52 protein-coding genes (2 of these 52 only partly in view) are annotated in these 57671 nt (G+C 44.9%); 25 read left to right on the top strand and 27 right to left on the bottom strand.

The window, feature by feature from the left end; genetic code table 11:
- The 4 genes in view from MUCPA_RS23515 to pstB are tightly spaced (at most 2 nt apart) and all read left to right on the top strand, a layout consistent with a single transcriptional unit that may run on beyond the window.
- On the top strand, positions 1–714 hold the 3' portion of the coding sequence (locus MUCPA_RS23515) for a PstS family phosphate ABC transporter substrate-binding protein (protein WP_233276785.1). Its footprint begins 162 nt before the window's first position; only the last 714 of its 876 coding nucleotides appear in the window; its start codon lies beyond the left edge, outside the window; its stop codon occupies positions 712–714.
- A gap of 2 nt (positions 715–716) precedes the next feature.
- Positions 717–1607: a phosphate ABC transporter permease subunit PstC gene (pstC, locus tag MUCPA_RS23510; RefSeq protein ID WP_008509783.1), complete on the top strand. Its 891-nt coding sequence runs from the start codon at positions 717–719 to the stop codon at positions 1605–1607.
- The gene (gene pstA / locus MUCPA_RS23505; protein ID WP_008509782.1) at positions 1604–2449 is read left to right on the top strand and encodes a phosphate ABC transporter permease PstA; all 846 of its coding nucleotides are present in this window, start codon (positions 1604–1606) and stop codon (positions 2447–2449) included. The genes pstC and pstA overlap by 4 nt, the downstream gene beginning before the upstream one ends.
- Positions 2442–3203: a phosphate ABC transporter ATP-binding protein PstB gene (pstB, locus tag MUCPA_RS23500; protein WP_008509780.1), complete on the top strand. Its 762-nt coding sequence runs from the start codon at positions 2442–2444 to the stop codon at positions 3201–3203. The genes pstA and pstB overlap by 8 nt, the downstream gene beginning before the upstream one ends.
- 143 nt (positions 3204–3346) lie before the next feature.
- On the opposite strand, the gene MUCPA_RS23495 is transcribed toward pstB, so the two are convergent.
- The 10 genes from MUCPA_RS23495 to MUCPA_RS23450 all read right to left on the bottom strand — a co-directional run bounded on the left by MUCPA_RS23495 (position 3347) and on the right by MUCPA_RS23450 (position 11703).
- A complete protein-coding gene (locus MUCPA_RS23495) occupies positions 3347–3763 on the bottom strand; it encodes a hypothetical protein (RefSeq protein ID WP_008509777.1) in 417 nt (138 codons plus the stop codon).
- Positions 3742–6108: a phosphoketolase family protein gene (locus MUCPA_RS23490; RefSeq protein WP_008509776.1), complete on the bottom strand. Its 2367-nt coding sequence runs from the start codon at positions 6106–6108 to the stop codon at positions 3742–3744. Before MUCPA_RS23490 ends, MUCPA_RS23495 begins: the two co-directional genes overlap by 22 nt.
- Positions 6109–6116: 8 nt before the next feature.
- Positions 6117–7304, bottom strand: a complete 1188-nt coding sequence (locus MUCPA_RS23485) for an acetate/propionate family kinase (RefSeq protein WP_008509775.1) — start codon at positions 7302–7304, stop codon at positions 6117–6119.
- A 469-nt stretch (positions 7305–7773) separates the two neighbouring features.
- On the bottom strand, positions 7774–8745 hold the full coding sequence (locus tag MUCPA_RS23480) for an SDR family oxidoreductase (RefSeq protein WP_008509774.1): 972 nt from the start codon (positions 8743–8745) through the stop codon (positions 7774–7776).
- Entirely contained in the window at positions 8732–9142 is a 411-nt protein-coding gene (locus MUCPA_RS23475) for a DoxX family protein (RefSeq protein WP_008509773.1), read from the bottom strand. Before MUCPA_RS23475 ends, MUCPA_RS23480 begins: the two co-directional genes overlap by 14 nt.
- A 222-nt stretch (positions 9143–9364) precedes the next feature.
- Positions 9365–9571, bottom strand: a complete 207-nt coding sequence (locus MUCPA_RS23470; protein ID WP_008509772.1) for a hypothetical protein — start codon at positions 9569–9571, stop codon at positions 9365–9367.
- Positions 9571–9864: a hypothetical protein gene (locus MUCPA_RS23465; protein WP_008509771.1), complete on the bottom strand. Its 294-nt coding sequence runs from the start codon at positions 9862–9864 to the stop codon at positions 9571–9573. The genes MUCPA_RS23470 and MUCPA_RS23465 overlap by 1 nt, the downstream gene beginning before the upstream one ends.
- A 421-nt stretch (positions 9865–10285) precedes the next feature.
- Entirely contained in the window at positions 10286–11056 is a 771-nt protein-coding gene (gene ku / locus MUCPA_RS23460) for a non-homologous end joining protein Ku (protein WP_008509770.1), read from the bottom strand.
- Positions 11053–11331: a hypothetical protein gene (locus MUCPA_RS23455; protein WP_008509769.1), complete on the bottom strand. Its 279-nt coding sequence runs from the start codon at positions 11329–11331 to the stop codon at positions 11053–11055. Before MUCPA_RS23455 ends, ku begins: the two co-directional genes overlap by 4 nt.
- Positions 11332–11508: 177 nt before the next feature.
- Entirely contained in the window at positions 11509–11703 is a 195-nt protein-coding gene (locus tag MUCPA_RS23450) for a hypothetical protein (protein WP_008509768.1), read from the bottom strand.
- A gap of 251 nt (positions 11704–11954) precedes the next feature.
- On the opposite strand from MUCPA_RS23450, the gene MUCPA_RS23445 reads away from it, so the two are divergent.
- Positions 11955–13133, top strand: coding sequence for a formylglycine-generating enzyme family protein (locus MUCPA_RS23445; protein WP_008509767.1), 1179 nt, complete (start codon positions 11955–11957; stop codon positions 13131–13133).
- A 64-nt stretch (positions 13134–13197) separates the two neighbouring features.
- Here MUCPA_RS23445 and MUCPA_RS23440 read toward each other — a convergent pair whose 3' ends face one another.
- Together MUCPA_RS23440 and MUCPA_RS23435 are read right to left on the bottom strand one after the other, a co-directional pair.
- The gene (locus MUCPA_RS23440; protein WP_008509766.1) at positions 13198–13515 is read right to left on the bottom strand and encodes a hypothetical protein; all 318 of its coding nucleotides are present in this window, start codon (positions 13513–13515) and stop codon (positions 13198–13200) included.
- A 74-nt stretch (positions 13516–13589) separates the two neighbouring features.
- On the bottom strand, positions 13590–14171 hold the full coding sequence (locus MUCPA_RS23435; RefSeq protein WP_008509765.1) for a hypothetical protein: 582 nt from the start codon (positions 14169–14171) through the stop codon (positions 13590–13592).
- A gap of 644 nt (positions 14172–14815) precedes the next feature.
- Here MUCPA_RS23435 and MUCPA_RS23430 point away from each other — a divergent pair.
- Together MUCPA_RS23430 and MUCPA_RS23425 are read left to right on the top strand one after the other, a co-directional pair.
- Entirely contained in the window at positions 14816–17428 is a 2613-nt protein-coding gene (locus tag MUCPA_RS23430) for a PAS domain S-box protein (protein ID WP_008509764.1), read from the top strand.
- Between the two features lie 50 nt (positions 17429–17478).
- Positions 17479–17844, top strand: a complete 366-nt coding sequence (locus tag MUCPA_RS23425; protein WP_008509763.1) for a response regulator — start codon at positions 17479–17481, stop codon at positions 17842–17844.
- A gap of 159 nt (positions 17845–18003) precedes the next feature.
- On the opposite strand, the gene MUCPA_RS23420 is transcribed toward MUCPA_RS23425, so the two are convergent.
- On the bottom strand, positions 18004–22353 hold the full coding sequence (locus tag MUCPA_RS23420) for a PAS domain S-box protein (RefSeq protein ID WP_008509761.1): 4350 nt from the start codon (positions 22351–22353) through the stop codon (positions 18004–18006).
- 409 nt (positions 22354–22762) lie between these two features.
- On the opposite strand from MUCPA_RS23420, the gene MUCPA_RS23415 reads away from it, so the two are divergent.
- A complete protein-coding gene (locus MUCPA_RS23415) occupies positions 22763–23617 on the top strand; it encodes a helix-turn-helix domain-containing protein (RefSeq protein WP_008509759.1) in 855 nt (284 codons plus the stop codon).
- A gap of 75 nt (positions 23618–23692) precedes the next feature.
- The gene (locus tag MUCPA_RS23410) at positions 23693–24403 is read left to right on the top strand and encodes an SIP domain-containing protein (RefSeq protein ID WP_008509757.1); all 711 of its coding nucleotides are present in this window, start codon (positions 23693–23695) and stop codon (positions 24401–24403) included.
- A gap of 34 nt (positions 24404–24437) precedes the next feature.
- Here MUCPA_RS23410 and MUCPA_RS23405 read toward each other — a convergent pair whose 3' ends face one another.
- The 5 genes from MUCPA_RS23405 to guaB form a co-directional block, all read right to left on the bottom strand.
- A complete protein-coding gene (locus MUCPA_RS23405; RefSeq protein ID WP_008509755.1) occupies positions 24438–24971 on the bottom strand; it encodes a hypothetical protein in 534 nt (177 codons plus the stop codon).
- Positions 24972–25508: 537 nt separating this feature from the next.
- The gene (locus MUCPA_RS23400; protein WP_008509754.1) at positions 25509–26555 is read right to left on the bottom strand and encodes an NAD(P)-dependent alcohol dehydrogenase; all 1047 of its coding nucleotides are present in this window, start codon (positions 26553–26555) and stop codon (positions 25509–25511) included.
- A gap of 320 nt (positions 26556–26875) precedes the next feature.
- The gene (locus MUCPA_RS23395) at positions 26876–27661 is read right to left on the bottom strand and encodes a hypothetical protein (RefSeq protein ID WP_008509752.1); all 786 of its coding nucleotides are present in this window, start codon (positions 27659–27661) and stop codon (positions 26876–26878) included.
- 142 nt (positions 27662–27803) lie between these two features.
- A protein-coding gene (locus tag MUCPA_RS37195) for an IS630 family transposase (protein ID WP_085983325.1) occupies positions 27804–28936 on the bottom strand; the annotation gives its coding sequence in 2 pieces (ribosomal slippage) (positions 27804–28510 and positions 28510–28936; 1134 coding nt in all).
- A gap of 150 nt (positions 28937–29086) precedes the next feature.
- Complete coding sequence (gene guaB, locus MUCPA_RS23380; RefSeq protein WP_008509749.1) at positions 29087–30556, bottom strand: IMP dehydrogenase; 1470 nt, start codon at positions 30554–30556, stop codon at positions 29087–29089.
- Positions 30557–30720: 164 nt separating this feature from the next.
- Here guaB and MUCPA_RS23375 point away from each other — a divergent pair, with 164 nt between their 5' ends.
- The 4 genes from MUCPA_RS23375 (at position 30721) to MUCPA_RS23360 (ending at position 33454) form a co-directional block, all read left to right on the top strand.
- Complete coding sequence (locus MUCPA_RS23375) at positions 30721–31428, top strand: HAD family hydrolase (RefSeq protein ID WP_008509747.1); 708 nt, start codon at positions 30721–30723, stop codon at positions 31426–31428.
- A 243-nt stretch (positions 31429–31671) separates the two neighbouring features.
- Positions 31672–32172, top strand: coding sequence for a hypothetical protein (locus tag MUCPA_RS23370; protein ID WP_040626323.1), 501 nt, complete (start codon positions 31672–31674; stop codon positions 32170–32172).
- 5 nt (positions 32173–32177) lie between these two features.
- Positions 32178–32801, top strand: coding sequence for an NUDIX hydrolase N-terminal domain-containing protein (locus MUCPA_RS23365; protein WP_008509743.1), 624 nt, complete (start codon positions 32178–32180; stop codon positions 32799–32801).
- Between the two features lie 35 nt (positions 32802–32836).
- The gene (locus MUCPA_RS23360) at positions 32837–33454 is read left to right on the top strand and encodes a hypothetical protein (protein ID WP_169316200.1); all 618 of its coding nucleotides are present in this window, start codon (positions 32837–32839) and stop codon (positions 33452–33454) included.
- Positions 33455–33575: 121 nt separating this feature from the next.
- On the opposite strand, the gene MUCPA_RS23355 is transcribed toward MUCPA_RS23360, so the two are convergent.
- Both MUCPA_RS23355 and MUCPA_RS23350 read right to left on the bottom strand, forming a co-directional pair.
- Entirely contained in the window at positions 33576–34850 is a 1275-nt protein-coding gene (locus tag MUCPA_RS23355) for a DUF1501 domain-containing protein (RefSeq protein WP_008509739.1), read from the bottom strand.
- A gap of 37 nt (positions 34851–34887) precedes the next feature.
- Positions 34888–36864 carry a DUF1800 domain-containing protein gene (locus tag MUCPA_RS23350; RefSeq protein WP_040626322.1) on the bottom strand — a complete coding sequence of 659 codons (1977 nt, stop codon included), beginning with the start codon at positions 36862–36864 and terminating at the stop codon, positions 34888–34890.
- A 213-nt stretch (positions 36865–37077) separates the two neighbouring features.
- On the opposite strand from MUCPA_RS23350, the gene MUCPA_RS23345 reads away from it, so the two are divergent.
- From MUCPA_RS23345 to MUCPA_RS38340, 4 genes are all read left to right on the top strand, one after another.
- Positions 37078–37875 (top strand): S1/P1 nuclease, encoded by a 798-nt coding sequence (locus tag MUCPA_RS23345; protein ID WP_008509734.1) that lies wholly within the window; start codon positions 37078–37080, stop codon positions 37873–37875.
- Positions 37876–38597: 722 nt separating this feature from the next.
- Positions 38598–39488: a polysaccharide deacetylase family protein gene (locus MUCPA_RS23340; RefSeq protein ID WP_008509732.1), complete on the top strand. Its 891-nt coding sequence runs from the start codon at positions 38598–38600 to the stop codon at positions 39486–39488.
- Positions 39489–39850: 362 nt separating this feature from the next.
- Positions 39851–40630: a carbon-nitrogen hydrolase family protein gene (locus MUCPA_RS23335; protein WP_008509730.1), complete on the top strand. Its 780-nt coding sequence runs from the start codon at positions 39851–39853 to the stop codon at positions 40628–40630.
- A 1230-nt stretch (positions 40631–41860) separates the two neighbouring features.
- Positions 41861–42100 carry a hypothetical protein gene (locus MUCPA_RS38340; protein ID WP_040626318.1) on the top strand — a complete coding sequence of 80 codons (240 nt, stop codon included), beginning with the start codon at positions 41861–41863 and terminating at the stop codon, positions 42098–42100.
- Positions 42101–42208: 108 nt separating this feature from the next.
- Here MUCPA_RS38340 and MUCPA_RS23320 read toward each other — a convergent pair whose 3' ends face one another.
- From MUCPA_RS23320 to MUCPA_RS23310, 3 genes are all read right to left on the bottom strand, one after another.
- Complete coding sequence (locus MUCPA_RS23320; RefSeq protein ID WP_008509729.1) at positions 42209–45307, bottom strand: efflux RND transporter permease subunit; 3099 nt, start codon at positions 45305–45307, stop codon at positions 42209–42211.
- A gap of 93 nt (positions 45308–45400) precedes the next feature.
- Positions 45401–46351 (bottom strand): efflux RND transporter periplasmic adaptor subunit, encoded by a 951-nt coding sequence (locus MUCPA_RS23315; RefSeq protein WP_008509728.1) that lies wholly within the window; start codon positions 46349–46351, stop codon positions 45401–45403.
- Between the two features lies 1 nt (position 46352).
- Positions 46353–47639, bottom strand: coding sequence for a TolC family protein (locus MUCPA_RS23310; RefSeq protein WP_008509726.1), 1287 nt, complete (start codon positions 47637–47639; stop codon positions 46353–46355).
- Positions 47640–47875: 236 nt separating this feature from the next.
- Between MUCPA_RS23310 and MUCPA_RS23305 the strand changes: the two genes are divergently transcribed.
- Positions 47876–48940, top strand: a complete 1065-nt coding sequence (locus MUCPA_RS23305) for a M20 family metallo-hydrolase (RefSeq protein WP_008509724.1) — start codon at positions 47876–47878, stop codon at positions 48938–48940.
- Between the two features lie 157 nt (positions 48941–49097).
- Here MUCPA_RS23305 and MUCPA_RS23300 read toward each other — a convergent pair whose 3' ends face one another.
- The gene (locus MUCPA_RS23300) at positions 49098–50090 is read right to left on the bottom strand and encodes an IS110 family transposase (protein WP_008509722.1); all 993 of its coding nucleotides are present in this window, start codon (positions 50088–50090) and stop codon (positions 49098–49100) included.
- A 133-nt stretch (positions 50091–50223) separates the two neighbouring features.
- Here MUCPA_RS23300 and MUCPA_RS37875 point away from each other — a divergent pair.
- From MUCPA_RS37875 to MUCPA_RS38955, 7 genes are all read left to right on the top strand, one after another.
- Positions 50224–51356, top strand: a protein-coding gene (locus MUCPA_RS37875; RefSeq protein ID WP_233276784.1) for an IS630 family transposase whose coding sequence is annotated in 2 segments (ribosomal slippage) — positions 50224–50653 and positions 50653–51356 — 1134 coding nt in all. Because the reading frame shifts where the segments join, the coding sequence is not laid out codon by codon here.
- Positions 51357–51746: 390 nt separating this feature from the next.
- Positions 51747–53111 (top strand): argininosuccinate lyase, encoded by a 1365-nt coding sequence (gene argH, locus MUCPA_RS23285; protein ID WP_008509719.1) that lies wholly within the window; start codon positions 51747–51749, stop codon positions 53109–53111.
- Positions 53112–53214: 103 nt separating this feature from the next.
- Positions 53215–53415 (top strand): YwbE family protein, encoded by a 201-nt coding sequence (locus MUCPA_RS23280; protein WP_040626316.1) that lies wholly within the window; start codon positions 53215–53217, stop codon positions 53413–53415.
- A 2-nt stretch (positions 53416–53417) separates the two neighbouring features.
- On the top strand, positions 53418–54107 hold the full coding sequence (locus tag MUCPA_RS23275) for a DUF1345 domain-containing protein (RefSeq protein WP_008509717.1): 690 nt from the start codon (positions 53418–53420) through the stop codon (positions 54105–54107).
- Between the two features lie 11 nt (positions 54108–54118).
- Positions 54119–54634, top strand: a complete 516-nt coding sequence (locus tag MUCPA_RS23270) for a DUF6886 family protein (protein ID WP_008509715.1) — start codon at positions 54119–54121, stop codon at positions 54632–54634.
- 299 nt (positions 54635–54933) lie between these two features.
- On the top strand, positions 54934–55755 hold the full coding sequence (locus tag MUCPA_RS23265; RefSeq protein WP_050982148.1) for an IS110 family transposase: 822 nt from the start codon (positions 54934–54936) through the stop codon (positions 55753–55755).
- On the top strand, positions 55748–55999 hold the full coding sequence (locus MUCPA_RS38955; protein WP_233276783.1) for a hypothetical protein: 252 nt from the start codon (positions 55748–55750) through the stop codon (positions 55997–55999). Before MUCPA_RS23265 ends, MUCPA_RS38955 begins: the two co-directional genes overlap by 8 nt.
- 541 nt (positions 56000–56540) lie before the next feature.
- On the opposite strand, the gene MUCPA_RS23255 is transcribed toward MUCPA_RS38955, so the two are convergent.
- The 3 genes from MUCPA_RS23255 to MUCPA_RS23245 form a co-directional block, all read right to left on the bottom strand.
- Positions 56541–56999, bottom strand: coding sequence for a nuclear transport factor 2 family protein (locus MUCPA_RS23255; RefSeq protein WP_040626314.1), 459 nt, complete (start codon positions 56997–56999; stop codon positions 56541–56543).
- Between the two features lie 14 nt (positions 57000–57013).
- A complete protein-coding gene (locus MUCPA_RS23250; protein WP_008509710.1) occupies positions 57014–57409 on the bottom strand; it encodes a group III truncated hemoglobin in 396 nt (131 codons plus the stop codon).
- A gap of 65 nt (positions 57410–57474) precedes the next feature.
- A protein-coding gene (locus MUCPA_RS23245) for a hypothetical protein (RefSeq protein WP_008509708.1) crosses the window boundary here: on the bottom strand, positions 57475–57671 show its 3' portion. Its footprint extends 1276 nt past the window's final position; the window shows 197 of its 1473 coding nt (coding positions 1277–1473); its start codon lies beyond the right edge, outside the window; its stop codon occupies positions 57475–57477.

Here is a 57671-nt window from a genome sequence, read left to right as displayed (position 1 = left end):
TTTTATAAAGTGCATTCCGACTTTAGCGTGGCCATCTCTGGCGGCGGTTCGGGACTGGGTATAGCCTCGCTGCTCAACGGGCAAACGGATATTGCCAATTCATCCCGGCCGTTAAATAGTGAGGAAATTGAACTGTTAAAAGCAAAGGGCATTGCTATCCGTACGGTTATTTTTGCCGAAGATGCTACCGCCTTTATCGTTCATCGCGATTTTCCCTTAGATTCTATCGATGTGCCATCTTTAACCAGGATATTAAACGGACAGTACAAAACCTGGAAACCGGTTACCGGGCAGGATATGGCTGTGAATATTTACGGGCGGCAAAGCAATTCGGGCACGCACTCCTTTATAAGCAAAAAGTTAAACATACAATTTAGCCGGGATGCCAAAGAGATGAATGGGAGTGCACAGATTGTGGAAGGCATCAAGCGCGATAAGTCGGGCATAGGATACGTTGGTGCGGGCTATATCCTTCACGGTGGTGTTAACCAGCCGGTTAAAGTGTTAAAAATCACATCAAAAAAAGGAATAAAATCTGTATCTCCTTTGGATACAAAAGCAATAGCGGCCCATCTGTACTATTTTCAACGCCCGTTGTACCAATTCATTCCAATCACATCCTGGAATAAGGTAGATGCCTTTATAGATTTTGAAAAAAGTGCCGCCGGCCAAAAGATAATTACAGAGTCAGGCTATTACATCATCCCACGATAACCATGAAATTAGCGATAAGAGAGAAAACAGATCAGGCGGCAAAATTACTTTTCAGGATGACCGGCCTTATGGTGATCGCTATCCTGGCGGGAATATTTTTGATGCTGCTCTGGAATACAGGAGCCTTTTTCTTGAAGGTAAAACCCTTCGATTTTATTACTGGCACCCAGTGGAACCCTTCCGGAAACCCCGCAAATTACGGGATGCTACCTTTATTGGTAAGTACCAGCCTGGTTACTTTTGGAGCAATGTGCATTGCCATCCCTTTAGGGATAGGAACGGCTGCATACCTATCGGACTATGCAGGTAAAAAGTTAAAAAGCTTTTTAAAACCAGCTATCGAGATGCTGGCTTCGGTGCCCTCGGTAGCCATTGGATTTTTAGGTATCGTGGTATTGGGGCCGGGCATTGCCCGGATGGCCGGTCAATCTAACGGATTAAACGCCCTCAACGGCGCAATATTACTGGCTGTCATGTCCTTACCAACTATCATCACCGTAACGCAGGATGCCCTGGAAGGTGTTCCTAATGCTTATAAGGAAGCCAGTTACAGCGTTGGCGCCAACCGTTGGCAAACTTTAATACAGGTAACCATACCAGCCGCCGCGCCGGGCATTTTGGCGGCGGTTATGTTGGGTGTTGGCCGGGCAATTGGCGAAACCATGACCGTACTGATGGCTACCGGCAACGCCTCTGCTTTTCCAACAGGATTCTTCCATTCGGTGCGTACCATGACAGCCACCATCGCCATCGAGATGGGCGAAGTGCCTTATCAAACCACGCATTACTACGCACTTTTCGCTATAGCGGCGGTGCTGTTTTTGATGACGCTGCTGGTTAATATTGTAGGCGAGCATTATGTAAACAAATACCGTAAATACCAGGCATCATGATCAAAAAATTAACACCGGTTATTGAATGGGGAACTTTGCTGTTAAGTACTGGTTTAGTGTGCTTTTTCCTGGTAGCTATCCTTTGGGATCTGATCAGTAAAGGGGCGCCATCCTTATCGTGGGCATTCATCAGCACATCCCCCACCGACGGCATGACCAGGGGAGGTATACTACCCGCCATTATAGGCACGCTGTTGCTTACCATCATCACAGCGCTGGTTGCTGCGCCCTTCGGCATTTGCTGCGCCATCTACCTCAATGAATACGCGGCCGATAGCTGGCTCACCCGCATCATTAGGGCTTCGATCCGGAATTTAGCTGGCGTGCCCTCTATCATCTATGGCTTATTCGGCCTGGCGCTGTTTGTGCAGGGCCTGCAAATGGGCACCTCACTTGTGGCAGCAGGCTTAACCCTTGGCCTTTTATCGCTTCCTTACATTATCATCACCACCGAAGAAGCGCTGCGCCGCGTACCCAACCGCATGCGCGAAGCTGCCCTTGCCGTTGGAGCCACCCAATTTGAATCTATCCGCGATGTGGTATTACCCTCCGCGGTTCCGGGCATGCTAACGGGGCTGGTGCTTACCCTATCCCGCGCCGCGGGCGAAACTGCTCCTATCCTTTTTACCGGCGTGGCTTTTTATATCAACAAACCGGCGGGTTATTTAAACCAGGAGTTTATGACGCTGCCTTACCATTTGTATATGCTATCTACCCAGCACCAGGCTATAGAACAAGTTAGGCCGCTGGCTTACGGCACGGCACTGGTATTAATTATATTGGTATTCCTTTTAAACCTATCGGCATTTTATATCCGTTATCAATATAGTAAGCATGAATAATGAACACATCAAACTATCGGCAACCGATGCCAGGTTATGGTTCGGCAAAAAGCAAGTGTTGAAGAACGTGAACGTAGCTTTTCCCGAAAATAAAATAACTGCGCTTATTGGCCCTTCAGGCTGTGGCAAAAGTACCTTGCTGAGATGCTTTAACCGGATGCACGACCTATCTGCCGATGCCCGGATTACCGGAAATTTTTTACTTGAAGATCAGGATCTGTATCGTGGTAATCTTTCGGCCACCGCCGTACGCAGGCGCATCGGGATGGTTTTTCAGCAGGCTAATCCCTTCCCCAAGAGCATTTATGAGAATATCAATTATGGCTTAAAGATCAATGATATTTCGAAAGAAGAGCGCCCCGGCATTATTGAAAACGCCTTGAAAGAAAGTTATATCTGGGACGAAGTAAAAGATGATCTGCAAAAACCGGCCACCAGGCTTTCAGGAGGGCAGCAGCAACGCCTATGCATAGCGCGGGCAGTTGCTTTACGCCCAGAAGTGATATTGATGGATGAACCATGCTCAGCCCTCGACCCCATCAGCACTTCGAAAATTGAAGAACTGATACTGAAACTCAAACAAGACTATACGATTGTTATTGTAACGCACAACATGCAGCAGGCCCAGCGCATAGCCGACCAAACAGTTTTTATGTACCTCGGCGAAATTATTGAGGCGGGCAGCACCAGGCAAATATTTAATGATCCGCAGGCGGAACTTACGGGCAATTATGTACAGGGGCACTTTGGGTGACAGAGCCTAAGCTTTACGAAACAAACAAAGCAAATACTGTTGTTGCCTGAAAATAATCAATGTAGAATAACAAAGCAAAAGATATGATGTTTTGGGATGAACTATTCCCCCAAAACATCATATCTTTTTCGACCAGCTTTAAACTAACGGCCTATACGGTAAGGTATCCACTTAAAATCAGGATTGAGCTTTAATACAGCTTCCAGTTTACGAATATTGCTCTCCACCAGGTTAACACCCAGATCCTCGTAGTGGTCCATCCTGTACTGTAATAATACCGGCAGAGCGTCGTCACCTTCCCCAATCAACATCTCGATATAGGCCTGGGCGCCATCTTTTGCTTTTTCAAGTGCTTCTATTAATCCGGGGTAACCATAAAACAGGTCGGCATCGGGCGGCAAATTATAAACAGTTGAAGCAAAGTTGACGGTTATACCCTGCGAAGGCTTAAAGTTGTTACACGAGATACGGGTAACTTCTGTACCGTGCTTCATCACCCTGAAATAGGCAAAGTAAGGCTGTTCTTTAACGTTGTCGATCATTGGGTTGGTTGATTCCATTTCCAGTTTAATATTTCGGGCATGTCTTTGCCATTGGCTTTGATGTACTGTTTGTGTTCGGTTAATTTATCCGTCAGGAGCTGTTTCAGGTAAACGCCCTGGGTGCCGGTTTGCGGCAGGCGGTCAATCACATCCATGGCCAGGTGAAACCTGTCCATCTCGTTCAGCACCGTCATATCAAAAGATGTGGTGATGGTACCCTCCTCTTTATAACCACGAACATGCAGGTTGGTGTTGTTAGCCCGGTTATAGGTTAAACGGTGCACCAGCCATGGGTATCCGTGAAAGGCAAATACAACAGGCTTGTTTACCGTAAATAAGGCATCATAATCTTTATCGCTCAGGCCGTGGGTATGCTCGCTGCTTTTTTGCAGCTTAAACAGATCAACCACGTTGATCACCCTGATCCTGATTTGTGGCAGATGCTCCCTGATGATCGATACGGCCGCCAATATTTCTAAAGTAGGCACATCGCCGCTACAGGCCATAATTACATCGGGTTCGGCATCCTGATCGTTGCTGGCAAAATTCCAGATGCCTATGCCCCGTGTACAATGGGCAATAGCCTGCTCCATGTTGAGCCACTGCGGTGCCGGGTGTTTGCCTGCCACAATTACGTTAACGTAATGATAGCTGCGCAGGCAATGATCCATCACCGATAAAAGACAATTAGCATCTGGCGGAAGGTATACCCGCACAATATTGGCCTTTTTGTTCACCACATGATCCAGAAAGCCGGGATCCTGGTGGGTAAAGCCATTATGATCCTGCCTCCATACGGTTGAGGTAAGCAAGATGTTAAGCGATGCTATTTTACGGCGCCATGGCAATTCGAGTGTAGTTTTTAACCATTTGGCATGTTGGTTAAACATCGAATCCACAATATGGATAAAAGCCTCGTAGCAGTTAAATAAGCCGTGCCTGCCGGTAAGCAGGTAACCTTCCAGCCAGCCCTCGCACTGGTGCTCGCTCAGCATTTCCATTACGCTGCCATCCCTGGCCAAAAACTCGTCGTGCTCAATAATCGGGGCATCCCATTGGCGGTTGGTGGCCTCAAACACCAACTCGAGACGGTTGGATACGGTTTCATCCGGACCAAAAATGCGAAAATTCCGGTCGTGCTGATTCTCTTTGATCACATCGCGCAAAAAGCGGCCACTCACATAAGTATCTCCTTCGCCGTTTACGCCAGGCGAGTTAACGGCTATGGCATAGTCCCGAAAATCAGGCAAACGCAAATTGCGTAAAAGCTGACCGCCATTGGCATGTGGGTTGGCCCCCATACGCCTATCACCCTTTGGCGCCAGTTCGGCCAGTTCGGGTTTTAACCGCCCGTTTTCGTCAAACAACTCTTCGGGATGATAACTTTTCATCCAGTCTTCCAGCATTTGCAGGTGCTCCGGCGGTGCAGAAGCGGATACGGCCAGGGGGATTTGATGCGCCCTGAAGTTGCCTTCAATTTTAAAGCCGTCCACTTCTTTGGGGCCGGTCCACCCTTTGGGCGAGCGGAGCACAATCATGGGCCAGCGCGGGCGCTCCATATCGGCCTGCGTTGTGGCGTTAAGTTTAATGGCTTTGATCTGCTCTATCGCCTCGTCTAAAACGGTGGCCATGGCCTGGTGCATGGCTTCGGGCTCTTCACCTTCTACAAAATAGGGGGTCCAGCCGTAGCCCTTAAAAAGCTGTTCTAATTCCTCGTGGCTAATGCGGGCTAAAACCGTTGGGTTTGATATTTTATAACCGTTTAAATGCAGTATAGGTAATACCACGCCATCGGTAAGAGGGTTTAAAAACTTATTGCTATGCCATGCGGTAGCCAAAGGGCCGGTTTCGGCTTCGCCATCGCCAACTACACAGGCCACAACCAGGCTGGGGTTATCCAGCACCGCACCGAAAGAATGACTTAAGGAATAGCCCAACTCTCCGCCTTCGTGGATAGAGCCGGGGGTTGGGGGCGATGCATGGCTGGAGATACCGCCCGGATATGAAAACTGGGTGAACAATTTGCGCAAACCATCCTCATCCTGCGTAATGTTGGGATATACCTCAGTATACGTACCTTCAAGGTAAGTGCCTGCAACAACCGCAGGCCCACCATGGCCCGGGCCGGATACGTAGATCATATCCAGATCGTATTTATTGATTACGCGGTTAAGGTGCGTGTAAATAAAATTTTGGCCCGGCGTGGTACCCCAATGGCCCAGCAGCATATTTTTTACATGTTCGAGCTTGAGCGGTTCTTTTAACAAGGGGTTATGCCGCAGGTAAAGCTGCCCTACCGATAAATAGTTGGCCGCACGCCAGTAGGCATGCAGCTTTGAGGTTTCCTCAGATGATAGTTTCATGATGGAATTTAATTATTGTGGTAAGTGAGTTGTTGTGTATGCTGAGCAATCATGGCTTCTTCGTTAGTGGTTAATACTTTAACACTAACGCGCGCCGTTCGGTCGGAGATGATCTCGTGGCTTTGTATATTGGCCTGCTGATGGATAACGATGCCTAAAAAACCCAGGCCATCACAAATTCGGTGCCGTATCATGGCCGAGTGCTCACCAATGCCGCCGGTAAATACCAGTATATCCAAACCGCCCATAGCCGCCGCTAAGGCGCCAATAAATTTTTTAGCCTGGTAACAAAATAAAGTAATGGCAGCTTTGGCATCGGCATCGCCGGCTTCCCTGTTCAACAGCTCCTGTACATCGCCAATACCGGCAATGGCTTTTAAACCGGCATCTTTACTTAACAGCTTATCCAGTTGGGTTGGTGTGAGCTTGCCTTGTTTAAGCAGAAAGAGCAATACACCGGGATCCAGATCGCCGGAGCGGCTGCTCATCACCAAACCGCCCATTGGCGTCAGGCCCATGGTAGTTTCAACGCTTACGCCGTTTTTAATGGCCGCCATGCTGGCACCATTCCCCAAATGGGCTATGATGATCTTTTTATTTTTGATGTCTTCATCCTCCTGGCTTAACTTCTGTAGGATATATTCATAGGATAGCCCATGAAAACCGTAGTGCATAAGCCCTTGCGACTGGTATGTGGCGGGCAGGGCGTAGTATTTAGCTTCATCGGGCATATTACGGTGAATGGCCGTATCGAAACAGGCTACCTGCGGTAAGCCGGGAAATGCCGATTGAAAGGTTTGAATGGTTTTTATTTCTTCGGGAAGATGATTGGGGGCCAGGTAAATAAAACCCGCCAGGCTTTTCAATAACTTGCCCGTTATAAGCTCCGGCTCACGGTGTTTAGGGCCGCCCTGTACCAGGCGATGGCCGATGGCCGCAATGCCCTGATGATAGGAGCTGTTTTTTAACCAGCGTATAACAGCCTTAACGGCCTGATCAAGGTTTTTATATTTACCATTTTGTTGTTCAATAACCTGGGCATCGTTTTTTATAACAAGCATGCTCTTGCTGCTGCCGATAGCGTTTACACTGCCCGACCATTCCAGCTGTAACGAACCTGCGTGGTATAAACTAAACTTGAGGCTTGATGAGCCACAGTTAATACATAAAATATAGGTGGCTGATTTCGCTGTCATATACTTTATACATTAAAACACGGTGAGCAGTTGGGGTGCGAAGGCAGACATGTAGCGTCCATGGTAGTAAGGTGATAATTGATACGGTAAGCTTCACAATATCAAGATACTATTACAAGATTTATCCGGCCGTTTTGTTTCAAATAATTGAGATATAGTTGAAACTTTTTTACTGGCCGGGCAATGCAGGCCTGCAAGTCTAATTCACGGCTTACTGTTTGCTGCCGCAACACTGGAGCAAAATAAGCGATTGACAATCAGCTCAGCCGATATGTTGCATACTTATCGCGCGTAAAAGGTTCCTCCTCGCGTCGGGGATGACATGATGGAGAAAATTCAGCATTGACTATCACCAACTTAACAGCACATCATTATAAGCCTGTCGAAGCACGGCGCGGTGGCCTTCTACGAGTGGCATTCCGTTGTCGGTACCCTGTCGCACACTGGCATGCCGCCTTGTTCCTTCTCGTTACTTTTTAAAAAGATACAGCCCAGCTAAAAAACCGGTAAACAGCGCTGCAGCAATATACTTACGGTGCGCTTTGGGCGCTCCCGGCAAACCGAACCCGCCATGTGCAGCCATGCTATAGGGTACAGTGTTGAAAACGTTACCATCGCTAAGCGCAATAGGTTCTGCGTTTTTAAGATAACGCCGTATAACAAAAGCGGTTATCTTAGTGGTCAATTCCGGAAATACAGCGTGAGATAGCTTTAAGAGCACCGAGGCGCTACCTACATATTTGTTAGATTGGGGATGCTGGGCGATGTTCACCATCTCCTGGCCAACCCGCGCCGGATCGTACACAGGTGGCGCCGGTTTAAGTGCTTTACCGGTGTAATTACCGGCATGTTGTATGCCCGGCGTATCCAAAAAGGATGGGAAGAGGTCGCACACATAAATTTCGGGCCACTCGGTCAGTTCGCCTTTTAACGCTTCCGACCAGCCCCGCAAGCCAAACTTGGCCGCCGTGTAACCAGCACCATAAGGCACCGGCAAAAAACCGCCGATGGAGATATTATTGATGATAATACCCGCGCCGCGTTGTTTAAAAAGCGGCAGAACGGCATGTGCACCGTTCATATATCCCAATAAATTGGTTTTAATCACCTGCTCATGTACGGCCATTGGCGTACGGTCAAAATCACCTGCAACCAAAATGCCCGCGTTATTAATCCATACATCAATGCCTCCCTGCCAATCGTCCGCCGCATTAGCAAGGCCAATCATAGCCCTGGCATCGCTGGTATCAGTTGGTACCACAAGCACCCGGGCGCCCAGGCTTTCACACTCATCTTTTATTTCGTTAAGGGCCACCTCATTACGTGCTGCCAAAACAAGATTGCACCGGTGTGGCGCAAATTGCAAGGCCGCCGCTCTACCCGCTCCACTTGAGGCTCCGGTGATCACGATAGTCTTATCTTGCAGTTTACTTATTTTCATGGTTGCTTATTTCAATTGATGTACTTTTTAGTGCCCAATAGATGAGCACCGGTTGAAAAAACAACCTTGCTAACCTTTTTCCGTCGGTATCGAGCCCGAAAGCGCTACGGTGATGGGTGTATTGAGCAATATTACCTGGAAAAACCGCTGTAAAAAAGCCTGCAGCAATCTGGCCTACCCTGGCCTCATATTTTTTAGGTGCGAATACCAGCGCGCTACCTAAGGCTATCTCCGCAAAACCGGAATACAATACCGTGTCGTCCTTTTTTAGGGGCACCCAATTAGGCACCTGCGCGCGAAATGATTTGCGGGCAAAGCTCAGGTGACTGATGCCCGCAAATATCAGGTTGGCACCCAGCAGGATGCGCGCCGCTTTTTTGATTGTTTTTGTTTCCATAGCTATCTGTTAACAATAACCGTTCCTGTTTGTTCAAAGCTTAACTAAACCCTCGGTCTGCTTGTAAAACATCTGGCTATTTGCACAAGAATACATGAAGACGGAAACTAACAGAACTGCAAAGCATCCGCGAGGGCGAAATACGTCAACGGTGTTATCGCTGGCTTAAGTTGCCAAAATTGGTATGCAGTAAAACTCAGGTAACTTTGTAAGATATTCTAATCAAAATTGTCCAGCCCAGTCATCGTCATTTCTGTTTTGGTTGAACATCGTCGTTACCAACCAAAGTAAAAATGCAGTAAGCAGTAACTGCTTGTGCTGCTCAGGTAACTGGTTGGCAGATCCGGTAAGCACCATGAGGCTATCCCAGGCCAGTAAGCAAAACATCAGTAGCACAATGATGATCCTCAATACAGCTGTTTTTTTCATCAGTCCATCTCCTCCAGGTTCTTTAACCGGAAAATTTCCCGGGCAATTAATTTACAGTTAGCCCCCAATTCATCCAGTGTGCAACAAATGCTTTTAATTTTTACAGGCAACTCTTTTACCGATTCCATCAGGTCGATATGTAATACAGCACGATCTGTAAACTGCCTGCTGCCCTTTAACTGATCAAATAATCCGTAAGCGGCATCCCTATCGTTTCCCAAAAAATACTGTCCGTAATTTACAAAGCCCTGAGTAGTTTTCAAGCTAAGTAAAATGTAAAACTGTGTTTCCATAATTTCGATACATTGAAAAATCCCCTGCCAGCAGGAACTCCCATAGTTCCAATCTATATTCAATGATTGCACCTCAACGCGGCATAGCTATTCTGGCTTACAACACTTTGATACATAGAATCGAGAAATGCGCAGTGATTATTTAAATCAACCTCCCTCCTATTCTTTATGCTTTAAAATACTTTCAAACACAAACCATTAATCAAGTATTAAACCAGATCGCCCCCAACCAGGTGAGGTTATGCAAGCCGGATGCCAAACGCAGATGGATAGTAGAAAACTGAAAAACAGGCAGCTTCAACGATGATTTTCTACTGCCTTGATGTCATTATTCTCCGTTTATTGTTGAACTATACAATTGGATAATGCTCTGCCATAAAGATAAATTTGTCCAAACTAAGCGCCCGTATGTATGTAAAAATCAGGCACCTTTTTTAACCTTTAAACTGCTCATCAGCTGATCGTACAGATCGTCGCTTTTAGTGGCTTTAGGTTTCATTTTTTTTATGGTTGGACGTTTACCCTTGGCTTTGGCTTCAATAATTTTCAAGAGCTCGGCGTGGTATTCATCTTTATATTTGGATAGCTCAAGCGGCTCGGTATACTGGTTAATCAGCGCAAGCCCCATATCCAGTTCCTTTTTACTCACTTCAACCTTGTCGCCCAGATTCAGTTCATCCTGCGGCCTTATCTGCTGTGCAAAGCGGATCCGGGTTACTACGAGAACTTTCTCTACGGGGTAAACAATACATAAACTCTCTGTACTTCTCAAAACAAACCTTGCCAACCCGGCCTTGTCCGATTTTTTTAACGCTTCAAGCAACAAGGCATAAGCTTTGTTATTCTTTGTTTCCGGCTCAATATAATAGGATGTTTCATAATACATAGGGTTTACAGCATCCATATCAACAAAATTCTCAATCTCAATCACCTTGCTTTTTTCGGGTGCTGCTGCTTCAAAATCGGCATCTTCGATAATTACGTAGTCATCCTCATACTTATAGCCTTTCACAATTTTATCGTAAGGCACTTCCTTTTTAGTATTTTCGTTAACCCGCTGAAACTTAATATGCGCGTGGTCACGGCTGTCGAGCATATCCAGATCGAGCGATGAGGTTTGCACGGCCGAATACATTTTAACAGGGATACTCACCAGGCCGAACCCGATGGAGCCTTTCCAGATACTTCTCATAGTTTTGGTGCTTTGACGGTGTTATTAACTCCTTGGGGATGATGAACTTCGATCTGTTCGGCCAGCAGATGCAAAATATCCTCTTCTATCTTACCCGGATTCTGGCATATCTGTAAAAAGTTATGCGCGTCAGGCTCAAAGCTGGCCACATAAACACCATCTTCAAACACCCGGTATTTACATTTAGCATCATCATGATGCGCATATTCGCCCACCTCAAACTGGTGAACCTTTTTGTTTTTGTTTTTGCTGATAGTGATGGGGTAATTTTCCATTTTATTTCCTCTGGCCCTACAGAACTACTTTTCCAGGGCTATGTTTAATGATGCGAATGAAACAACCTGGCCCTGTACCTCCCCTCAACTGATTAATAAAAGCCAAATACTCGGCTTGCATCAATGGCAAAGTTTCAGTTGATTTGATCAATAACGATCTTATCCAGGTAACGGCCATTAACTCAAACTACCGGGGTTAAGCGGCGGATCTTCGGGTGGGTTGGCTCGCCCAGGCAATTCTTCTGGCACACGGTCAGGATCTTCCTGCGGTATTTCCGGTTGCTGCGGATCATATGGATGTTCAATCTCCGGCTTTTCTTTTGGTACCGGCATTTCCGGTTTTTCTTCGGTAAAGGTATTGTGCTTTTTCATGTTTACTGGCTTTTCAAATTCCTCTTGTATCTATAAACCATTAACCGGCATTTTTGTTAGTTTTTTTGACTGATAAGACGAAAATACAGGCCTGATTATTTGTGGCTCTTCTTTGATCAATATAATAAATACGTTACCTATAGACTTTATAGTTTTTATTTGTAAATTTGCTTCCGCATCGTTAAAAAAGGTATATTTAAACCGTCGTCAAAATAAGACGTACCGTATACCCGGCTGATATTTTAAATACCATGTCACTTCAAAAGCTTCTGTTCAAGTTCATACTTCTCCTGGTTATTTTAACCATTGCAATCACATCGTGCCAACAAAAGCCGGTTGCCACTAAGCAAACACCACCCCAGCTTTCTGCAACGCGGAAAAAGCCTATTTGCTGCGAATCAAATTTACCGCAGCGCTTTCAGGCTGCTGTTGCCAGGCAAACTGCAATACAGGCGGCGGGCAACCCATCGCACAGCGGCATGGTATTAATTAAAAGTGGCACTTTTATGATGGGTGGCGATAACAAACAAGCGGCTGATGATGAATACCCCAAGCATAAGGTAACCGTAAATAGTTTTTGGATTGATGCCACCGAGGTAACAAACGCCCAGTTTGCCAAATTTGTAAAAGCCACAGGATACCTTACCACTGCCGAACGTAAACCCGATTGGGAAGAACTGAAAAAACAATTGCCGCCCAATACACCTAAACCCGACGAAAGCCTGCTGGTACCGGCATCATTAATTTTCAAACAACCGGGTAAACCGGTTTCGCTAACCGACTACAGCCAGTGGTGGGTATGGCAAAAGGGAGCCGATTGGAAGCACCCGCATGGCCCGTCGAGCAATATTAAAGGCAAAGATAATTATCCTGTTGTGCATGTATCCTGGTACGATGCCCAGGCCTACTGTAAATGGGCCGGCAAGCGCCTGCCTACCGAAGCCGAATGGGAATGGGCCGCACGCGGTGGTTTAAGCAACAATATTTATCCTTGGGGTAATGAGCCCGTTGACGCGGGCTTGCCCAAGGCCAATACCTGGCAGGGCAATTTCCCGAACACCAATACCGTAAGGGATCATTTTTTTTACCTTGCTCCTGTAGCTTCCTTTAAGCCGAATGGATACGGCTTGTATGATATGGCTGGCAACGTTTGGGAATGGTGCGCCGACTATTACAATAACACCTACTATGCCACTATTAACAAAGCCAACGGCGTAAGTAACCCCAGGGGCCCTGCAAACAGCTACGACCCTGATGAGCCCTACGCCAAAAAACGCGTGATCAGGGGCGGCTCGTTTTTATGTAACGATACTTACTGCTCAGGCTACCGGGTTGCCCGAAGAATGAAAAGTACCGAAGACAGCGGTATGGAGCATTTGGGTTTCAGGTGCGTGAAGGATGCTGTTGACGCACCAGTTATTAAACTTTAAAACTTGCGCATCAGCTTAATTACAAAATAAGCCCACAACCCGAGCTTAAAAAATCCTGCTCTGTTCAGCGGTAACGGGAAGTAAAATACAGATCACAAATAAAAGCCAGATACCAAAGCCCGGAATATTTTGCACCGATTGGCTCTTTACCCTGTAAAAGCGATCGAACAGTTTTTCCAGGTTGTGTGGCCGTATGCTTATCATTGATCCGCAAAAGCGTTAATGCTAACTCCAGTTTTTTCGGGAGCATATTTAATGGCCTGGCTAAACAATTAGATAATACCGAACCAATTTTATCCCGATCGGCTTTTACTTCGATAGGCTGTTCGGCAATGTATTTTATCTGATGCCTGGAACTGTCCAATTCGCTTTCCTCAATCATTTCGATAATCAGCTCAAAAAAAAGCCCGCCGGTAATTCCGGCAGGCCCTCCTGATGACTTATTTTGTAAGATGATTACCTTACATCGTTGCGTACTTTGTTGGCAGTACTTTTGCCAGGCAAATAAATCTGAAAACCAAACGAAAGGTTCAAACTGCTTTGGGTTGTCTGGCTACCAAAACCAACCAGTCCGTTGTATTTAAGTAAAGTTTCCAAGCCAATGTTTGGCGTAACAAAATAAGCAAAGCCTGGGCCTACACTTAAATTCAAGCCGTTAGTGTTTCCACCTCCGTTACTTACGTTAGTTCCACCCAATCCAACTGTAGCTTCGCCAAACAAGCGGCCATGGCGCAATACCTCAACATCGCTGCCGGTATAATAACGGCCTAAAGCGCCTATACCGTAAGTTGTGGTGGTGTTTGAGCCTTTTGCAGTTTCAAGACCCAGATTAACGTAACCACCCAATGCCACATTATCCTGAACAAACCAAGCGGCCTTCGGGGTAATATCTACACTGAATATTTTAGGATCGTTTAAACCGAGGTTGATGTTACCAAAGTTTCCGCCTACCAGTACGTTACCTTTTTGAATTTGTGCGCTGGCTGAGAATGTTGCTGCAATAGCTGCAATACATGTAATAAGTGCAATTTTCTTCATAGTTCTATGTGTTAATGATGTGTTCGGGGGTAATCAATCCCTATGCCAAACACTGCCAAGCAGCCGGTAAAAGCAATTTACATTCGTCTCAAGAAAAAAAGCACAGGCCGTAAAATTCTATCCCTCAGTAAATTAACTCACAAAATAAAACACTCGCTTTTTTGGAAAAATATTTAATTTATTTTTAACATAGCGGATAAATACACATCGTATTGTAGTTAATAAGCTAACCCGCGCATCAATCAGCCAATATTTTATTGATTTAATTTAATTAAATGGGGAAAATCCCCTCGCCCGCACATCGTATTAAGGTAGTGAATAAGGCTAAATGTTTCGGGCCCATACGCGCTATCAAGTACAAGCCCCCAAATCAATAATTAAATGCCGCCTTACCCAACTGGATATACTACCCAATAACGCGTTTAGAACCAGGCGAAAGCTGGCATGCGGATCAAAACAAACCAGCCATCAACCACCAATTTGAGTTTCCCTAATAATACCGTAGTAAACTTACCATGATGAGGAAAAGCATAAAGCGGCATCGGCCATCACTATTTATTTCTGGCAGTAAGTGCCCAGCGTTGAAAAGGGGTAAGCAAACAACCGCACTTCACTTTTTTATATATTAGCAAAAAATTTCAGTAATGGTAACACCTTTTGCGGCACAGGAGCAGCTTAAAGCTCTTGTGGAAGCTTCACCCATTCCAACGGCTATTTACACCGGTACGGACATTATTATCAGTATGGCCAACCAGCCCATGCTGGATCTGTGGGATAAAGATAACTCGGTTATTGGCATGCCCATTGCCGAGGCACTTCCAGAACTGGAGCAGCAGCCGTTTTTTGATTTACTGAAGCATGTTTATCAAAGCGGCGAAACTTACCAAACCAAGGAATCAAAGGCGGACTTGTTGCATAATGGTAAAATGATTCCATTTTATTTCGATTTTACCTATAAAGCCATACCCGGATCTGACGGACAAACAGCCTATATTTTTCATACAGCGGTTGATATTACCAAACAGGTTGAGGCCCGGCACAAACTTGCCGAAACCGAAGAATGGCTCACGCTATCCCTGTCATCGGCAGATATTGGAACCTGGGATCTGGATGTCGTTAACGATACCGTGCGGTGGGATGAGCGTTGCCGCGAGCTGTTCGGCATTTTGGGCGCGGAAGTAACTACTTACGAAGAGGCGCTAAGCTGTATACACCCGGCCGACAAGCATATGGTTAGGCAGGCTATAAACAAAGCACTTAACCCGGCCTCCGGAAGCGCGTATGATATTAGATACCGCACCGTGGCTAAACTGGATGGGGCGCTGCGTTGGGTACATTGCAAAGGTAAGGCTTACTTTAATAATGGAACGGCCTATCGCTTTGCAGGCATTGCCCGCGACATTACTGCAGAAGTGCGCACAAGCCAGCGTGAAAGGCAATTGCTAACTCTTGTTGAAGATAATGCCAGCCACATGACGATTGCGGACATGGAGGGTAACCTGATCTATATGAACAATGCCGCCAAACGCCTGATTGGCGTTACCGACACCGAGGACATCACCCGTTTGGCAGCCAAGGATTTTTACTCCGCCGAGGAACTTGACCGGGTTCAAAATCAGATCATCAGGCAAATTACTGAAAAAGATGGTTGGCGGGGCAATATTACACTTACCAACAAGATCACCAGGGAAGAAATTCCATGCGAGGTAAGCTATATGCTGATACATGACCCGGAAAGCGGCGAGGTAATTGGCCGGGGGGCAATAGCCCGCGACCTGAGACCCGAAATTAAGGCCAAAACGGAGTTAAAACGACTGGCCACAATTGTTGACATTAGTGAGGATTTTTGCAACTATTGCGATCTGGAAGGCAAAACGCTATACATGAATGCTGCGGGTTTAACACTTATTGGTTTTGGAGAGCAGGAAGTTGCCGGAAGCAATATGTTTGCTTATCACTCCCAAAATTCAAGCCGACTGATTCGCAAAGAGATTATGCCTCAGTTGTTATCAGAAGGGAGGTGGTCGGGCTCGCTTGAGCTGGTTCATCAACAAACAGGCGAGGTTATCCCAATCTATAAACAGCTGTTTATTATTCGCGACGAATTTACTAATATCCCGGTGGCCTTTGCAGGTATTGCCCGGGATTTACGTCCGGAACTGGAGTTTAGGCGAAAGCTGGATGATAAAAACACCATACTACAAAACGCGGTTAAAGAGCTGGAGTTTTTAGCCGACTCGGTACCATCTGTTGTTTGGACCAGTAAGCCCGATGGGCACCTGGACTACATTAACAAACGTTGGTATGAACACGGAGCCACATCGATTGAAAATTCATTGGGCGAAGGCTGGCACCATGCCCTCCATCCGGACGATGAACAAGCTGCCCGCAATGCCTGGAACCATTCATTGCAAACCGGCACACCTTACCAGATCGAGTTTAGGATAAGAGATAAAAAAGATCAGTACCGGTGGTGGCTGGTGAGGGCCCTGCCCCTTAAAAATGACGACGGAAAAATTGTTAAATGGTACGGTACCAATACGGATATTACCGAACAAAAAGAACTGCAACAGCAAAAGGATAACTTTTTAGGTATTGCCAGCCACGAGTTAAAAACACCCATTACCAGTATTAAAGCCTATGCGCAGGTAATGCAAACCCTTTTCACTCGCTCGGGCGATAGTAAAAATGCCGAATTGGTGGGCAAAATGGACCGCCAACTAAACAGATTGAACAGCCTTGTGGCCGATTTACTGGACGTAACCAAGATAAACACCGGCCGCCTGCAGTTTAACTATGAAACCTTTGATTTTAACGAAATGGTAGAAGAGGTGATTGAGGATGTGCAGCGCACCACCAGCAGACACCTGATTAAAAAGGCATTGGCTTTTAAAAAGGAGCTAACCGGCGACCGTGACCGCATTTCGCAAGTGGTTACCAACCTGCTCACTAATGCTATTAAGTATTCGCCACAAGCCAACGAGATTATTATTTATACCGAAGAACACGAAACCGAAGCCAAACTTTGCGTACAGGACTTTGGCATCGGCATCAGCCTGGATAAAAAAGACAGGGTTTTTGAGCAATTTTACCGCGTGAGCGGCACCCGCGAATATACTTTCCCTGGGTTGGGACTGGGCCTGTATATTTCTTCGGAAATTATTAAGCGCCTGGGCGGTCGGATCTGGGTTACATCGGTAGAAAATAAGGGTTCAACGTTTTGCTTTTCGCTCCCAATCAAACAATCAACCGTTTAACTATCGAAAATAAAATTTGTGGTCCGATAATTGAGCAGTAATTAGTTGTTATGCCGAATACTTTAAAGAAAATATTAATTGCCGATGATGATGAGGCCATTGTTGATTCCACTGCATTGCTACTGGAAGTAATGGGCTACCAGGTAAGCCAAACGCTTGATGGTTCAAAAATATCAAAAGCGATGCAAAATAAACCTGACCTGGTATTGTTAGATATCTGGATGTCGGGTGTGGATGGGCGCGATATTTGCAGGCAGATGAAAGCTAATCCTGATACCCAAAACATACCGGTGCTGATGATCTCTGCCAGCAGGGATGTGAAGCAATCGGCTTTTGATTCTGGCGCAAATGACTTTCTGGAGAAACCCTTCGAAATGGATGCACTGATTAATAAGATTGCCACCTTAATTGGTTAATTGTATTTTGACACCTATAAAATTGCAATAAAAAGGCGGGTTGTTTTTTGATGCGCTCTAAACCGCCGGTTAACTAAATTTATGGCGCTTAAATAACAGCCCATCAAAGCATATACAAAAGACACGGACTGCTATCCAGCCACCATGCCGGGTTTGTTATCAGTTTGTGCTTTCATCCATTAATTTCAAAATAAGTTCAATTTCGCGCTGAGCCCTTTTTAGCAGGGCATCAGCTTCAGGCTCAATCAAAATCTCCATCTGTTCAAATTCATTTGCTATTTTTGAGAGCAAAGACATACCCGAAGATGCCGCTGTGCCGTAGAGCTTGTGCCCAGCCTCTTTAATCCCCGTTAAGTCCTTACCGTCAATACAATTTTCTAAAGTCTTTATGGATGAAAGCAGTTCGGTTTTAACCATGTTCAGCGCTTCTTTTAAAACATCTTCATCGTCTCCGAGGTAACTTTTCAGCTTATTGATATTAAAATGCGGAGATAAGGCCTTATCTCCTCCCATTGCAGCCATATTGTTTTGATCATGGTTTAGATCAAGCCACTTATTAAATATGGCTATCAGGCTTTCTTCCACAATGGGCTTTACTACAAAGTCGTCCATCCCGGCGGACAGGCATTTTTCTTTTTCGCCCTTAACATTACCTGCCGTCAAGGCAATAATTGGCGTATGGCCCCGGGTTTCCAGCGCCCTTATCGCTCTTGTCGCTTCGTAACCGTTCATTTCGGGCATTTGCACATCCATTAAAATTAAATCGGGCAGGGTTTGCTCGCAATACTTTAATGCCTGCACGCCATTTAAAGCCTCTGCTATAACAGCATTTGGTGCAAACTTTTTGATGATGGTTCGGGCCAGCAACATATTTACAGTATTATCCTCGGCAACCAACACTGTAAAACGGGTACTTTCGGCTTCAGCTAAATTAAGGCTCTTGTCCTTCAATTCGGTATCCTTTTTGTTCAGGCGTGATAGCGCGTTGTAAATATCCTGCATTTTAGTAGGCTTTACAATTCGCTGGCTCACCTGCAACTCATCGCAAAGCTTAATCATCAACCCGTCGTCTGATGAGCTGTGCAGTAAAATAATAGGTTGCTCTTCTGCAGTGGGATAAAAACTCTCCCTTATCTTTTTAACGGTTTCCATTCCGTCCATAAAGGGCATATGGTAATCCATCAAAATCACATCGTACCGCTCCCCGTTGGCTAACAATTGCAGAGCCCCAAAACCGTTGGCAGCCTCGGTGGTTTGTATATTTTTCAACAACAACATTTGCGATAGTATGGTGCGGTTATTGTCATTATCATCCACTACCAAAACATTTTTTATCAGGTCGATATTTTCCCAATCAATGGCTTCGCCCTGCTCAGATTTAAAGGTAACGTCAAAATAAAACAAACTTCCTTTTCCGGGTACACTTTCCAATTGTAGCTTACTACCCATTAAACCTAATAATTTGTTCGAAATGGTGAGCCCAAGGCCTGTACCCCCATATTTTTTAGTGGTTGAGCCATCTTCCTGAGAAAATGCCTCAAATATTTTGGCTTGCTTCTCCGGCTTAATGCCTATACCTGTATCCCTTACTCCAAACCTCATTGAAGTATTGTCGCCAGTGGTTGATAACACCTCTATCTTTAACTCTATTTCGCCCTGATCTGTAAATTTAGAGGCATTACCCAAAAGATTCACCAAAATTTGCTTAAGCCTAACCGTGTCAGCGTAAATAAACCGCGGTAAATCGGGCGATATGTTGAGCAACATTTCAAGGCCCTTGGTTTGTACCTGGTAGGTAATAATATCAGTAGCCTGGCAACTCATTTCGTACAGGTCGCACCTTTCGGCATCAAGTTCAAGTTTGCCGGCTTCTATTTTAGAAAAATCGAGTATATCATTAATAATGCTCAGCAAGGCATTGGCCGATTGGTTAACTATTGATAAGTACTGCTGCTGGGTTTCGTTCAACTTGGTTTTTAATACCAGATCGGTAAAGCCGATTACTCCATTGAGTGGCGTCCGAATCTCGTGGCTCATATTGGCTAAAAATTCTGACTTGGCAATATTGGCCTGCTCGGCATGAAGTTTGGCATTTTTTAACTCTTCGCGCTGCTTAATCATTGAGGTAATATTTTGCGTAAACATCATCATACCGCCAATTTTTCCGTCGTACTGATACCAGGGCCTCATTTCCCAGGTAATATATTGTACCTCGTTAATATTAGGCAGAATTAAGGTATCTTCTTCCTTTCGCTCAATGTTGCCAGCTAAAACCCATTGATGCATACTCCGCCTGTTGACGCTCACACTGCCAAATAAATCATAGTGCGACCGGCCGATAACATCGGTACCCGTCAATTGATAATCTTCGAGCCAGCGATTACTTACTGCAATATACCTCATCTCGTTATCCAGCATGGCCACGGCCGCAGGGGCATTCTTCACAAAGGCCGATAACCTGGCTCGCTCGGCAATCAGCTTCTGCTCAATAATTCTTCTTTCGGTAATATCGGTAGCTATACCCAAATAACCGTTAATTTGATTGTCGATATCACGGATGGGGGTTACTACTAAAGATACAATTCTTGAGGTACCATCTTTTTTAATATAAGTCCATTCATGGTGCTCAGATCCTGTAATTTGCGCAACCTTCACAAAAACGCCAAATCCTTCTACACTTACGCCATAGTGGGCAGTTAGTTCTTCCCCCCGCTTGTTAACCTCGGCAGGCGAATGTATAATGGCAGGCGTTTGCTTCCCTACCATCTCGTCGGCGGCGTAACCCGTTAACTTTTCGGCACCTTTGTTAAATACCGTAATTAAGCCATTAACATCCGTAGCAATAATGCTCACTTCGGAGGCTGCGTACAATAAATCCTTAAATAACTTCCTGGAAGTATTTACCGCTATAGCTGTTTTTTTTGTCTCATCAATATCCTGAAAAGTTCCGTAAATCCTTTTACACATCCCGTTTTCAAATTCGGCATTGCCAATGGCCCTAACCCAAATTTCGCGCCCCTGCGTATTAACAATCTGGAGTTCAAGATCCCAGGGGGTACCATTTGATATGGCCAGGTTGATAACCTCAGTAATCCTCTCTCTGGATTTACCTTCTTTATAAAACCGAATAGCGTTATCAAGCCGAGGTTGATAATCGGCACTAACGCCATGAATTTCTTTAGTGATAGCCGTCCAACTGATGTTTTGTTTTTCGATATCTAACTCCCAGCCTCCCACGCGCGCAACGCTATTGGTTTGTTCAAGAGCCTCCTTGGTCCTTCTTAAGTCATCTTCCAGGCGGTGCCTTTCGGTAATATCAATGGCGTTGCCTATAACATAACTGTTACCGTCTGAAGCATTTTGTAATTTGTTATTATACATCCATATATTACCACCGCCATTTTTGCTCCTGGTAATCATCTGCCCCTTGGAGCTTCCCTTAGCAGCAATTTCGGCCAGGTAATCGTTGATTAACAAATGGCGTGATGCCGGTATGATATCAAATAAACTGCGTTGCAATATTTCGTCTTTAGTGTAGCCTAATATAGTAGCCCCTGCACTGTTTACCGATAAAAACCGGCCCTGCAGATCATGGGTACACATAAAGCCTTGCGAGTTTTCAAAAAAAGCGGTGGCTCTTTCCTCGCTCAAAATGAGCGCCATCTCGCGCGCTCGTTCGTTCGTAATATCGCGGGCTATGGCAAACAAGCTACCTGTCGTCGGATCGGGGCTGGCTACCCATTGTAAAATTTTATATTGCTTGTTTTGAGTTCTAAACCTATGGGTAAAGTTAGTGGTTTGCTTTCCCATTGCCAGCCTTTGCACCTCTTGCCTGGTTTTTTTCAGGTCATCCGGGTGGACGAAATCATAAAGCGATGATTCGAGCAAAACCTCAGTATCCCAGCCCAACACGTTTTTAAAAGCAGGATTAACTTTCTTGAAAAAGCCATCGGTACCCGCCACGCATATCATATCGTTCGATAGTTTAAACAAACTCTCGAAATTTCGCAGTTCTGCCTTTTGCCGCCGTTCTACAATAAGCGACATTACCTCAATTGCCAGTAAGTGCAAACCGCGTTTTTGTTTGGAAATTAATAGTTTAGGTTCCGGACTAATAACGCATAAAGTACCCAGCACATAACCATCGGGATCAACCAAAGGCTGGCCGGCATAAAAACGAATATTCGGGTCGCCTGTAACCAGGGCATTTTCTTTAAACCGCTCATCCAACCTGGCATCCTCAACTTCAAAAATATGATCGTTCATGATGGCGTATTGGCAAAAAGCAAGCTCGCGCGGGGTTTGATCAACACTCAATCCAACTTTCGACTTAAACCACTGCCGGTTTTCGTCTATCAATGAAATTAAAGCTATAGGCGTATCGCAAATTAATGAAGCCAGTTCAGTGATTCTGTCAAACTCCTCTTCGCTTAAAGAATCGAGTATTGCGTAATTCTTTAATGCGTTAAGTCTACTTATTTCATTTTGCGGAACCGGGTTTTTTTTCACTGGGGTGGATATAATTGTAAATACGAATATATTAACTATACTTGTTTAATGATAAGCTTTTTTTATGTTAAATATCAACCCCGTCTAAATTTCTCCCTTTAGATGAGGCATCTAACAAGTATAATACTATATGTTGGCTATTTAATTAATAACGGTTTCTTATCAATTTTTATAAATTTTAAAAGCTGATTGTTTTTTGAATAGGCTATTAAAAATTATGATTAAGTACGAGATTAGTTTGATGGGTGGCATGTTTGATAGAAGCACCTTTTAGCATTTAGCCCATGCCATCCTCTCAAAAGGGAACCCGCCCATTCCTTACTTTAAATTCATTTATTTTTGTTCTATTGGTGTTGGTGCCCTGTTTCCAAATCCCGCCAAACTCCCTACATTTACCGCAAAATGCAGCATGAAAGATATCCCTCTTCATCAGTTAAGCGACAGAACCAGTTCCGGGCTTCAGCTGAAGCATTTTCGGATCGGCGACCTGCCCGAAGATAAAGCCGATGAGCTGGGTGCCCACCGGGATGACCATTACATTTTTTTCCTGCTCGAAAAAGGCTCAGCATCGATGATGATCGATTTTGAGCAAGTTAATCTGCATCAGGGTGTGCTTTACTATGTGCTACCCGCACAGGTGCATCACCGTATACGTAATGAGGTAGCTGCTGGCTGGTTTATTGCAGTTGATACCTCGTTGATCCCGCCCGCCTGCCGCAACATATTTGAAAGCGGACTACTGTTGCAGCAACCACACCTATTGGACGATGCGCAATTAAGGCAATTCCAAAACCTGCTATTGCTGCTGCATGAAAAATGTGACGAAGATGCTGCCGATCCCTTTCATATCCCGGTAATTCATGCCCTGCTACAGTCCTTTATACTGATGGCCGCGGGCTGCTTTAACGATAATATTGCTGCTGGCGGTAACGTGTCGCGCCCGGCAGAGTTATCTCGTAATTTTAAAAAGTTATTGGTAGCGCAACTGCGCAGCAATAAAAGTCCGTCGGCATACGCCGCCAGCCTCAACGTATCGGAATCGTATCTCAACGAGTCGCTCAAAAAAATAACCGGGTTGCCTGTGAGCTACTGGATACAACAGGAAATTATGATGGAGGCCAAGCGCCTGCTGTATTACAGCCAACTTAACGTAAAACAGATTGCCCACCAGTTGGGGTACGCCGATCACTCCTACTTTTCGCGCTTTTTTCGTAAAACCGTCGGTGTAACCGCTTTGCAATTCAGAGAACAATACCGCAAATAGTGCTATCATTACCCTGAATATGCTATTTAAAAATCACATAAACGCATGTTTCTTTGTATTAATAATAGAAGCTACATGGAAACATCCATCATACAACAAATAAAAAAACGTGCAGGCAACTTTATCGAACCCCAGTTTTTAAAAACCGGCAGGGTACTTGATGTGCGGGCCTGGCAGCCCGACCATATCATTGAGATTGACTTGCATTTACCAGCAGTCGATATGACTTTATGGAACGAGGTACCCTATATTAAGTTCCGCGTGGATAACCTTACCTTTCGTGATTATACACCGGCGGGGTGGGATGCGGAAACCTGTACCTGTACCCTGTTTATCAATACCGCACATAACGGACCGGGTACAACGTGGGCCAGATCGTTAACAAAAAACGATTCGGTTTATTACCTTAAAATTGATACCACACGCCAAAAGCCCGATCATACCTCGCTTGTGGTTGGCCTGGGCGACGAAACCAGCATAGGCCATTTGCTGGCCCTGCAACAATTAACACTACCCGTAACCCGCTTTACCGGCGCCGTACTCATGTCAGATGCTCAACATCCGGTTTTGTTTTCAGAATACTTTCGCTCGCCACTACACGGCCTGTTAAGGCAGGAGGCCGATGCCTGCCAAACGCTTTTTAATTGGGTACTTGCACAGGGCTACTGTATACAACATACTGTTTTTTGCCTCACAGGTAAACATCATATGGTAGCCAATCTTCGTAAATTGCTAAAACAACAGGGCTATAGCTCATCACAAATCCAGGTAAAAGGCTTCTGGTAATAACGGAAGGGTTCTTACCGGCAAGTATCGCCAATTAAAAAAGAACACCTAATTGCAGGCCACCCCCTATAGATGTAGCCTGGTTATTACCAAAACGAACAGGGAAGGGTATGGAACCAAACAGGCTGCAATCCTTACCCTTTACAAGCACTTTGTTAACCGATGGCGTAAAGCCAAACCGGCCGGTGCTCTCAAAAGCTAAACGGGCCACTACGTTGGCGTTATGCGGAAGCCGTAAAAAGGCTCCCGGACAAAATGAAAGTGAGCTTACCTTAGAAATATTATTTTCTGTACGCACGGTTGGCGCTATTTCAAGGCTAACGCCAACATGGTCGCTTTTTAAGATTTGGATACCCAACGGAAACGATACCGTGTAAGTGTTGCCAAAATTGCCGGTAAAATTACCGCTGCTCAAGGTTTCGATAGGATGATAGATGCTAAAGTAGCCTATAATGCGCGGATATACGGATGCTGCCTGCTGGCTGTAAACGGCGTTGAATAAAAAAATAAAGGTTAAAGATAACAGGCAACTACGGGTGAATTTGATAAAGGTTAAGGAGATAGTCATGTGATAAGGATGATATATATTATTTTTACCAAAGCTTAACCTTAACCCAACTGAATTGCCCGGCAACCGCTAAACTTCGAGGCCAAATATAGAGTACCCCGGCGGGGGAAAATATGAGTACGGTCACATCAAACCATGCTAAAAAACAGGCTTGCGCTATGGGAAAATATTGGGCTTTGAGCCGAAAACCATTGTTAAGTCAAGAGTACTTAGTCCGGAGTCTTGAGTCAAAAACTCGAAATCCCTGGTTAAGTAGGAATGACTTTGACTAAACGATAACCGACATTTTATAGTTGAAACGACAATAGTGAGGTGCTATGCTTGATGTTACACAACCGGCTTGCGATATGGAGGCATCCCTAAATCGGGATGAATTAGTAGCAACCTGGATAGGGATTTTTAATCAAATCAAGTACTGAATTGATTTTGAGCTTTTAACTTATATCATCTCCCGCTTGCGGGAGATGATATAAGTATTCTTTTTTTTTAATTGATAATCAATCAGAATTAACAAAATTCAATCAATCAATCAATCAATCAATCCAATGTGGCCATATCAATTACAAAGCGGTAATGCACATCCCCGGCAAGGGTACGCTCATAGGCTTCGTTGATCTGGTTGATGTTAATCACTTCCACATCTGATGTGATGTTATGCTCGGCGCAATAATCAAGCATTTCCTGGGTTTCTTTTATCCCCCCTACCAATGAACCTACCAAGCTGCGGCGGCCCAAAATAAAAGGGAAAGCGCCAACTGGTGTAGGCTGTGGCGGGGCACCCAGCAATACCATTACACCATCGGTTTTTAGCAGGGCAAGGTATTCGTTATAATCATGCTGTGCCGATACGGTATCAATAATAAAATTGAAAGTGCTTGCCAACTCGTTCATGGTATCCTTGTCGGTTGTTAATTTAAAGTGGTGCGCGCCAAGTTCGGCGGCATCTTTTTCTTTGCTTTTTGAGCGGCTCAGCATGGTTACTTCGGCACCCATGGAAGCTGCCAGTTTAACGGCCATATGCCCTAAACCGCCTAAGCCAACAACGGCCACTTTATCACCGGCCTTAACACCCCAGTGGCGTAAAGGCGAGTAGGTGGTAATGCCAGCGCACAACAAAGGCGCAACCTTTTCTAATGGTAATTTATCCGAAACGGATAACACAAAATGTTGGGTAACTACGATATGGCTGGCGTACCCGCCCAACGTAATTGATTTTTTATCCTGTGTTAAGGAGTTGTAGGTTTGGGTATGGCCGTTAAGACAATATTGTTCCAAATCGTCTTCGCAGTTAGCGCAATGCATGCACGAATCAACAAAACAGCCCACGCCAACGGTGTCGCCTTCTTTAAATTTGGTTACGTTTTGCCCTACACGGGTTACTTTACCCACAATCTCGTGGCCGGGTACAGCTGGGTAAACAGTGCCGCCCCATTCGTTACGCGCGGTGTGGATATCTGAGTGGCATACACCACAATATAAAATTTTAATTTCTACATCGTCGGCACCTGGTTCGCGGCGGTCGATGGTTAACGGAGCAAGGGGTTCTTCTGCACTCGGTGCAGCATAAGCTTTTACTGATGTCATGGGCTAATTATAAATTTGTTACAAAGTTGAACAGTACCGCTTAGAGTTTTGTTTCTCAAATGCAATTTTAAGGAAGGCAAGGGTATTGCGCTACACTAATTATTTAATTAGTAGGTTACGGGTTATCAGAAATTTTCACGTTATCTTCCACATAATTCCAGGCAAAAAAAAGCCTGCATCATCTTTAGAATGCGGGCTGCCAGGCTTCTGCTTGTTTATACATGGCGAATTTGCCTGCGCTGTTTTGAGTTATTTACAATCAGTTTCCCTGTAGCCCATGGTGGTTAAGGGAAGTATCGCCAGCTACTTACTATTCGTTTTTACTTGCTGATATAAGTATAGGTATAAATATCAGTAACAACATCGGTATTGGCTGTTGATGTTACTAACCGCGTTTCCTTAACCGGATAGCCTTGAGAATTATATTCGAAGGTACCATTAGAATAATGTGTAAGACCATTGGTATGACCAAGATCATAAGCCGTTTGATTAGTAAAATTATTAACGAAAGCTAAACCGAACAATAAAAACAAGCTACCTTTTACGTTGCTAAAATAACTCTTGTTCTGATCGTACACATAAGTAACTTTCATAGAAGGCAAAGTTGTTGTAGTTACATTTAAGTAACCAATCTCCGTTAATAGATTCCCCCTGTCATCGTAAGTATAAAGGCTATAGTCACCTGCTCCGTTTCCAAAAAGCATTTTTACAGGTTGCTTTTTATCGTTCAAAGTAAAAACAGTCGGCGTTGAGTTTGCGGGAAGCGATGGTTGCCCCGTTTCTGTCATAGTCACGGTGTTATCATCCGGATAAGTAAAGGTATCTTTCACGGGAGTTGCGCTGACCTGGCCATAGCTATCCGCCTCTGTTATACGATCCTTACTATCGTATATGTACTTGTGGTCACGTTTTGTAAAACCATCATTATATTCTATTAAATGGTTCTGATCATCATATTTAAAGGTTGATACATCGGTAGTGCTTCCGTTTGTATGGGTTACCTGGCTCAACAATACAATACCCGTAGACTGCGAATCTTCCACCTTTTTACAACCGGCTATCCCCAAACAAATAATTAGGCCAATACCAAGCGAACGCATCTTCATAAGATTTAATATTTAGCTAAACATACTGAAATATATCCATATCAGATACGCTAAAAAAATAATATCGTACAAAGCAATATTTAGCACAATAAAAAAATCCTCCCGGACAAGGAGGATTTAAGAAAAACATACTAGTGTCACGTCAAGTTAAAATTGTCGGGTAAAGGTGTTTGAGTTTAATCCTTGCATCGTCATTTGTAAATTGCCAGTTAATGGTAGCTTCTTTATTGTTTCGGTGGGTTTGCCAGGCCAACACTTCTTTTTGCATCTTTTTGATATTGTCAATCCTTCGGTTTAGACATTGTCCCATCAAAACATTTAACTCTATTTCTGCCATGTTCAACCAACTGCCATGCTTTGGGGTGTAAACAAATTCAAACCTGTCCCTTAGTCGTTTGGCTTCTTTCGGCTCAAAGGCCTCGTACAACGCTGCTGGTTTATGTGTGCCAAGGTTATCCATTACCAAGGTTATTTTAGTGGCTTTCGGGTACCAATCGTCGGCTATTTGTTTGATGAATTTTGCCCAGTCTGTTTTTGTTTTCCGTTCTGTCACCTCCACATATCTTTTCCCGTTCAATGGCTCTGATGCCAAGAATATATTGGCTACCCCGCAACGCGCATATTCAAAATCTTCCCGAGCATCTTGTCCGGGTTTCATTGGGATGGGCAACCGTGTTTCTGTAATCAGCTGTTTTGGGGACTCATCCATACAAACGACCGGAAACTCTTGGCTATAAGGTCGTTTATATACATCCAGCAAATGCTCCATATTAGCAACAAAATCACTGCTTTGGTGCGGTGGTATTACCCAGCCTTTTACTTTCCAGGGTTTTAACTCGTTTTTTTTAACGTCTTTCTTATCGTTTCATAGGAAATATCTTCTACATATTTCAACTCAACCATTTTATCAGCCAATAAACGTAGCGACCATTTTGAAAAGCCTTCGGGTGCTTTGCCACAACTTAATGCTATTAAATGCGCCTCGGCTTCCCCGTCTATTTTTTTTGCTTTTGTCTTGATTATAGGCTTACGGTCCAGGCACGCTTCAAAACCGTCTTCAACAAAACGCTGTTTGACCCGGTCAATCATTCGCATGCTTACTTTTAAAACACGGCTGACTTCTTCGTTGATGATCTTTTCCCCAAGTCCACTTTCATCGCAATTCAATAAAATATAAGCATTGCGATACTGTTGGGCACCGTGAGAACCCTTGCTGATTATTGCACTTAGCCGCCCCCGCTCTTCTTCTGTTAACGTTACTCTATACTTTATCATATCCGTTTTGGATGATAAAGGTATAATAAATATACGACAATATCAAATTGACGCGACACTAGAAGCATTAAGATACCGGGCTTTACCTATACATTAGAAACATTTAGGCAATATCTCAATACTCATATCTCAATACTCACATCTAAAAAACTACCTTGTATAATTCGGCGCCTCTTTAGTGATGGTAATATCGTGTGGGTGCGATTCGCGAATGCCTGAGGCAGTGATACGTACAAACTTAGCCTGTTGCAAAGCCTCAATATTGGCGGCACCGCAGTAGCCCATACTTGCCCGCAAGCCACCTATATATTGGTACATCACCTCGGATAAGGTGCCTTTAAAATTTACACGGCCAACGATACCTTCGGGAACCAGTTTTTTAATATCATCTTCCACATCCTGGAAGTAACGATCCTTGGATCCTTGCTCCATGGCCTCGATAGAGCCCATACCGCGGTACGATTTAAACTTACGCCCTTCGTAAATAATGGTTTCGCCCGGTGATTCTTCAACCCCGGCAAATAACGATCCGGCCATAATAGAGCTTGCTCCGGCGGCTATCGCTTTTGCAATGTCGCCTGTATGTTTAATCCCCCCATCGGCAATAACCGGTACGCCTGTTCCGCGTAATGCCTTGGCGCATTCGTAAACGGCATACAACTGCGGCACCCCTACCCCGGCAATAATACGTGTGGTACAAATAGAGCCTGGTCCAATTCCAACCTTAACGGCATCGGCTCCGGCATCGGCAAGGGCTTTAGCGCCTTCGCCGGTGGCTACGTTACCCACAATTACCTGCAAGTCGGGATATTTGGCCTTCACTTCCTTAAGCTTATCAATTACCCCTTTGGAGTGGCCATGCGCTGTATCAATAGCAATTACATCCACATCCGCTTTAACCAGGGCATCCACCCTATCTAAAGTATCGGCAGTAACACCTACGGCTGCGCCAACACGTAAACGGCCATGGTTATCTTTACAAGCGGCAGGGTAGTTTTTAAACTTCTGTATATCCTTAAAGGTAATTAAACCACTCAGGCGGCCATTTTGGTCAACCACCGGTAGTTTTTCTATCTTATAGTTTTGCAGTATCTCTTCGGCCTGTACCAATGTGGTGCCTTCGGGAGCAATCACCAGGTTTTCTTTGGTCATTACTTCGGCAATTGGCCTGCTCATATTTTTTTGAAAACGCAGATCGCGGTTGGTAATAATACCTTTCAACTTCCGGTCGCTATCAATAATCGGGATCCCTCCTATCCTAAATTCCTTCATTATTTTAAAAGCGTCGGCCAGTATCGCGGTTTCCAGCAAAGTAACCGGATCCTGGATCATCCCGCTTTCGGAGCGCTTTACCTTACGCACCTCATCGGCCTGCTGGGTAATGGTCATGTTTTTGTGCAGCATGCCGATACCACCGGCCTGCGCAATGGCTATAGCCAAAGCAGCTTCGGTTACGGTATCCATAGCGGCCGAAACAATGGGCACATTGAGCCTGATATTCCGGGTTAAAAACGACCGGGTATCAACTTCGCGCGGTAAAACTTCAGAGTAAGCCGGTAACAGTAAAACATCGTCGTACGTTAAACCTTCGGCTACAAATTTGGAGGGGTCTGATTGCATGGCAAACAATTTTGGGGTTATTATTTGCCGGGCAAAGGTAACAAATATTTTCGATTTTGAATAAGCTGACGCTGATTTGTGTGTAATATTACCGTCAATTCAATATATTGCGCTCAATTAGCAAGCCGCAAACCCGTTGTAACCGAGAAGAAATTGTAAATAACATGAACAGGCTTTATACGAATACCAACATCAAAGTTATTGCCTTTGATGCTGACGATACCCTTTGGGTAAACGAACCTTATTTTAGAAGAACAGAAGAGAAGTTTTACGCCTTGCTGGAGGGCTTTTTAACCGGGCACAATATTGAACGCGAGCTCCTTAAAACCGAAATTGGCAACCTGGCGCTATATGGCTACGGCGTTAAAGGTTTTATTTTATCGATGATAGAGACGGCTCTTAAAGTATCTGATAAAAAAATAAACATCGACATTGTGGAACGCATTATCCAGATGGGCAAAGAAGTGCTGGAAGAGCCTATTGAACTGCTGGATGATACTGAGCAAGTACTATCGGCGCTTAAACCTCATTTCCGGTTGGTGGTAGCAACCAAGGGCGATCTGCTGGATCAGCAACGCAAGCTGCATAAATCGGGCCTGGGGCATTATTTCCACCACATCGAAGTCATGTCTGAAAAGGCGGAGGATGATTATCTTAAGCTGATTAAACGGCTGGATATTAAACCCGAGGAGTTTTTGATGATCGGTAATTCGTTAAAATCGGATATTTTGCCGGTAATTAAAATTGGCGGGCATGGCATCCACATCCCTTTCCATACTACCTGGGCTCACGAGGTGGTTGATACTAATTTTGAGCACCCCAATTTTAAAAGTGCGGATAAAATTATGGAGGTATTGGAGTGGATTGGATAAGGTTGGGATATCCCTGTCGCTTGCATAAAACACACCCCTCCGCCCCTCTCAAGAGGGGAATCGCTCAGGGCCAACGCTTTATCATCTAATTTTTCAAACTCCCCTTTTGACAGGGCGTCCCGGGCGGTGCGGCTGTAGGGGTGTGTTCACCGCGCGACGAACATGTGTCGCCTTCCTGATAACCGGGTTCGTAAAGCCCCCGCGGGAACACCAAGCCAATTCTTAATTCTATTTTTTATATTTATGGCTCATATCACAGTTATGATTTACTTTAAAAAAGTATTGCTAACTCAACCAGACAAGGATCAGGTAGCAAAAGCGATCAGGAAAGTTTCGTTAAAACGCAATAATCCGCTTGATTTTACTTCATCAAGAATGCTTGCCGGCACCGACAAACGTTTTTTTGGGTCAGAAGGAAAAAAGAGTACTAATTTTACACGTATTCGTTATTCAATAGAAGACCTTTTGCCTAAGCTGATCATCAATTTTTCAAAGGACCCTAATCATCAATTCTATAAGGTCAGGTTAAGCTTTATATCCTCGGTAGCATTTTGTTTCCTGTCCGTGATGCTCTTAGCCGTTCTCGCCTTATTATATAAAAACCATGATGGTATTGAAGTACTTGCTTATATGGCCCTATTTTACAGTATTTTTATTTTACTCATTTTGCTGGAGATCAGGTTGACTGATAAAGCCATCCAATCCGTTGTGAATACATCGCTGCAAGCATCAACATCTATATAACACTTATGCCGTCCGAAAAACTTTTAAACTATGCCAAGCGGCTCAAAACCATGTCGCATATTGGTTTAACTTATGCGACTAACGGCTATGAGGTGGAACGTTACAAAGAACTGGAACAGATTAGTCTGGAGATGATGAATCTGGCTACCGACCATCCCTTAGAAAGCCTTTCCCTCTATTTTAACGACAAAAAAGAATATATCACACCTAAGGTGGATATACGCGCCGTGATTTTTAACGATCAGAACCAGATTTTGCTGGTGAAAGAAAAGGCTGACGGCAAATGGTCGTTACCGGGAGGATGGGCAGATATTGGCCTCTCGCCCACTGAAGTAGCTGTAAAGGAAGCTTTTGAAGAAACCGGCTTTATCGTGGCACCCAAAAAACTATTGGCTGTGCTGGATAAGCGCCATCATCCGCACCCACCCCAACTGGATTATACTTACAAAATATTCATCAGGTGCCACATCACCGGCGGAGAGCATACCGGAGCGTTTGATATTTTAGATGTGGGATTCTTTGATCAAAACACCATACCTGAACTGTCCACAGACCGGGTGCTGCCTTCGCAGATCGACCTGATGTTTGAGTATTTATATCATCCCGATAAGGAAGCCATTGTTGACTAATGCGAACATTCCTCAAACTAAACCTATACAAACTGTTGTTTTATTACCTTTTATGTGCATTGCTCCTGGCTGCCGTATTTGGCTTTATAGCGTTCATGGGTTACCACTACCGGCAATTCACAGGCTCCGCTGCACTATTATTAGCCTCAGTTCCGCCACTATTATTATCATTATTAACGGTTTTGCCATGGCCAATACGTTGGATAAACAAACTAAAAAAACGCAATTATGCGTTAGCGCAGTCCCCCTATAACCAATTAACTAAAATAGGCTTTGCACCGTGTTATTTTAATTACCATACGATTTGGCATTTTACCGAAATATCCATGTCGGCAACAATTGACGGGTTCACAATACTATTTAATATACCAGATTTTAAATTCAAACCAGATACACCGGCAGTTGAATTTACTCCTCTTGTAAAAAAAAGAAAGCTAAAACGCCATCAATTACAACATATAGAACAAAAATTTGATTTTAGCCCTGTAAGATTCTATGATAAAAAATCCAGCAGGTTTTACTTTGTTAACCACGATGAAGCACCTTCCATCGACCGATTAGCAACCGACATAAAAGAGTTTGTTAGTTTATTAAAAGATGAAAAATTTGAGCCTGGAGGATATGGCACGGAACCGATAAATAGTGCGCCATAATATCATCCAAACGGAATCAGTAACGTACAATGAAATTCGCGAAAGGTTAAACCTGCCAAAAAACTCTTAACGCAAAAGAGCCAGGACAAACGCCTGGCTCTTAGCGTTAATTTTAAAGCCATTAAGCCTTCATTACGCCTATTTGAGTTCCATTCCAGTCAGGGAACAATACTCTATCGTTACTAATTTTGAGGTGCTTGTCGGCTACTTCGCTAAATACGGAGCGGAAATCGGTAGTTACAGCCAAATCGCGACCATCTTCCAGGTTATCAACCGATAGCGGCTTCATTTCGCCATGTACTTTGCCCCCATTAACATCGTTACCTAAAATAAAATTACATGATGCACGGCCGTGGTCGGTGCCGCCGGTTCCGTTTTGGTGAACGGTGCGGCCAAATTCGGTCATGCTCATTACGGTAACATCATCCTGGTACTGGCCAAGGTCGGTCCAGAAAGCTACCATACAGTTACTTAAATCGTTCACGTTACGGGCAAAAATTCCATTTTCGGTACCCTGGTTAAAGTGAGTGTCCCAACCGCCCGATTCGGTAAAGGCTACCTCGAGGCCTACATTCATTTTAATAAGCTGCGCAATTTGTTTCAATGAATTACCTAACGATGTAGCCGGATACACAGCGCCATTGGCGGGCTTATAATTTTTGGTATCGTTTTTTTGCAGCAATTTAACGGCATCAAAGCTCTCTTTACCGGTTTGCTTCAGCAGGCCTGTTGATGCCTGCCCGTACAAATCTTCAAAGCTTTTGGCGGCCATGTTAGCACCGGCAGGGTTACCGCGCATCTGGATGGCAAAATCCTGCAAATTACTGATCGCTACGGACGGGTTATCGCCATAAAAAGAGCGGGGCATAGCTGATGTTAAGCTTACCGCCTGGAAAGGCGTAGTGGCGGCATCGTGGCCAAGCAAACCAACAGCGCGGTTTAGCCAGCCGCTTGAGGTACCTTTGTTAAACGGCGTGCCCGATTCCATATAATCCTGGGCATCAAAATGCGACCGCGTATTATTGGGCGAGCCTATACCATGTACAATGCCTAAACGGCCTTCGCGGAACAAGGGCTCGAAAGCGCTCATGGAAGGATGTAAGCCAAAACGGCCGTCAAGGTCAATCAACGGCTTGGTAGTACCACCCTTTGCCGCCGACATAAACAGGGTTGGCCGCGCCGCCTTCAAATATTCGTCGGTAAACGGTGTAACCGCCATTAACCCATCCATCGCACCGCGCTGAAAAATACAAACCATTGTTTTTTTCTTTTTATAGGGCGCGTATATTTTATCGCTGGCTGCTGCTTCGGCTAAAAAGCCGGGAATGCCGCCTGCTAAACTGATCCCGAAAAGTGCCAGTCCGCCCGCTTTTAAAAATCCTCTTCTTGATGTCATGATACTATTTTTAATATTACCCTTTTACTCTGATCTATTATCTTCTTTGATACTCCGGCGAGCCGATGATCACACCTACCACTTGCGATAGCATGGAGTTATTACCCTTTGATGTCAGCATCGCGTAATCCATATTGCCTAATTTTTTTATATTATTTCCTTTGAACTTTTGCTTGTTACCGTCAGCAGTATTCATCATATCCTCAGCGGGAGCCATATTCATGGCTTGTGCTGGCGTTGCCTGGCTTGCTGCCGCCCCAACCTTGTTAACCAGGTTAGGATCGTTCAGCATAGGGGTTAAAAACTTAACGGTTTGATCAAGGTTTCTTTCCGGCATAATCAATTTGCCATAAGTAAGCAGCGCGGCCTGCGTGCTTTCGGGTTCGTGATGATTGTTTAAGGCAGCGAGGTCAAATGTAATACCGGGGATGCGTTGCGTAGCCAGGGCCAGTCCAAAATTCATGCGGTTAAGCAATGCACCGGTATTGATCCAGTACTGCCCCTTATCAGGGAAACCGGTTGGGGCCTGGTAGAAATACATTTTCTGCCCCATCTTGGTAATCCAGGCGTAAAGCTGGTAAGGCTGTTTGATGGTAGCATGAAGTGCCCGTACCGAACTGATAGCCAGCTCAAACGGCGATTTTGTTTTTTCGCGCAGCGATTGGGCGCTCCAGAACTCAGGAGATGAAGCCATAGTAATGAGTACCTGCTTAATATCACCATCGTGCTCGGTGAACGATTGTGCCATTTTATTGAGCAAGGTTTGCGGCGGGGCATCGTTCACAAAGCGCACAGCCAGTTTTTTGGTGATAAATTTGGCTGTGGATGGGTTATGGGCCAGCATCTCGAGCAGGTCAACCCCTTCCTGGTAACCGTTGTTTGAAAAACGTTTGCCCAACACTAATTTCTCGCCGGTATCGTGCCTGTTGGGCGTAAATAAAAAGTCGCCGTCGTGTACAAAGCCGCGCTGCGCTAATTTATCCTCACCGGCATTGTCCACCGTTTTTTTCAAGGGATTGGCATAACCGTTATTCATGGGATATACTGTCCAGCCGGTTAATACACGCGCGGCCTGCGTTACATCGGCCTGGGTATACCCGCCATCAACGCCCAAAGTATGAAGTTCCATTACCTCGCGGGCGTAATTCTCATTCAGTCCCTGGGCTTTTTTAGCTTTTTGCGCCTGCTTTAAAAATTTAGCCTGCGGCGATGTCGAGTCGGCCATGATGGTTTGCTGGCGATATTGCTTGGCCCGGCTCATTTTAGCATTGCCCGCATTAGGCCCCACGCTGCTCACCAAGTCGAGGTAATATAACATGGCCGGAGATTTTGCGGTAGCCAACAGGAGCTGATCAAACTTACCCAGCACATTGGGGCGAATTACATCGCGCTCATAATTAGGTATAAACTCGGCACATTGGTTTTTGGTGATAGATACGTTAAAATGATTGAACCAAAAGTCGGTCAATACCTCTTGCAGTTGGTTATTGGTATAGGTAGCCCGTAATATTTTTTGATTGATAAACTGGCGCATCAGCTCTTGCTCTGGCTTATAACCCTTTTGCACCATATAAGTGGCCAGTTGGCTACGGTATTCTTTTTTATCGATGGCCTTATTAACCGAATCCTTATTGATCACGCCATCTTTAACAGCCATACGCGCTACAGCGCCGTTCCGGGGATAGATAGCTGCAATCTCTGTATTGGTTAATTTTAAAGCGTCGTATTGATCAAGCATACGGTTAAGCGAATCATCCGGCATATTGGCATTAAGCTGCTGCTCAAACCATTTTTCCAAACCCATATTAACTACGGCATCTATCTGCCCGGGTGTGGCGCCATAAGTAAACCTGTTTAGCAAATGGGCTGCCGCCTGCCTCTCGGTAAGGCCGGCCTGCTTGTAAGGGAAAGTAAAGTGTTTTACAGCGAGCCGGGGGCCGAAAAAAAACGACGACAAGATAACGCCACAAACAGCAACAGCTATGGCAATGCCGGTTAATTTAAATGCCTTCATTATTGTAAATGTATTAATGCCAATTTTAACTATCAGACGTTTAAACACGACTGTAGTTTAATCAGATAACTTAAAAATTTATAAAGTTGATGTTACACGATCTGTAATACGGATAATTCAAATGATATTCCATGCGCTATAAATTTACCGGCGCTACAATTTGTTAACATAAGCCGCCTTGCTTTTTATTGTAAATTACATATTTTTACGGAGATGAACATTTCAAAAAAACTAATCCTGCTTGCCCTTTTTATTTACCTTCCTGTTCAGGCTATGGCCTGGGGAGCCATAGGGCACCGTATTGTTGGCCAGGTTGCCGATAGTTATTTAACACCAAAGGCCCGTTTGGCTCTGCAAAAAATATTAGGAAACGAATCATTAGCGGCGGCAAGTACCTGGGCTGATTTTATCAAGTCGGACCCATCGTACAAATATTTAACGCCATGGCATTACCTTGACTTTGAACCCGGCCAAAGCTATGAGCAAACCATGGCCTACCTCAAGGTTGATACCACGGTTGATGCTTATACCAAGCTCAACTTTATTATGGGCCAGTTAAAAAACAGGGCAAACTTACCGCACGACAAGGTGCTGATGTACACCCGTTTGCTGATCCATATTATAGGCGATATTCACCAGCCCTTCCACGTTGGCCGCTCCGAAGACCAGGGCGGCAACAAGATAGAAGTATTTTGGAACTTTACCGAAAAAACCAATATGCACAGCGTTTGGGACAGTAAGTTAATTGAGAGCCAGCAACTAAGCTTTACCGAATATACCAGCTTTATCAATTTTACCACAGCGGCACAACGCGCGGAATGGCAAAAAACAGATCTGAAGCAGTGGATCTATGAATCGAACGTGATCTCCGAAAAACTTTACGGCGAGATTAAGCCGGGTGATAAATTGGGCTATAACTATATTTTCGATCATATCGGCATAGTTAACCAACAGTTGTTGAAAGGCGGCGTGAGGTTAGCCGGTTTATTAAATAAGATATTCGGCGCTTAGGCCATCTTGCTTTCGTACATCAAAAAGGTCGGTTCTCTCCATTGAATCGACCTTTTTGTTTATCCACTAACGATGTCATCCCGGAGGGAGAGAACTTTTGCGCATGCCAGGTCTGCTTTAGGATTTCTGCACGAGCCTGCTATGCCACATACTTATCGCTCGTAAAAGAAACCAGGTGGCAAGAGCTTTGACAACTTTTAAAAAGTTGTCAAAGCTGGTTAAAACGGATCTCCGAACGACTGTTATGCCGCATACTTTTGCGCGCGCCAGGTCTGCTTTAGGCTTTTTGCACGGGCCTGCTATACCGCATACTTATCGCTCGCAAAAGTTCCCTCGTACCTCGGGATGACAGGGTGGTGAGGCAGGCGATTCTAAAACTATGTCATCCCGGAGGTACCTCATACAAGCAATAGGTCTACAACATACCAGTTCGCGCGCAAAAGATTTTTCGCTATCGCTCAATAGATAGTTCCTCTTCGAACCTCATCGGGATGGACACTTTTTTTTTAAGCAAAAAATTTTGATACGTTGATTCATAAAAACTTTTTATCCAACTTCTTAGCTCCTTACGCGGCTTTGCGAGAATCTCATCCGTCATATCTAACACTACCGCCCTCTAACCGTCACTGTTAAATATCTTCCAAAAATTGATAATTTTTTAACTTCCATTACATAATGTTCCGTTAATTTGAAGTTAAATACTCAACAATAAAATATCCACCGTGAAGCTCTTTAAACTATTTCCACTCGCTTTTTCGTTTGTTGCAATGGCTGGCACTGCATGTCATTCGGCACCAAAGGAAACCAACCCAACAAACACTACCGCCAATGCAACCACCATTGCTCAAAAACCAGCCGACGCAGCAGCCATTATAGCCCGCAAACAGGTACCGATACTCTGCTATCACCAGATCCGCGATTGGACGGCCAAGGACTCCAAGAGCGCCAAAGATTATATTTGCCCGATAGCCGTTTTTAAATCGCACATGAAGATGCTGGCCGATAGCGGCTACCATACCATACTGCCCGACCAGCTTTATGCCTACCTCACTACCGGCGCAGCCCTGCCTACCAAACCCATTATGCTTACTTTTGACGATACTGACCTGGACCAATTTACCATTGCCAACCCGGAGCTTAAAAAGTATCACTATAAAGCGGTATATTTTGTAATGACGGTGTCCCTCGGCCGCCCGCGTTACATGACACCCGACATGGTTAAAAAATTATCAGACGAAGGAAACGTAATTGGCAGCCATACCTGGGATCACCACATGGTATCAAAATACACCCATAACGGTGTATTCAAAATTATTGGCAAAAATGGTAAGATAACTACCCGCCCGGTTGATGACTGGGTAACCCAAATTGACAAGCCAACCAAAAAACTGGAAGAAATAACCGGCAAAAAAATGGATTACTTTGCCTATCCTTTTGGCATCTGGAACAAAGCAGCCCTGCCCGAACTAAAAAAACGCGGCTTTAAAGCGGCCTTCCAATTAGCCGACAAACGCGACCCGGTTGATCCGCTCATGACTATCCGCCGCATTATTGCCAGTGGGTACTGGACAGCCCATACCCTAAGCAGCAGCATCAGGGCGAGCTTTAAGTAGTTATTGGGATTACACCGATTTTGGGTGGATGATTTCACCGATTTTTGGAGGATTATTTCACCGATTTTAGATGGAGTGATTACACCGATGAAAAGAAACAATGAACAGCGATGAGGTTAACTTGTCGCTGTTTTTGTTTAGGAGGTTATAATTTTGTTTTATATTAGTTCATAGTTGTTGTATGCAAGGTTGCATTCTTTTCGTCTGACCGATTCGCAATTTAAAACATTCAAAAGCGAGGGAAATGCGCGATCCCCCTCTTGAGAGCGGCGGGGTGTATTTTATGCGAGCGACCAATATGCCTACCCAGCTACAAGAGCGAATGGGTTGACCTCAAGTTATAACTAAACAATTTTCACATCATGAAAATAGCATTAGCATCGCCCCCATTTCCAAAATCAATAAACGATGGCTTATACTGGCTCGAAAAATTGGTAAAAGATGCAGTTGCACAAAAGGCCGAAATCATCTGCTTCCCGGAATCGTACCTTCCGGGATATCCGGGAATGGGGTATGCTACTGAAGATCGCACGCCGGAAAAATTACAATCAGCACTGGATAACGTATGCAAAATATCGGCTCAATATGGTATCGCCATTATTATACCGATGGACTGGCATCATCCTAACGGTCTTTTAAATTTAGCTTATGTAGTTTCAGCCCATGGCGAGGTATTGGGCTACCAAACCAAAAACCAGTTAGACCCGTCTGAAGATCACATTTGGCTACCTGGCACGGAGCGCTCTATTTTTGAGATCAACGGCATCAAATTCGGTATCACCATTTGCCATGAAGGCTTCCGCTATCCCGAATCGGTGCGTTGGGCAGCAAGGCAAGGGGCACATATCGTGTTTCATCCTCATTTCGCGGGGAGCAATACTAACGGTTTACAGCTAACGGAATGGGGCGCCAAAAACAATCCCTATTACGAAAAAGCCATGATGATGCGCGCACTTGAAAATACCATCTACTTTGCAAGTTGTAACTATGCCTCCAGCTATCCTGATTCTGCGAGCGCTATCATTGCGCCCGATGGAAGCTGTATAGTCCATGAAACCTACGGCAGAACAGGCGTCATTGTAGCGGATATTGATGCCGAGGCTGCTACCGGCCTTCTTGCCAAGAGACTCAGGATTATTTGATTTCACCGATTAGAATTAGGGATTTCACCGACTTTGGAGGACAATTCGCTTGCAGAGGCCACCACACCGTACTTCGACAGGCTTATAATGACGCGTTGTTAAGTTTTTGATTATCAGCGAAAAACCCCTCTCCGCCATGTCATCCCGACGCGAGGAGGGACCTTTTGCGAGCGATAAGTTTGCAGCATATCGGGTGCACGTGCTATTTTTTGCTCCAAAAATCAGTATTCATAATTTACGACATCGGCACGCTCAATCGCCGCGTGAAGGGCTTTGTTCGTTATTCACTGTTGTTTGTTTTTGGTGTGAATGATTGCTATCGCAATTTTGTCTTGACACAAAAAGAACCAAAAACCGACCGTAGGGAGCTCATGAACACCTTAAAAAAACAAACACAAGTGAATAAAGTCAAGACTGCCCGATCCTTCCACCCACAGGCCAAACCCGGCCCGGCGTGTAGTCGGGCCTCTGCGCACTTTGCCTACCTGCGCTTGGTAATCTATAAGTTCCAAACGTCATCCTTATTTTTTTCCGGGCGACCGGATCGGCCACTCAGCATGACACCCTTTTTTGTGCGCGAAAGCGGTCATCCTCTGATACTTCGTCAAGCTAAGTAGTCGAGGGACGTGCGGCATGGCCCTGTACGAGGTGTTTTTGGTGAAGAACATTACAATGCTTGCCTTACAAATTAACTTTGTTACCTATATTCTTTTTTCCCGTCAGCAAGCAGCTTCGGCCAAAAAGCTTTAGAACAATGGGGGCCAGTGCGGCTGCAGGGCCTTCCAGGGTTGATGTAGCGCAAGCCTTGTGCGAAACAGGGCAAGCCTGGACCAGCCGTGGTTCTAAAGCTTTGTGCGGCATGGCCAAGCCTGGGGTAAGTGCGCCAAAGGCATGTGCGGCAAAGAAGCCTTTTGCTGATCAAGCCTTTTGGTTACTTTGTCGCCACAAAGTAACAGCCCCCGCGGCAATTGAGCGGGTCGATGCTATAAATTGAGCACTACTGACATCAAAAGCACATCGCTAACCTTGCACGCGCAAAAGATTTCTCCCTCTGGTCGAAATGACATTTTTTAGTTTTGATTGATTTTATCATTCAGAAGCCGCCTTTTAGAATCCGCAATAACACTTTATCAACAACTAAACCGACACCATTAACACTTCATCTCTAACAAGTTACATATATTCTTTTTTCCCATCAGCAAGCAGCTTCGGCCAAAAAGCTTTAGAACAATGGGAGCCTGTGTGGCTGCAGGGCCTTCCAGGGTTGATGTAGCGCAAGCCTTGTGCGAAACAGGGCAAGCCTGGACCAGCCGTGGTTCTAAAGCTTTGTGCGGCATGGCCAAGCCTGGGGTAAGTGCGCCAAAGGCATGTGCGGCAAAGAAGCCTTTTGCTGATCAAGCCTTTTGGTTACTTTGTCGCCACAAAGTAACAGCCCCCGCGGCAATTGAGCGGGCCGATGCTATAAATTGAGCACTACTAATATTTAAAGCATATCGCTAACCTTGCACGCGTAAAAGATATTTTCCTCTAAAAGAAAATGACATTTTTTAAGGTTTAATTGATTTTATCTCAACATCATCATTCACTGCCTTGGCCCGCACTTGCTTCAGCAGGCTTTGTCATAGGCAATAACTTCAACAAAGTAGGCAGCACTATCAGCAGCAAAGGCAAGGCAAACAACAAGCCGCCAATTACCGCAATAGCTAATGGTTGGTGTAGCTGTGCGCCGGCTCCAATGCCCAGGGCCAGCGGAAGCAGGGCAATTATAGCCCCGGTAGCCGTCATTAATTTGGGGCGGAGGCGGGCGGCTATAGCATGTACAATACTTTGCTCGCTGGGCCACTCCAACAGGCCGGTTTCATATTGATGATACGTAAATATGGCGTTCTCGGCTATGATACCTATAATCATGATGATCCCGGTATAGCTGCCCACATTTAAAGGCGTTTTGGTAATCAACAGGGCCAAAAAGCATCCGGCAGCGCCTAATACGGCGAGCAAAATAATGATCCCGGCAACGGTAAACCTGCGGAACATGACCAACAATACAATGAATACCAGTATGCTTGCCGTAATCAGGATGGTTAACAATTCTTTAAATGCTTTTTGCTGCTGGGCGTAATCGCCGCCATACTCAACATGGTAGCCGGCAGGCAAACTCAGGGTAGCTAACTTGCTTTGGATATCCTTTAAGGTGCTGCCCAGATCGCGGTTGTTTAGCCTCGCGGTAATTACGCCCATCATCTTCTGGTTTTCGCGGGTAATTTCGGCTACGCCGGATTCAATACTGACCCTGGCTACGGATGAGAGCGCCTTCAACTGCCCTCCCGGTAAAAATATGCTGGCCGACTGGAAGCCCTGCATCGATGTTTGCGCAGCCTTTGGATAGATCATCCTGATGTTAACCGATTGCTCCTTCTCTACAATGGAGCTCACCACGTTACCGTCCAGCTGCGCCTGCAATTGAAATTGAAAATCGGCGGGGTTCATGCCCAACTGGGCCAGTTTAGTTACATCCGGGTTTACATTGACCTCGGGCCCGGCAATGGTGATTCCGTTAAACACGTCGGCGGTGCCATTTACCTTCTCCACCAGTTGGTCCGCTCTTTTCGAGAGGTTCTGCAAGGTTTTTTGATCATCGCCATAAATTTTAATTTCAATAGGTTGAGCCGATGCCATCAGGTCGCCCAGCATATCGCCAATCACCTGCCCAAAATCTACTGTTAGCTGCGGCAATATGGTTTGGATCTGATGACGGATCTCGTCCGACACTTCATCGGTAGTTTTGCCGCGCTGTTTTTTAAGCTGGATCAGGTAATCGCCGGTATTGGGTTCGGTAATAAAGAAACCCATTTGCGTACCTAAGCGCCGCGAAAACGAAGCTACTTCGGGCGTATGGTTAACAATGTTATCCACCTGCTTCAGCATCCGGTCGGTTTCTTCCAGCGTGGTGCCCGGCGGGCTCTTAAAATCGAGCACGATAGCTCCCTCATCCATCGACGGTAAAAAGCCCGACTCCAGCCTGCCCGGAACTACCGCAATGATCACGATGCAAACGATCATGAATACAAAGCTGATCACCGGCATCTTTAAAAAGAATTTGATCCAGCCATCCTTCACTTGCTTATACTGACGCACTTTTTTACTTAAGGGGATAAAAATGAATAGCATGGGCAACATCAGCCAGGTTACCAGGAACGACATGCTCAAGGTTAAAATCATGGTGAACGCCAGTACTTTAAAATAGGCGCCCGCTACGCCGCTCATCAGCACAAAGGGAATAAATATGACGATGGTAGTTAACGAAGACCCCACCATGGAGGGGAACAGGTATGAGATGGCCTTTTTTACAATATGGTGCATCCCCTCGCCGGGATGATCTTCATGGCTACGAAAAATTTGTTCAACCACAATCACGGCATCATCAATCATCAAACCAATAGCCGCCGCAATGGCGCCCAGCGTCATGATATTGAAGGTATAGCCTGCCACATACAAGGCTATGATGGATAATGCCAGCGTAGCTGGGATGGTAATTAAAATGATCAGGCTGGCTCGCCACGATTTTAAAAACACCACTACCACCAGTATAGCCAGCACCAGGCCTATCCATAAAACATCTTCAATGCTCTTTACGCTTTGGTTCACAAAATCGGCCTGCTTGTAATACGGGCGCAGATGTACTCCCTTGGGCAATATCTTGCTCAAGGCATTTACCTTATCCATAATGCCATCGTTCACGTCAATCAGGTTGGCATCGGGTTGCTTAATTACCGCAATTAAGGGCACATCCTTGCCATTCGCGTTAATGCGTACGTATTCCTTTTGTTCGGTAATCTTAATATCGGCTACATCCCTTAAAAAAACAACCCGGTGCGGATTGTTAAGCACTACCAGGTTTTGCAGCTTGTCAATATTATCGATAGCGTTATCGGTAATGTTTAAATATAAGCGGCCATGATCATTAAGATAACCGTTTGAGGCCAAGATATTGGCCTGGGTAACAGCGGCCGATATTTGCTGTGGAACAATACCCAAAGCCGATAGCCTTGCCGGTTGCAAAATTACCTGGTACTCTTTGGTTTTGCCGCCAATAACGGCAATATCGGCAACGCCGGGCACAGCCGCCAAAAATGGACGCACCTGGAACTGGGCAATCTTTTTAAGCTCGATGCCCGACCGGTTACCCTCTAATGAAAAGCCCATTACGGGCAATATGGAGGGGTTCATTTTCTGAACATTGATATTGGTATTGGCTAACAAGTTGCCTTTAGCTTGCTCGGTAAGGGCCTGTACCTGGGCCATAGCCTTATCAATATCAGTGTCCCAGTTTAAAAAAATATTGATCTCTACGCTGCCGCGCGATGTGGTGCTGCGGATATAATCAAGCCCCTCGGTGCGCTTGATGGCGTTTTCGAGCGGGATGGTGACGGTGGTCATCATTTTATCCACCGGTTGCTGCCCTGCATCGGCAATTACCTTGATCTTGGGGAAAGTAATATCAGGGAACAGGCCAGTTTTCAACTTTGTATAGCTGTATGCCCCGCCCATTATAATCAGGATGAGCAAACCAAGCAGCGGCTTTTGATAATGATGATGAAAAATCTGCTTCACCCCTTGAAGAGGCCCCCTGGCCCCCTGAAGGGGGAACGAAGCGTTGTCTGGTTGTTTATCCATTTTTAAGGATCTAATCCCCGAAAGGGAATAAAAAATATTTTTGTTCTTCTAATTATATAACCGGCAATCTATTCCATTCCCCGCTCCGCTACTTTAGGGAGTAGAAGAAGAAACTCCCCCTTTAGGGGGCTGGGGGGCCACCTTGCTCGAATCGGTAAGGCCGTAAGCGCCGCTAACAATAACCTGATCGTTTACGCCGAGCTGGCTGCTCTGAATTTCTTGCAGCGAGTCGGGCGAAATTTTACCCGCCTTAACTTCAACCTTATAGGCCCGGTTATCCTTGCCTAATTTAAACACCCAAAAATGTTCCTGCGTTTCGTCGGTTTGTACAGCATCAACCGGTACGGCCATACCCTGCTCCGCGCTTGATAACGGAACCATAACTTTCAGGTTAGCCCCTTCCGGCAAATTATTGGCGCCCAGGTTAACAATAAACGATTGGGTTTGCACAGCAGGATCGGCGGTGGGCAAGCCACTTTGCAGGCGTGAATTAACCTGTTTGCCATCGGGCATCAAGATCACACAAGTGGACCCTGCTTTTACCCGGTTTAAATATTCTACCGGCACACTAACCAATAACACCAGGGATGAGGTTTGCACCAGGTTGGCTACCACATCGCCTTCGCTCACATAGTCCCCATTTTGAAAGTTTACGGCAGTAATGATGCCCGATGAGCCTGCAATCACTTTAATAGGCGCGCGAAATTTCTCGAGGATGCCGGTTTGGTCGATATTTTTAAGCGCTTCCTGCTCTTTGCTGGTAATGGTACAGAATACCTCGCCAGCTTTAACGCGATCGCCGGTTTTCCATCCACGGTGATGCAGGTACCCGGTTAAACCCGCCCTGATTACCGATTTTTGTTGATACTGCGTGGTGGCGTTAAAAGTAACGCTGTTTCTAAAGCTGTGGGTAACAGGTTTAGCAACAGTAACTATTGGCGTACTTTGTACAGCGGCATCATCTGCCGGTGGCGCACTGCTACAAGCCGCCTGCAAGAACAAAAAAGCCCCTAAACCCAAAATAAGGTGTAATTTTTTATACATGTTACCAGTTATAATAATTGTATTGATTGGCCAGCAGCAGTACTTGAACCTTTGCAGCCGTTAAATTTTGTTTAGCCGCCACATAATCCTGAATGGATTTGATATATTCTATAATAGAAAGCTGCCCGCTTTGTAATTTCTCTTTATCCAGCTTCAGCAATAAATCCTGTTTGGCTATTAACTGGTTAATTAAAACCATGTTCTGGTTAAACAGGCTGATTTGCTTTTGGATATTCTGCAGGTAATTTTTTTGTTGAATGGTAAAATTATCCCGCGCGTAAACAATGCCCTGCTGCGCAATTTTACTTTGGCTCTCGTTAATTTTCCGTTGCCGCCCATCATATATCGGAATGTTTAAATGCAATGCAGCCTGCAGGCCCACATTATGCGGAATATTATTCACATCAGATGCCAGCATACCGCCGTTGCCAGAGAAGGTTAGCGTAGGCGTGTATTTGGTATTAAACACATTTTGCTGGATGGCCAGGTTGAGGCTATCGAGCTTAAATTTCTCCCTGAAATAGTAAGTATCCGGGTTAGGTTGTAAATTAATAAGCGGTTCTTTGAGTGTAATAATCGCGGTATCGCTAACTACGGCAGCATTTTTTAAGGCTCCGTAGGCATTTACCTCGGCTATCCGGGCCATGCTTAAATCAGTTTCACGGCCGTTTTGCTCAATCTCAAGCAGCAGGTAGTCGCTTTGTTGCAGTAAGCCGCGTTTTACCAGGGCTTCTACTGTGGCCTTACGTTCTTTAATTTGGCTAACTACCATTTGCAGGTACTCTTCTTGCTGCTGGGCCTGGTAAACCAGGATATAAAGGTCGGTTATGTTTTTACGCAGATCGTGCTCCAACTGCGCCTTGGTGTTGGTGTTAATAGCGGCCAGGTTATTATTCTGATCTTGCAAAGCGCTCACTGTTTTTTTATTAAGTAGCGGGATGCTTACATTTAACTGGGTGGCATAAGTACCGCCATTAGTAAGCGCAGCATCATAACCAAAGGCATTGGCCGATGGGTTGGGCGTAATACTAATCACCTTACCATCACTGCCAAAAAAGGGTGAAAACAAATAATCGGATGTAAAATTTACCTGGGGCGATTTATTTTGCGCGTTAATCAGCTGCGATTGCAGACTGTAAATTTGCTGCTGATTAACGTTTTGCTTTAAACCGGGATCGTTTTTCAATCCGCTGGCAACAAAATATTCGAGGTCAAGCTGCTGACCATAAGCAGGTGCTGAAAAATTTAAAATACTGATAAACAACGTTAAAGTAAAAGTTAATCTCATTGCTAATTTCAAAGGGCATGGTAAAATTCCCATGTTCATCGCATTGCGCAGTACCTGTTACGCCATACAAACAGTATCAAAACTACTATTAAAATCTGTAGAAAAATGGGAAGCCAGGCAATTACACCGTAAAAGATGATTAATTATATCTAAAACTAAACCCCATCAAATAATCATTGTCAAATCCCTAATTTTGCGTCCAAATCATCAACCGGTTTTACCGGAGAATATAAAATATGACCAACACAGACACCTTGTTTAACGAAGCCGTTCAACTGCTTCAGCAATTGATATCCACCCCCTCTTTCAGTCGCGAAGAAAATCAAACCGCTGATATTATCAATGGTTTTTTAACCGCCCGCGGTGTTGAAACCCATCGTAAGCTCAACAATATCTGGGCTTACAATCAATATTTTGATGCTGATAAACCAACCATATTGCTTAACTCACATCACGATACAGTTAAACCCAATTCGGGCTATACCCGCGACCCTTATGAAGCTAAAATAGAAGACGGTAAACTATACGGGCTGGGCAGCAACGATGCCGGGGGTAGCCTGGTATCGCTTATTTCAACCTTCCTTTACTTTTACAACCGCCAAAATTTAAAATATAACCTGTGCCTGGCTACCACCGCCGAGGAAGAAATATCAGGCAGCAACGGACTGGAACTGATTATCCCCGAACTGGGCCAACTTGATTTTGGCATTGTGGGCGAGCCTACCCAAATGCAACTGGCTATTGCCGAACGTGGCCTGATGGTTTTAGACTGTACCGCCCATGGCCGCGCCGGGCACGCCGCCCGCGAGGAAGGCGACAATGCTATTTATAAAGCCATGAAAGATATTGAATGGTTCCGCACCTACAGGTTCCCTAAAGAGTCGGAGTTGTTTGGCCCCATTAAGATGTCGGTTACTATTATCAACGCCGGGTCGCAGCATAACGTGGTTCCGGCCAGTTGCACCTTTACGGTAGATGTCCGGGTTACCGATGCTTACCGTAATGAAGAAGTGCTCGAGATGATTCAGCAACAGGTAGATTGCGAAGTAAAAGCGCGCTCCATCCGCCTGAAACCATCCTCAATAGACAGGAACCATCCTATCGTACAATCGGGCATCGCCCTGGGCAGAACCACCTACGGCTCCCCTACTACTTCAGATCAATCCCTGTTGGATATCCCGTCAGTAAAAGTTGGCCCCGGCGATTCGGCCCGGTCGCATACGGCGGATGAGTTTATTTATGTGGATGAGATTAAAGAAGGGATTGAGTTGTATGTGAAGATGATTGAAGGGATTGTTTAGATATATGATAAAAACGCGTCATTGCGAGGCACGAAGCAATCTCTACTTAGGCAGAGCGGTCCTGCAAGTCCGCCCTGTATAGCATAGAGATTGCTTCGTCGTTCCTCCTCGTATTCTAGGTTTCAGACAATTCCAAATTTATTAAAAAATAGTTTTTTTAAGCTGATCTTTTATAGTTTTCCACATACATTTCACCTCTTTTAACCAGGGAGAACATACGCAGAATTAACTTGAACTTGACGTTGTTTAGTACCAGTACATAATTCTTATTTTTAAGTTTTCGTTCTGCATATTCTTTGATCTCCTTGTCCCATTGAATTGCTGTTTTAGCAGCTTGATTCAATTCTGATTTGATTTCCTTATTGGCAATATGACTTACCCTGTCCTTTCCTTTAAGACTTGTCCCTGATCGGTTACCAAAAGGAATGACTCCCGCGTAAACGCCATATTTCCTCGGATCTGAGAAGAGCGTAAAGTTCTCTGTATAAGCAATCGTCATCCACGCATTCACCCGACCGATCCCCTTAATGCTAAGCAGGATCTGGTAGTTAAACCAAATTGATCCGTCTGCCTTGAGCAAGGCGATCAGCTCTGTTTCTACCTGCTTGATATATGCTTCATTGCCGGACATCTTTTTTGTTGAAATATCAATGATCACATCCTGTTTGTCAGGATCATACATATGCTTGCGCTCGCCAACAGATGCCTGGTATCCGGCAGCCTCCCTGATTAACCTCTTTCGGAATGCAAGCAAATGCTTTACCTTTAAATATATGTAGTTCAATGGATTAGATGGCTTTATTCTTTTAATCCTATCCTCGCCATATTGACCGATACGAAAAGAATCATCCTTGTCATTCTTCCCTCTTTTGATTCCAACAGCGTTTTTGATCTCCAGCCCTGAAACTACTTTATAAGCTAAACCCACTGATTCACAAAATTGCCTGAACCGATGTTCATAGCCCCCGGTACTTTCCATAATGACCAGGGTCTTGCTTAAATCAATCCCGTTTGTTTTGCACCAGGACGTAAACTGGGCAAACCCTTTACCTTGATAGTCGATCTTAATGTGCAGCAGACGTTCTGCACAGCTGATGTCGAGTGTCTTCTTGGATACATCAACACCTAATACAACATTGTAAGTTTCCATGCGTTTTTTTATTTAACAGGTTAAATAAAATTGCCTTTTGCCAGTTACCTTTGTTTGGTCAATGAAAGCATTCTAGTGTTAAGTTAAATATAATATGACGTATAAAAGCGTATATTTGTAAAACAAATTACAGATGGTACGTTATACGATAAAACTTACAAAAGAGGAGGTTGGAGAGTTATACTCGATAATCAACAAGGGCTCCCATAGTTCTCAAACATTCCGGACAGCCTATATACTATTGAATTGTGATGAAGGGGAATATGCGGAGAAAATAACAAATGAACAGATCAGCAAAGTCCTGAAAGTAGGGATGCGAACGATAGACCGGGTGAAGAAAAAGTTTATTGAAGAGGGTTTTGAAGGTGTTTTAGATCGTCGCCCCACCAGCCGTGTTTATGAAACAAAATCAGATGGCGATGTAGAAGCGAAGCTGGTTGCCTTGTGTTGCAGCGAGCCGCCTGAGGGGTTTGCTAAATGGTCATTAAGGCTACTCGCCGATAAAATGGTAGAGTTGGAATATGTAGAAAGTATTTCGCATGTAACAGTAAGAAGTGTGCTTAAAAAAACGAACTTAAGCCTTGGAAAGTAAAGGGCTGGGTAATACCACCGGAAAAAAGCAGCGAATTTGTAGCCAATATGGAACGCGTATTGGATGTATACAAAAAACCTTATGATGAGGAATTTCCGGTTGTATGTATGGATGAGTCGCCAAAACAATTGATAGAAGAAGGGCAGCCCTCTCAAGCCATGAAGCCTGGCCAGGAGGCAAGAGTAGATTACGAGTACATAAGGCATGGGGTAGTCAATATATTTATGGCCAACGAGCCTTTGAGGGGCAAGCGCTTTGTAGAAATTACGGCGTTTAAAACCAAAAAGGACTGGGCTTTATTCGTAAAAAGAATAGCAGATGAATGGTACCCGACAGCGAAAAAAATAACTTTAGTAATGGACAATTTTAAAACCCATTCGGCCTCTGCATTTTACGAGACATTTGAACCAGCCGAAGCCAAAAGGCTATGGGATAGGTTTGAGTTTGTTTATACGCCCAAGCATGGAAGCTGGCTCAATATGGCCGAGATAGAATTGCATGTATTGAATGGGCAATGCCTAAACAGGCATATTTCAACAATGCTGAAGATCAATGAAGAGGTAGCGGCATGGCAACACAACAGAAATAATAAGAACAGCAAAATTAACTGGCAGTTCGAAAATAAAGATGCGCGAATAAAACTGAAAAGACTTTATCCGTCATTACACGATTAACATAACACTAGTTGGGCCTTAGGCAATTTATAAAGGCAGGGACTGATACGAGGAATAGGTCTGTAAACCTACCAATGACAGTAGTTCACCCTGCCTTTATTATAACGTTTTCCACATTGTTTTTAGTTTCCTACCCCCCCCTGCACCCCCCCGTTTCAAACAATAACAATTAATTGATATTAAGCTTTCTTAAGACCAAAGGCAATGACGCCGGTTTTTAGGTTTCTGGCAACTGGGTAAGTTCCCTTTCTCTTATCGTCATTCCGACGAAGCAATGACGATAAGAGTAAAATCTTTGCAATAACCAGCGGGTAATACCCCCATCATTAATTACCCATACACGTTTATAACATTTCCCTCAAATAAATAATTTATTACATCTTTGCACCTATGAGCAAGTTATGGCAAAAAACCACCAACGTTAATCAATTAGTAGAGAACTTTACCGTTGGCCGCGACCGTGAATTTGACGAGCAGATGGCCGCTTTTGATGTGCTGGGCTCGCTGGCACATACCCAGATGCTGGAAAGCGTTGGGCTGCTTGAAAAGGCCGACCTGGACGTGATACAACAGGAATTGAAAAAAATTTATGCCGATATACAGGGCGGCAATTTTAAAATTGAGGCTGAGGTTGAAGATATTCACTCGCAGGTAGAACTGCTGCTTACCCGCCGTATCGGCGAAGCCGGCAAAAAAATACACAGCGGCCGCTCCCGTAACGACCAGGTGCTGGTTGATCTGAAACTTTACTTCCGCCATGAATTGCAGGAAGTGGTAGAATCGGTACAAACCTTATTCAATTTACTGATCAGCTTAAGCGAAAAACATAAGGATGTATTGCTCCCCGGTTATACACACTTGCAGATCGCTATGCCATCTTCGTTTGGCTTATGGTTTGGCGCTTATGCCGAAAGCCTGATCGACGATCTGGAAATGGTATTGGCCGCTTATCATATCACTAATAAAAACCCTTTAGGCTCGGCAGCGGGTTATGGCTCGTCGTTCCCGCTAAACAGAACCTTAACTACCCAGCTTTTGGGTTTTGAGGATTTAAACTATAATGTTGTTTACGCGCAAATGGGGCGTGGCAAAACCGAAAGGGTTATAGCCCAGGCGCTATCCAGTATAGCGGCAACGCTGGCTAAAATGGCTATGGACCAATGTTTATACCTCAGTCAGAATTTTGCTTTTGTAAGCTATCCGGAAAACCTCACCACGGGATCAAGCATTATGCCGCACAAAAAAAACCCCGATGTTTGGGAAATTATGCGCGGGCGTTGCAACCGACTGCAGGCCCTGCCCGGCGATGTAGCCATGATGACCACCAACCTACCATCCGGCTATCACCGTGAACTGCAATTGTTAAAGGAACTTATTTTCCCGGCTTTTGCCGATATAAAAAACTGCCTGCACATGGCCACCTTTATGCTGGAACATATAGAGGTAAAAAACAATATATTAGATGATGCCAAATACGCTTATCTTTTTAGTGTTGAAGAGGTGAACCGGTTGGTATTGGGCGGAATGCCTTTCAGGGATGCTTACAAACATGTTGGCCTGGCTATTGAACAAGGAGAGTTTAAGCCCGACAGAAACATACACCATACGCACGAAGGCAGTATCGGCAATTTGGGCAACGCCCAGATCAGCGATGCTATGCAGAAGCTGGTTGCCCAGTTTCCGTTTGAGAAGGTGAGTAAAGCGGTGGAGGAATTGGTAGCCCCACCCAAACCCTCCCCGGTAGGGAGGGCTTAAAAAAATAATGCGGAGCCTAACCCAAACCCTCCGCGGTAGGGAGGGTTTTAAAAGTCTCCCCTACCGGGGGAGATTTAGAGGGGGCTTAACTAACGGATGCACAATGAACGGACAGAACAGAGCAGACATATACCCCGGTTTACTGGTGGATATCATTTTAAAAAAAGATCAGCGTAGCGGTAAAAGAACGCGTGGCGTGGTAGCTAACCTGTTAACCAGCGCAGCATACCACTCTCGGGGTATCAAAGTACGGTTGGAAGACGGGCAGGTAGGCCGCGTTGCCGAAATTATTGAGGAAGATTAATCATGACACAAAAAGAACCCAAAATAGATTCGCTGATCCGTTTCGATACGCAGTACCGTTTGCTGATTGCTTTAGGAGTTACAGCGATTGTGTTTTTTGTGATCCAGGGCCACGTTTCGGTTCCGGCATTAATCATCCTGTCGTGGTTAACCTGTGCCTCGGTTATCATTTTGATGGACTGGCTGATTATTCTTTCTTCTAATCCGCGCGAGATGCGTAAAATAGCCCGGATGAAGGATTCCAGCAGGTTCAGCATCCTCGGATTTGTTATCGCAGCTTCTTGCGTGAGCTTGTTTTCGGTACTGTTCCTGCTGAAATCAAGCAAGGGGGAACAGCATGGTAGCGTTAACCATCATATTATGCTGGCCATAGGCTCTGTAGTTATCTCCTGGTGGATGCTGCATACCGTATTTACCATGAGCTACGCGCATTTGTATTATACCAGCACTCCCGACCCGGATGATGACCAAAATGAAGTAATAGGCGGCTTACAGTTCCCGGACGAAAAGACTCCTGATTACCTGGACTTTGTATATTTCGCTTTTGTGATCGGGATGACATTCCAGGTATCTGATGTGGAGGTATCGTCGCGCTCCATACGCAGGTTAGTACTTGTGCATGGCCTCATTTCCTTTGCGTTTAACACGGCCATTGTGGCTTTAAGCATCAACGTGGTTTCGGGAATAGCATAATTTTTATACCGATGGAAGATTTGAGGCTATTCCACGTAAGCGAAGAAGCTGGTATCCAAACGTTTCTTCCCCGGCCCTCTCCTTCTCACTTTAAACATCTCACGGGCGATGTGGTGTTTGCTATCGATCACTTCCACCTGCACAACTACCTGCTGCCGAGGGATTGCCCCCGGGTAACTTTTTACGCTGATGATGAGCAGCAAACCGATCCCCTTTTAAAGTTCAGCACAGCCCAATTTGTTGTGGCGGTAGAGTCGGCCTGGTTTGAACGCATCCTGCAAACCACCTTGTATTGTTATGAACTGCCTGTAAATAACTTTACATTGCTGGATAAAACGGCAGGCTACTATGTGAGTTATGCCGAAGTTAAGCCAATAGAAGTAACCGTTATTGATAATTTATTGCAGCGCTTATTAAGCCTGGATATTGAATTGAGGTTTATGCCCGATATTAAGCCCCTGGCCGAAGCAGTTGCCAAATCTGAGCTCAATTTTTCGTTGATCAGGATGCGGAATGCGGGTAAGTGAAGGAAGCAAGCCGGATGGGAAGCCAGTTGATCTGCTGTCGATCTATCCCTGGCAGAAGGTGCCTCCAATGTCGATGATATAGTTGTAGAGGATCGACCTGGAAAAAAAATGTCATTTCGACGAGGTACGAGGAGAAATCTTTTACTTCAGGACAGCAACCGTGCAAGTCTTGAAGCAGGCTTATCGCGCGCAAAAGGTCGTATGTATGAAATGGTTCGATAGATGATGTAAAAGAGTTCTTGAAAAAAAGGTTGTAGCTTAATAGTGAACCATTAACAAACACTTTAAACCAAGAACTCATGAAACAAGGTACACAATTAGATTTTAGCGGACAAACTATTTTTGTTGGCATAGATGTACACAAGAAGTCCTGGAAGGTCAGCCTTCGCAGCACCCATATGGAGCTAAAGACGTTTTCCCAGGAACCTTCACCTAAGGCCTTAAGCGGGCATCTACAACAGAACTATCCTTCGGCCGATTACAGGCTCGTTTACGAAGCCGGTTTTTGCGGCTTTGGCTATCAGCGACAGTTTAGTGAGCTGGGGATGTCCTGCATCGTCGTAAATCCTGCCGATGTCCCGCTGACAGACAAGGAAAAGCAGCGCAAATCAGATACGGTCGATTGCCGGAAACTCAGTAAAACATTAAGTGAAGGAGCCCTGAAAGGTATCTTCGTGCCTGGCATCGAGCAACAGGATGACCGCGGTATTATCCGTGTTTACCAGCAAATGATCAAAGATCAGACACGCTATAAGAACCGAATAAAAGGATGGCTTAACTTCCAGGACCAGTCGGTGACGGTAGACACCGATAAATACTGGTCGAATCATTATATCTGCCTGCTCAAGGCCCTTTGCTTGCCTTCATCAGCACGGATCAACCTGGATATTCTGCTACAGGGATACCAGCAGACCCGTATCATGGTACTCACAGCCACCAGGGAAGTCAGAGCCCTATCCAGGCAGCCACGTTATCAACAAATTATAAAACTGATCCGGACCATCCCCGGTATAGGCGAGATTACCGCCTTATTATTTGTCACAGAGATCGGCGACATTGAACGCTTTGATTCCCTGGATGCCTTGTGTGGATATGTGGGGGCTGGTGCCGGATATGCATAGTTCCGGCGATCAAAAAATCATATTGGGGCTCACTAAAAGAGCCCATCACCAATTACGGGAGAAGCTTATCGAGGCCTCTTGGATAGCTGTCAGGCTCGACCCGGCCATGACGCTGGCTTTCAATAACCTTTGCAAAAGAATGAAAAAGAATAAGGCCATCATCAGGATAGCTAAAAAAATGCTCAACCGGATACGTTTCGTTATGAAGAATCAAAAACCTTACGTAACTTCGGTTGTCAAATAAGTCCAAAAGGACGAATGCCTGATAAAGCCGGTTTGGTTTTTTTATGAAATGGGCAAACCGAAGCGAGGGATCTGCGGCCCGAAAGGTGTCTGCTATACAAAAGGTTACGGTTGCCCTTTTATCCAAATAATTTGAACGCGATCCTGCAGCCTGCAAAGTGTCTGCTTATAGGAGGTTAGCTGGTCATTTATCAACGCATTAAAATAAAAATTCGTGAAGGTTTTTTTAGCCATTCAGTGAACAGGATAAATAAAAAGCCTCCTTTGACAGAGGCCTTTATCCGTGGTTCAGCAAATCATATTGCTGGCAGGTTGCTCCTCAGCAGCGCCTGTTTCCTCTTTTGATTTGCACTGGAAAGTTAAACAAACAGGGCCATGCTTTGACCAAAAATATTTAAAACATTTAAGCAATACGTGTTATAACCCCTTTTTAAGCCCTTTTGCCTCGTTTACCTTGCATATTTCATCATAGGAGGTCCCTCGTACCTCGGGATGACATAGTTTGTGAAGGGTGCTTTATCTAAAAATAATAGTCATGCGCATTAGCTGTCGTATTTCCCCAGTAAAGTCAGCGCCTGTTTCCGGATTTTGTTTTGCATCAAAGGCGTCCAACCCAACAAGTAACCCATTACGCCCATGGCTTGGCCAGCCCATTTCCAAAGGTTAAAAAAATCGGTATGCTTGATTATTTTACCATCCTGAAACTCAAATTTTGCAGAAACGCGGTTAGTTACCTCCCGGCCGGTACGGCTAAAGGTATAAACGGCTACCCAGTTGGCACTTCCGGTTTGATCATCAGCTTTAATATCGCTTACTGTAACCTTGATGTTGGGGTTTTTAAGCAGCATACGCCACATATTTTTGACATCCTTGCCTTTTAACAGTCCGAATGCCGGATCTTTAAATTCAATGTTATCGGCATAGCAACTTACCATTCCTTCGGCATCCGCGGCCGCGAACGACCGGTAAAACTTTTCGATCAACTGCTTATTATCCATCATCACGTAAATTAAGCCTATTGTATAAATCCTTTATTTAAACTTTGCGCTATCTTCAACTGCATCAACCCTTCCATGGCAGTCGCTCTTTTTTTGGCTTCAACCACCGCATCGCCTTCAAAATGCTCATCAATCGTTTCAAAAAACAGTTTCATCCACCGCTCAAAATGTTCCGCGTTTAAAGGTACGCGTTTATTCAATTCGATATGCGTTAACATGGGGTTACCCTTGTAAGTTACCTGATCAAGCAGCATAGTCTCCCAAAAGCTAACCATTACCGGGATATGCGTATCCCAAGAAAAGTTTTTCGCGTCGTTAAAAATAGGGCCTATCACATCATCAGCTTTTACCTTGATGTAAAATTGATCTACTAAAAATTGGATATCGGCTTTATTGGTGATCAGGCGCTTCATTGGTTTGTGTTATACGACAAAAAGCTGGGCTATGTTATGAAAGCCCAACTTTTTAAAGTTCCATATTAATAAGCAATTTGCTGCAATGCAATATCACGACTTGTTCTCATTAAGCCTCTGAGCTTAAGATATGGAATGATAAAGCCGTTGGGATACCACAAAACATCGCTTGATTGAATATAATCATAACTGCTTAACTTCTTTTTAGGTATCAGGCTCATACTTTGCCATTGTCCTGTTGTTAAATCCATGCTGCCATAAA

This window comes from Mucilaginibacter paludis DSM 18603 (genome assembly GCF_000166195.2).
Classification (GTDB): domain Bacteria; phylum Bacteroidota; class Bacteroidia; order Sphingobacteriales; family Sphingobacteriaceae; genus Mucilaginibacter; species Mucilaginibacter paludis.
Note: the sequence above shows the minus strand (reverse complement) of the source record. Positions and strands in the feature narration are given on the sequence as shown.

What these genes read in the sequence shown, in the direction of transcription:
- MUCPA_RS23440 (WP_008509766.1), bottom strand. Translation starts at nt 13,515, where the DNA reads ATGATTGAGGAAAGCGAATTGGACAGTTCCAGGCATCAGATAAAATAC.
- MUCPA_RS23350 (WP_040626322.1), bottom strand. Translation starts at nt 36,864, where the DNA reads ATGAAGGCATTTAAATTAACCGGCATTGCCATAGCTGTTGCTGTTTGT.
- MUCPA_RS23270 (WP_008509715.1), top strand. Translation starts at nt 54,119, where the DNA reads ATGGAAGATTTGAGGCTATTCCACGTAAGCGAAGAAGCTGGTATCCAA.
- MUCPA_RS23265 (WP_050982148.1), top strand. Translation starts at nt 54,934, where the DNA reads ATGAAACAAGGTACACAATTAGATTTTAGCGGACAAACTATTTTTGTT.
- MUCPA_RS23430 (WP_008509764.1), top strand. Translation starts at nt 14,816, where the DNA reads ATGGTAACACCTTTTGCGGCACAGGAGCAGCTTAAAGCTCTTGTGGAA.
- MUCPA_RS23300 (WP_008509722.1), bottom strand. Translation starts at nt 50,090, where the DNA reads ATGGAAACTTACAATGTTGTATTAGGTGTTGATGTATCCAAGAAGACA.
- MUCPA_RS23250 (WP_008509710.1), bottom strand. Translation starts at nt 57,409, where the DNA reads ATGAAGCGCCTGATCACCAATAAAGCCGATATCCAATTTTTAGTAGAT.
- MUCPA_RS23465 (WP_008509771.1), bottom strand. Translation starts at nt 9,864, where the DNA reads ATGGAAACACAGTTTTACATTTTACTTAGCTTGAAAACTACTCAGGGC.
- pstC (WP_008509783.1), top strand. Translation starts at nt 717, where the DNA reads ATGAAATTAGCGATAAGAGAGAAAACAGATCAGGCGGCAAAATTACTT.
- MUCPA_RS23480 (WP_008509774.1), bottom strand. Translation starts at nt 8,745, where the DNA reads ATGAAAATAAGTAAACTGCAAGATAAGACTATCGTGATCACCGGAGCC.
- MUCPA_RS23355 (WP_008509739.1), bottom strand. Translation starts at nt 34,850, where the DNA reads ATGACATCAAGAAGAGGATTTTTAAAAGCGGGCGGACTGGCACTTTTC.
- MUCPA_RS23375 (WP_008509747.1), top strand. Translation starts at nt 30,721, where the DNA reads ATGAACAGGCTTTATACGAATACCAACATCAAAGTTATTGCCTTTGAT.
- MUCPA_RS23495 (WP_008509777.1), bottom strand. Translation starts at nt 3,763, where the DNA reads ATGGAATCAACCAACCCAATGATCGACAACGTTAAAGAACAGCCTTAC.
- MUCPA_RS23315 (WP_008509728.1), bottom strand. Translation starts at nt 46,351, where the DNA reads ATGTATAAAAAATTACACCTTATTTTGGGTTTAGGGGCTTTTTTGTTC.
- MUCPA_RS23345 (WP_008509734.1), top strand. Translation starts at nt 37,078, where the DNA reads ATGAACATTTCAAAAAAACTAATCCTGCTTGCCCTTTTTATTTACCTT.
- pstB (WP_008509780.1), top strand. Translation starts at nt 2,442, where the DNA reads ATGAATAATGAACACATCAAACTATCGGCAACCGATGCCAGGTTATGG.
- guaB (WP_008509749.1), bottom strand. Translation starts at nt 30,556, where the DNA reads ATGCAATCAGACCCCTCCAAATTTGTAGCCGAAGGTTTAACGTACGAC.
- ku (WP_008509770.1), bottom strand. Translation starts at nt 11,056, where the DNA reads ATGAGAAGTATCTGGAAAGGCTCCATCGGGTTCGGCCTGGTGAGTATC.
- MUCPA_RS23485 (WP_008509775.1), bottom strand. Translation starts at nt 7,304, where the DNA reads ATGACAGCGAAATCAGCCACCTATATTTTATGTATTAACTGTGGCTCA.
- MUCPA_RS23450 (WP_008509768.1), bottom strand. Translation starts at nt 11,703, where the DNA reads ATGAAAAAGCACAATACCTTTACCGAAGAAAAACCGGAAATGCCGGTA.
- MUCPA_RS23435 (WP_008509765.1), bottom strand. Translation starts at nt 14,171, where the DNA reads ATGAAGAAAATTGCACTTATTACATGTATTGCAGCTATTGCAGCAACA.
- MUCPA_RS23275 (WP_008509717.1), top strand. Translation starts at nt 53,418, where the DNA reads ATGACACAAAAAGAACCCAAAATAGATTCGCTGATCCGTTTCGATACG.
- MUCPA_RS23365 (WP_008509743.1), top strand. Translation starts at nt 32,178, where the DNA reads ATGCCGTCCGAAAAACTTTTAAACTATGCCAAGCGGCTCAAAACCATG.
- MUCPA_RS23310 (WP_008509726.1), bottom strand. Translation starts at nt 47,639, where the DNA reads ATGAGATTAACTTTTACTTTAACGTTGTTTATCAGTATTTTAAATTTT.
- MUCPA_RS23305 (WP_008509724.1), top strand. Translation starts at nt 47,876, where the DNA reads ATGACCAACACAGACACCTTGTTTAACGAAGCCGTTCAACTGCTTCAG.
- MUCPA_RS23455 (WP_008509769.1), bottom strand. Translation starts at nt 11,331, where the DNA reads ATGGAAAATTACCCCATCACTATCAGCAAAAACAAAAACAAAAAGGTT.
- MUCPA_RS38955 (WP_233276783.1), top strand. Translation starts at nt 55,748, where the DNA reads ATGCATAGTTCCGGCGATCAAAAAATCATATTGGGGCTCACTAAAAGA.
- argH (WP_008509719.1), top strand. Translation starts at nt 51,747, where the DNA reads ATGAGCAAGTTATGGCAAAAAACCACCAACGTTAATCAATTAGTAGAG.
- MUCPA_RS23400 (WP_008509754.1), bottom strand. Translation starts at nt 26,555, where the DNA reads ATGACATCAGTAAAAGCTTATGCTGCACCGAGTGCAGAAGAACCCCTT.
- MUCPA_RS23445 (WP_008509767.1), top strand. Translation starts at nt 11,955, where the DNA reads ATGTCACTTCAAAAGCTTCTGTTCAAGTTCATACTTCTCCTGGTTATT.
- MUCPA_RS23370 (WP_040626323.1), top strand. Translation starts at nt 31,672, where the DNA reads ATGGCTCATATCACAGTTATGATTTACTTTAAAAAAGTATTGCTAACT.
- MUCPA_RS23490 (WP_008509776.1), bottom strand. Translation starts at nt 6,108, where the DNA reads ATGAAACTATCATCTGAGGAAACCTCAAAGCTGCATGCCTACTGGCGT.
- MUCPA_RS23415 (WP_008509759.1), top strand. Translation starts at nt 22,763, where the DNA reads ATGAAAGATATCCCTCTTCATCAGTTAAGCGACAGAACCAGTTCCGGG.
- MUCPA_RS23320 (WP_008509729.1), bottom strand. Translation starts at nt 45,307, where the DNA reads ATGGATAAACAACCAGACAACGCTTCGTTCCCCCTTCAGGGGGCCAGG.
- MUCPA_RS23405 (WP_008509755.1), bottom strand. Translation starts at nt 24,971, where the DNA reads ATGACTATCTCCTTAACCTTTATCAAATTCACCCGTAGTTGCCTGTTA.
- MUCPA_RS23410 (WP_008509757.1), top strand. Translation starts at nt 23,693, where the DNA reads ATGGAAACATCCATCATACAACAAATAAAAAAACGTGCAGGCAACTTT.
- MUCPA_RS23255 (WP_040626314.1), bottom strand. Translation starts at nt 56,999, where the DNA reads ATGATGGATAATAAGCAGTTGATCGAAAAGTTTTACCGGTCGTTCGCG.
- pstA (WP_008509782.1), top strand. Translation starts at nt 1,604, where the DNA reads ATGATCAAAAAATTAACACCGGTTATTGAATGGGGAACTTTGCTGTTA.
- MUCPA_RS23395 (WP_008509752.1), bottom strand. Translation starts at nt 27,661, where the DNA reads ATGAAGATGCGTTCGCTTGGTATTGGCCTAATTATTTGTTTGGGGATA.
- MUCPA_RS23335 (WP_008509730.1), top strand. Translation starts at nt 39,851, where the DNA reads ATGAAAATAGCATTAGCATCGCCCCCATTTCCAAAATCAATAAACGAT.
- MUCPA_RS23280 (WP_040626316.1), top strand. Translation starts at nt 53,215, where the DNA reads ATGAACGGACAGAACAGAGCAGACATATACCCCGGTTTACTGGTGGAT.
- MUCPA_RS23470 (WP_008509772.1), bottom strand. Translation starts at nt 9,571, where the DNA reads ATGAAAAAAACAGCTGTATTGAGGATCATCATTGTGCTACTGATGTTT.
- MUCPA_RS23425 (WP_008509763.1), top strand. Translation starts at nt 17,479, where the DNA reads ATGCCGAATACTTTAAAGAAAATATTAATTGCCGATGATGATGAGGCC.
- MUCPA_RS38340 (WP_040626318.1), top strand. Translation starts at nt 41,861, where the DNA reads ATGGGAGCCTGTGTGGCTGCAGGGCCTTCCAGGGTTGATGTAGCGCAA.
- MUCPA_RS23475 (WP_008509773.1), bottom strand. Translation starts at nt 9,142, where the DNA reads ATGGAAACAAAAACAATCAAAAAAGCGGCGCGCATCCTGCTGGGTGCC.